General features: G+C 62.1%; 53 protein-coding genes and 4 tRNA genes (1 of these 57 only partly in view). 15 read left to right on the top strand and 42 right to left on the bottom strand.

The features are described from left to right. The 31 genes from ACIP02_RS05015 to ACIP02_RS04865 form a co-directional block, all read right to left on the bottom strand. On the bottom strand, window positions 1-1648 hold the 5' portion of the coding sequence (locus tag ACIP02_RS05015; protein WP_400613810.1) for a SpoIIE family protein phosphatase. The gene continues 44 nt to the left of window position 1, outside the view; the window shows 1648 of its 1692 coding nt (coding positions 1-1648); it begins with the start codon at window positions 1646-1648; its stop codon lies beyond the left edge, outside the window. Between the two features lie 8 nt (window positions 1649-1656). Beyond that, window positions 1657-1962: an STAS domain-containing protein gene (locus tag ACIP02_RS05010; protein WP_400613807.1), complete on the bottom strand. Its 306-nt coding sequence runs from the start codon at window positions 1960-1962 to the stop codon at window positions 1657-1659. A 403-nt stretch (window positions 1963-2365) separates the two neighbouring features. Then, window positions 2366-2818, bottom strand: a complete 453-nt coding sequence (gene fliJ, locus ACIP02_RS05005; RefSeq protein WP_400613805.1) for a flagellar export protein FliJ — start codon at window positions 2816-2818, stop codon at window positions 2366-2368. 6 nt (window positions 2819-2824) lie between these two features. Continuing rightward, window positions 2825-4180: a flagellar protein export ATPase FliI gene (gene fliI, locus ACIP02_RS05000; RefSeq protein WP_400613803.1), complete on the bottom strand. Its 1356-nt coding sequence runs from the start codon at window positions 4178-4180 to the stop codon at window positions 2825-2827. After that, entirely contained in the window at window positions 4170-4964 is a 795-nt protein-coding gene (gene fliH / locus ACIP02_RS04995; protein WP_400613801.1) for a flagellar assembly protein FliH, read from the bottom strand. The genes fliI and fliH overlap by 11 nt, the downstream gene beginning before the upstream one ends. 182 nt (window positions 4965-5146) lie before the next feature. Further along, on the bottom strand, window positions 5147-6166 hold the full coding sequence (gene fliG / locus ACIP02_RS04990) for a flagellar motor switch protein FliG (RefSeq protein WP_400613798.1): 1020 nt from the start codon (window positions 6164-6166) through the stop codon (window positions 5147-5149). After that, the gene (fliF, locus tag ACIP02_RS04985; RefSeq protein WP_400613796.1) at window positions 6159-7937 is read right to left on the bottom strand and encodes a flagellar basal-body MS-ring/collar protein FliF; all 1779 of its coding nucleotides are present in this window, start codon (window positions 7935-7937) and stop codon (window positions 6159-6161) included. The genes fliG and fliF overlap by 8 nt, the downstream gene beginning before the upstream one ends. 15 nt (window positions 7938-7952) lie before the next feature. Then, window positions 7953-8285, bottom strand: a complete 333-nt coding sequence (gene fliE / locus ACIP02_RS04980) for a flagellar hook-basal body complex protein FliE (protein WP_003254438.1) — start codon at window positions 8283-8285, stop codon at window positions 7953-7955. A 169-nt stretch (window positions 8286-8454) separates the two neighbouring features. Then, window positions 8455-9810: a sigma-54-dependent transcriptional regulator gene (locus ACIP02_RS04975; RefSeq protein WP_400613793.1), complete on the bottom strand. Its 1356-nt coding sequence runs from the start codon at window positions 9808-9810 to the stop codon at window positions 8455-8457. Further along, window positions 9810-11027 (bottom strand): sensor histidine kinase, encoded by a 1218-nt coding sequence (locus ACIP02_RS04970; RefSeq protein ID WP_400613791.1) that lies wholly within the window; start codon window positions 11025-11027, stop codon window positions 9810-9812. Before ACIP02_RS04970 ends, ACIP02_RS04975 begins: the two co-directional genes overlap by 1 nt. 503 nt (window positions 11028-11530) lie before the next feature. Further along, a complete protein-coding gene (gene fleQ / locus ACIP02_RS04965; RefSeq protein ID WP_400613789.1) occupies window positions 11531-13006 on the bottom strand; it encodes a transcriptional regulator FleQ in 1476 nt (491 codons plus the stop codon). Between the two features lie 170 nt (window positions 13007-13176). After that, entirely contained in the window at window positions 13177-13470 is a 294-nt protein-coding gene (locus tag ACIP02_RS04960) for a flagellar protein FliT (RefSeq protein ID WP_400613787.1), read from the bottom strand. A gap of 19 nt (window positions 13471-13489) precedes the next feature. After that, window positions 13490-13885 carry a flagellar export chaperone FliS gene (gene fliS, locus ACIP02_RS04955; protein WP_038410049.1) on the bottom strand — a complete coding sequence of 132 codons (396 nt, stop codon included), beginning with the start codon at window positions 13883-13885 and terminating at the stop codon, window positions 13490-13492. A gap of 82 nt (window positions 13886-13967) precedes the next feature. Next, complete coding sequence (gene fliD, locus ACIP02_RS04950; protein ID WP_400613785.1) at window positions 13968-15323, bottom strand: flagellar filament capping protein FliD; 1356 nt, start codon at window positions 15321-15323, stop codon at window positions 13968-13970. Window positions 15324-15401: 78 nt separating this feature from the next. Beyond that, the gene (locus ACIP02_RS04945; RefSeq protein WP_400613783.1) at window positions 15402-15752 is read right to left on the bottom strand and encodes a flagellar protein FlaG; all 351 of its coding nucleotides are present in this window, start codon (window positions 15750-15752) and stop codon (window positions 15402-15404) included. A 76-nt stretch (window positions 15753-15828) separates the two neighbouring features. Next, window positions 15829-17577 carry a flagellin gene (locus ACIP02_RS04940; protein WP_400613781.1) on the bottom strand — a complete coding sequence of 583 codons (1749 nt, stop codon included), beginning with the start codon at window positions 17575-17577 and terminating at the stop codon, window positions 15829-15831. 415 nt (window positions 17578-17992) lie between these two features. Continuing rightward, entirely contained in the window at window positions 17993-18922 is a 930-nt protein-coding gene (locus ACIP02_RS04935) for a ketoacyl-ACP synthase III (protein WP_400613778.1), read from the bottom strand. 372 nt (window positions 18923-19294) lie between these two features. After that, window positions 19295-20860: a flagellar hook-associated protein 3 gene (locus ACIP02_RS04930; protein WP_400613776.1), complete on the bottom strand. Its 1566-nt coding sequence runs from the start codon at window positions 20858-20860 to the stop codon at window positions 19295-19297. Between the two features lie 13 nt (window positions 20861-20873). After that, the gene (flgK, locus tag ACIP02_RS04925; protein ID WP_400613774.1) at window positions 20874-22916 is read right to left on the bottom strand and encodes a flagellar hook-associated protein FlgK; all 2043 of its coding nucleotides are present in this window, start codon (window positions 22914-22916) and stop codon (window positions 20874-20876) included. Between the two features lie 12 nt (window positions 22917-22928). Then, on the bottom strand, window positions 22929-24083 hold the full coding sequence (gene flgJ / locus ACIP02_RS04920; RefSeq protein ID WP_400613772.1) for a flagellar assembly peptidoglycan hydrolase FlgJ: 1155 nt from the start codon (window positions 24081-24083) through the stop codon (window positions 22929-22931). Between the two features lie 11 nt (window positions 24084-24094). After that, window positions 24095-25204 (bottom strand): flagellar basal body P-ring protein FlgI, encoded by a 1110-nt coding sequence (locus ACIP02_RS04915; protein WP_370844649.1) that lies wholly within the window; start codon window positions 25202-25204, stop codon window positions 24095-24097. A gap of 12 nt (window positions 25205-25216) precedes the next feature. Then, window positions 25217-25912, bottom strand: coding sequence for a flagellar basal body L-ring protein FlgH (gene flgH, locus ACIP02_RS04910; protein WP_400613770.1), 696 nt, complete (start codon window positions 25910-25912; stop codon window positions 25217-25219). A gap of 45 nt (window positions 25913-25957) precedes the next feature. Continuing rightward, window positions 25958-26743: a flagellar basal-body rod protein FlgG gene (flgG, locus tag ACIP02_RS04905; RefSeq protein ID WP_400613768.1), complete on the bottom strand. Its 786-nt coding sequence runs from the start codon at window positions 26741-26743 to the stop codon at window positions 25958-25960. A 47-nt stretch (window positions 26744-26790) separates the two neighbouring features. Further along, complete coding sequence (gene flgF / locus ACIP02_RS04900; protein WP_400613766.1) at window positions 26791-27531, bottom strand: flagellar basal-body rod protein FlgF; 741 nt, start codon at window positions 27529-27531, stop codon at window positions 26791-26793. A gap of 160 nt (window positions 27532-27691) precedes the next feature. Next, a complete protein-coding gene (locus ACIP02_RS04895; protein ID WP_400613763.1) occupies window positions 27692-27883 on the bottom strand; it encodes a hypothetical protein in 192 nt (63 codons plus the stop codon). Window positions 27884-28015: 132 nt separating this feature from the next. After that, entirely contained in the window at window positions 28016-29338 is a 1323-nt protein-coding gene (gene flgE / locus ACIP02_RS04890; protein ID WP_400613761.1) for a flagellar hook protein FlgE, read from the bottom strand. A 28-nt stretch (window positions 29339-29366) separates the two neighbouring features. Beyond that, window positions 29367-30068 (bottom strand): flagellar hook assembly protein FlgD, encoded by a 702-nt coding sequence (flgD, locus tag ACIP02_RS04885; protein WP_400613759.1) that lies wholly within the window; start codon window positions 30066-30068, stop codon window positions 29367-29369. 12 nt (window positions 30069-30080) lie between these two features. Beyond that, window positions 30081-30524 carry a flagellar basal body rod protein FlgC gene (flgC, locus tag ACIP02_RS04880; RefSeq protein WP_026034446.1) on the bottom strand — a complete coding sequence of 148 codons (444 nt, stop codon included), beginning with the start codon at window positions 30522-30524 and terminating at the stop codon, window positions 30081-30083. A gap of 2 nt (window positions 30525-30526) precedes the next feature. Then, the gene (gene flgB, locus ACIP02_RS04875; protein WP_266028885.1) at window positions 30527-30937 is read right to left on the bottom strand and encodes a flagellar basal body rod protein FlgB; all 411 of its coding nucleotides are present in this window, start codon (window positions 30935-30937) and stop codon (window positions 30527-30529) included. Between the two features lie 366 nt (window positions 30938-31303). Then, window positions 31304-32131, bottom strand: coding sequence for a protein-glutamate O-methyltransferase CheR (gene cheR, locus ACIP02_RS04870; protein ID WP_012273532.1), 828 nt, complete (start codon window positions 32129-32131; stop codon window positions 31304-31306). Between the two features lie 50 nt (window positions 32132-32181). Further along, window positions 32182-33111, bottom strand: coding sequence for a chemotaxis protein CheV (locus ACIP02_RS04865; protein ID WP_400613755.1), 930 nt, complete (start codon window positions 33109-33111; stop codon window positions 32182-32184). 77 nt (window positions 33112-33188) lie between these two features. On the opposite strand from ACIP02_RS04865, the gene flgA reads away from it, so the two are divergent. From flgA to ACIP02_RS04845, 4 genes are all read left to right on the top strand, one after another. Continuing rightward, on the top strand, window positions 33189-33941 hold the full coding sequence (flgA, locus tag ACIP02_RS04860) for a flagellar basal body P-ring formation chaperone FlgA (RefSeq protein WP_400613753.1): 753 nt from the start codon (window positions 33189-33191) through the stop codon (window positions 33939-33941). 164 nt (window positions 33942-34105) lie between these two features. Further along, on the top strand, window positions 34106-34420 hold the full coding sequence (flgM, locus tag ACIP02_RS04855) for a flagellar biosynthesis anti-sigma factor FlgM (protein ID WP_400613751.1): 315 nt from the start codon (window positions 34106-34108) through the stop codon (window positions 34418-34420). A 49-nt stretch (window positions 34421-34469) separates the two neighbouring features. Continuing rightward, the gene (locus tag ACIP02_RS04850; RefSeq protein WP_400613749.1) at window positions 34470-34937 is read left to right on the top strand and encodes a flagella synthesis protein FlgN; all 468 of its coding nucleotides are present in this window, start codon (window positions 34470-34472) and stop codon (window positions 34935-34937) included. Window positions 34938-35016: 79 nt separating this feature from the next. Next, complete coding sequence (locus ACIP02_RS04845) at window positions 35017-35760, top strand: flagellar brake protein (RefSeq protein WP_400613747.1); 744 nt, start codon at window positions 35017-35019, stop codon at window positions 35758-35760. Window positions 35761-35931: 171 nt separating this feature from the next. Here ACIP02_RS04845 and ACIP02_RS04840 read toward each other — a convergent pair whose 3' ends face one another. The 3 genes from ACIP02_RS04840 to bkdR form a co-directional block, all read right to left on the bottom strand. Next, complete coding sequence (locus tag ACIP02_RS04840) at window positions 35932-37272, bottom strand: MFS transporter (protein WP_400613744.1); 1341 nt, start codon at window positions 37270-37272, stop codon at window positions 35932-35934. Between the two features lie 130 nt (window positions 37273-37402). Then, window positions 37403-38644: a glutamine synthetase family protein gene (locus ACIP02_RS04835; protein ID WP_400614149.1), complete on the bottom strand. Its 1242-nt coding sequence runs from the start codon at window positions 38642-38644 to the stop codon at window positions 37403-37405. 249 nt (window positions 38645-38893) lie between these two features. Continuing rightward, entirely contained in the window at window positions 38894-39379 is a 486-nt protein-coding gene (gene bkdR, locus ACIP02_RS04830) for a Bkd operon transcriptional regulator BkdR (protein WP_012273540.1), read from the bottom strand. A 199-nt stretch (window positions 39380-39578) separates the two neighbouring features. Here bkdR and ACIP02_RS04825 point away from each other — a divergent pair, with 199 nt between their 5' ends. The 4 genes from ACIP02_RS04825 to lpdA are packed head-to-tail and all read left to right on the top strand — an operon-like array spanning window position 39579 to window position 44531. Beyond that, complete coding sequence (locus ACIP02_RS04825) at window positions 39579-40811, top strand: 3-methyl-2-oxobutanoate dehydrogenase (2-methylpropanoyl-transferring) subunit alpha (RefSeq protein WP_400613741.1); 1233 nt, start codon at window positions 39579-39581, stop codon at window positions 40809-40811. Window position 40812: 1 nt separating this feature from the next. Then, the gene (locus tag ACIP02_RS04820) at window positions 40813-41871 is read left to right on the top strand and encodes an alpha-ketoacid dehydrogenase subunit beta (RefSeq protein WP_012273542.1); all 1059 of its coding nucleotides are present in this window, start codon (window positions 40813-40815) and stop codon (window positions 41869-41871) included. Further along, a complete protein-coding gene (locus tag ACIP02_RS04815) occupies window positions 41872-43149 on the top strand; it encodes a dihydrolipoamide acetyltransferase family protein (RefSeq protein WP_400613739.1) in 1278 nt (425 codons plus the stop codon). A 2-nt stretch (window positions 43150-43151) separates the two neighbouring features. Then, the gene (gene lpdA / locus ACIP02_RS04810) at window positions 43152-44531 is read left to right on the top strand and encodes a dihydrolipoyl dehydrogenase (protein ID WP_400613737.1); all 1380 of its coding nucleotides are present in this window, start codon (window positions 43152-43154) and stop codon (window positions 44529-44531) included. Window positions 44532-44764: 233 nt separating this feature from the next. On the opposite strand, the gene ACIP02_RS04805 is transcribed toward lpdA, so the two are convergent. Beyond that, complete coding sequence (locus ACIP02_RS04805) at window positions 44765-45763, bottom strand: diguanylate cyclase (protein WP_400613734.1); 999 nt, start codon at window positions 45761-45763, stop codon at window positions 44765-44767. A gap of 271 nt (window positions 45764-46034) precedes the next feature. On the opposite strand from ACIP02_RS04805, the gene ACIP02_RS04800 reads away from it, so the two are divergent. From ACIP02_RS04800 to ACIP02_RS04790, 3 genes are all read left to right on the top strand, one after another. Further along, window positions 46035-46655 (top strand): GntR family transcriptional regulator, encoded by a 621-nt coding sequence (locus ACIP02_RS04800; RefSeq protein WP_400614147.1) that lies wholly within the window; start codon window positions 46035-46037, stop codon window positions 46653-46655. Between the two features lie 312 nt (window positions 46656-46967). Continuing rightward, entirely contained in the window at window positions 46968-48341 is a 1374-nt protein-coding gene (abaF, locus tag ACIP02_RS04795) for a fosfomycin efflux MFS transporter AbaF (protein ID WP_400613732.1), read from the top strand. Window positions 48342-48375: 34 nt separating this feature from the next. Next, on the top strand, window positions 48376-49320 hold the full coding sequence (locus ACIP02_RS04790) for a dihydrodipicolinate synthase family protein (protein ID WP_400613730.1): 945 nt from the start codon (window positions 48376-48378) through the stop codon (window positions 49318-49320). A 171-nt stretch (window positions 49321-49491) separates the two neighbouring features. Here the strand turns inward: ACIP02_RS04790 and ACIP02_RS04785 are convergent, their stop codons facing one another. Further along, complete coding sequence (locus tag ACIP02_RS04785; RefSeq protein WP_400613727.1) at window positions 49492-49635, bottom strand: hypothetical protein; 144 nt, start codon at window positions 49633-49635, stop codon at window positions 49492-49494. A 56-nt stretch (window positions 49636-49691) separates the two neighbouring features. On the opposite strand from ACIP02_RS04785, the gene ACIP02_RS04780 reads away from it, so the two are divergent. The 3 genes from ACIP02_RS04780 to ACIP02_RS04770 all read left to right on the top strand — a co-directional run bounded on the left by ACIP02_RS04780 (window position 49692) and on the right by ACIP02_RS04770 (window position 52329). Beyond that, window positions 49692-50426, top strand: a complete 735-nt coding sequence (locus tag ACIP02_RS04780; RefSeq protein WP_400613725.1) for an AzlC family ABC transporter permease — start codon at window positions 49692-49694, stop codon at window positions 50424-50426. Further along, entirely contained in the window at window positions 50423-50749 is a 327-nt protein-coding gene (locus ACIP02_RS04775; protein WP_400613723.1) for an AzlD domain-containing protein, read from the top strand. The genes ACIP02_RS04780 and ACIP02_RS04775 overlap by 4 nt, the downstream gene beginning before the upstream one ends. A 212-nt stretch (window positions 50750-50961) precedes the next feature. Next, window positions 50962-52329, top strand: coding sequence for an amino acid permease (locus tag ACIP02_RS04770; RefSeq protein ID WP_400613721.1), 1368 nt, complete (start codon window positions 50962-50964; stop codon window positions 52327-52329). 36 nt (window positions 52330-52365) lie between these two features. On the opposite strand, the gene ACIP02_RS04765 is transcribed toward ACIP02_RS04770, so the two are convergent. Beyond that, window positions 52366-52442: transfer RNA gene (locus ACIP02_RS04765), tRNA-Arg, on the bottom strand. A gap of 111 nt (window positions 52443-52553) precedes the next feature. Next, window positions 52554-53147, bottom strand: coding sequence for a phosphonate metabolism protein/1,5-bisphosphokinase (PRPP-forming) PhnN (gene phnN, locus ACIP02_RS04760; RefSeq protein ID WP_400613719.1), 594 nt, complete (start codon window positions 53145-53147; stop codon window positions 52554-52556). Window positions 53148-53492: 345 nt separating this feature from the next. Between phnN and ACIP02_RS04755 the strand changes: the two genes are divergently transcribed. Further along, window positions 53493-53819 carry an Arc family DNA-binding protein gene (locus ACIP02_RS04755; protein ID WP_027915923.1) on the top strand — a complete coding sequence of 109 codons (327 nt, stop codon included), beginning with the start codon at window positions 53493-53495 and terminating at the stop codon, window positions 53817-53819. Between the two features lie 219 nt (window positions 53820-54038). On the opposite strand, the gene mgtE is transcribed toward ACIP02_RS04755, so the two are convergent. From mgtE to ACIP02_RS04735, 4 genes are all read right to left on the bottom strand, one after another. Then, window positions 54039-55481: a magnesium transporter gene (mgtE, locus tag ACIP02_RS04750; protein ID WP_201205542.1), complete on the bottom strand. Its 1443-nt coding sequence runs from the start codon at window positions 55479-55481 to the stop codon at window positions 54039-54041. A 515-nt stretch (window positions 55482-55996) separates the two neighbouring features. After that, window positions 55997-56073: transfer RNA gene (locus tag ACIP02_RS04745), tRNA-Arg, on the bottom strand. A gap of 72 nt (window positions 56074-56145) precedes the next feature. Beyond that, window positions 56146-56222, bottom strand: a tRNA-Arg gene (locus ACIP02_RS04740). Between the two features lie 73 nt (window positions 56223-56295). Further along, window positions 56296-56372 (bottom strand) — tRNA-Arg (locus tag ACIP02_RS04735). Window positions 56373-56387 lie beyond the last annotated feature (15 nt).

The raw sequence follows: 56387 nt of genomic DNA, 5'->3' as shown, positions 1-56387 counted from the left end.
AGCGCGCCTCACTGGCCAGCCGCTGTACCAGGTTCAGGCCACGACCGCTCAGCCCCTGGTCGCGCGCAGGCCGCGCCAGCACGCGCTGCACATCGAAACCGGCACCACTGTCGCGGACCTCGATCATCAGACGGCCGCCGTCGCCATGGGGTTCAACCCTGAAATTGATGCTTACAAAACCGTCGGTCAACGACCCCAGGCGCCGGGCGCGTTCCTGATAATAGTCGGCAAAGCCCTGTACATCGCTTTTCAGCTGCGAGTCCAGACCCAGCACACCATGCTCCAGGGCGTTGGAATATAGCTCGCTGAGCACGCTGTGCAGGTTACCGGTACGTGCGCGCAGGCCGTGTATTTCCTGCAACAACTGCACCAGGTACGGCACCGGATTGAAGCGCTTCAGGCTCTCGCCACGCACCTCGAAGCCCAGCGACCAGTCCAATGGGCTGGAGCGGCCACTATCAGCGTAGATCATGGGCGACGGCACCCGCTCTTGGGCACCGAACATGCGGATGTCACACAAGCTGATGTCATCGCGCGGGCGCCCGCCAAAACGCTCCAAGGCCTGCATCAACTCGTCGAACAGCTGAGCCGGCTCACGGTTGTCGGCCAGCACCGTAAGCAGGCGCTGCACGCCGAACAGGCGCTCTTCGTCATCGGCAGTATCGAGCACGCCATCCGACAGCAACAACAGGCGCTCACCCGGCGCCATCGGCAGCACTTCGGTGCTGTCATCGAAGCGCTCGGCGGCGAGAATGCCCAGCGGCAGATGCCGCGAACTCAGCACCGACAGCACCTGCCCATCCACCGACAGACGATAACCATCGGGCATGCCGCCATTCCACACCTCGACCGAGCCGCGCTGCATGCTGAGGTTGAGCAGCAGCGCGCAGCAGAACATGTCCACCGGCAGGATGCGCTTGAGCTTGACGTTCATCTCGCGCAGGATCTGCGCCATGCCATAGCCCTTGGCGGTCATGCCATAGAACACCTCAGCCAGCGGCATGGCGCCGACCGCCGCCGGCAAGCCATGGCCGGTAAAATCGCCCAGCAGCACGCGCATGTCGCCTGCCGGGGTGAATGCCGCCAGCATCAGGTCGCCATTGAACAGCGCATAAGGCGACTGCAGGTAGCGGATGTTCGGAGCCGACAGGCAGCCGGAGTGGGCGACCTTGTCGAATACCGCCTTGGCCACCCGCTGCTCGTTGAGCAGGTGGTGGTGATGCCGGGTGATCTGGTCGCGCTGCTCCAGCACGGTGGCCTGCAAGCGGCGCAGGCGGTCCATGGCGCGGATCTTGGCCGCCAGAATCACCGCACTGTAGGGTTTGGCCATGAAGTCATCGCCGCCCGCCTCCAGGCAGCGCACCAGGCCCTCTTCTTCGTTCAGCGAGGTGAGGAAAATGATCGGCACCAGCGCTTCGCCAGCCAGGGCCTTGATCTGCCGCGCCGCCTCGAAGCCGTCCATGACTGGCATCAGCGCGTCCAGCAGCACCAGCTGCGGTCGCCGCTCGACAAAAAGCGCCACTGCCTGCTCGCCGTTTTCTGCGGTGAATACCTGGTGGCCCTGGCGGCGCACGATTTGCGCCAGCAGCAGGCGGTCGGCGGCACCGTCTTCGGCGACCAGCACGGTCAACGCCTGTTCGGCAGGCATGCTGGCGCTCAACTGATATCGAAGAGTTTTTCGAAGTTGGAAATGGCGAGAATCTTGCGCACGTCGGAGCTGGCGTGCACCACCCGCACATCCGACTCATCGCCGCCCGCGTGGTCGCGCAGCAATAGCAGCATGCCGAGCGCGGAGCTGTCGAGGTACGTGGTGTCCCTCAAGTCGACGACTACCGAATCGGGCTTTTTGGGCTGGCGTTCGTAAGCGTCACGAAATTCCTGATGCTTGCCGAAATCGAAACGCCCCTTGATCTTGATCGTCAGCTTTTTCCCATCCTGCGAAAAATCAGTCTCGACTGCCATGCTAGCGATTCCTTCGATGATGGCGGATGCAACACCTTTAAGGTTTAGCAGGCGATGGGGGGGGTGGCAAGTGTTGGCCGCGGGTGTTCGCCGCAACATTTTCAGCGCCTGTGAGATCGAGCGCCGCCCGCGCGGCGCTTCGCGGGGCAAGCCCGCTCCCACAGTCTGTTTCGGGCCAGTCACTCCTGTGATTTCACCGCTGGCCGCCTTGTTTGTTCCACTCGATATCGGCTGTGCCGCTGCTCTTCATCAATGTCCAGCCTTGCACCCAGGGTGCGCGCGCCAAAGGCACAGGAATAACTGGCCCGAAACAGATGTGGGAGCGGGCTTGCCCCGCGAAGCGCCGCGCGGGCGGCGCTCGATCTCACAGGCGACAACAGCCTCAAGGCGAACACCCCAAACCCTACAAATAATTCTGCCGCGGCAGGCGCTGGGACAGCTCGTCCAGCAAGCGCTGTTCACGCTTGTCTTCGGCGCGCCGGGCCTCGTCCATGTAGCGCTGCACCAGCTTGCGCAAGCCCTCCACCCGGGCATAGGCCTGCTGCCAGGTACCGCGGGCGTTGTTGAGGTTGTTCTGGTGCCAGACCAGGCTCTGGCGCTGCTGGGTCATGGCCGTTTCCAACTGCCCGAGGAAGCGCTGGTAATTGACCAGCCAGCTGCCATTGACCCCCTGCCCGCCACGGTTGATCCACTGCTGCTGGTAGTCCTCGCGAAAGCGTTCCAGCTCGGCCAGCTTGGCCTGGGCCGTGGCCACCTGCTGCTGAAAGTGGCCCAGGCGCTGGGCGGCCTTGCGCTCGGCCTCTTCGGCCATGTCCACCACCGGCGCCAGGCGCGCGGCGCGTCCGGGCAGTGCCATGGCCTATCAGCCCGCCGGGGGCGTGAAGATCGCCCCCAGCTGTTCGCGGCTCTGCGCCATGCCCACGTTCTCGCGCAGGCCCTGGCGCAGATACTCCACCAGCCTCGACTGCAGGGCTATGGCCAGGTCGGTCTCTGGGTCGCCGCCGGCCACATAGGCGCCCACGCTGATCAGGTCGCGGCTTTGCGACAGGCGTGACCACAACTGCTTGAACTTCTGCGCCTGGCGCAAGTGGTCGGCATCGACCACTTGCGGCATTACCCGGCTGATCGACGCTTCGATATCGATCGCCGGGTAATGGCCTTCCTCCGCCAGCCGCCGCGACAGCACGAAGTGGCCGTCGAGCACGCCCCGCGCCGAGTCGGCGATCGGGTCTTGCTGGTCGTCACCTTCGGACAGCACGGTATAAAACGCCGTGATCGATCCACCACCCGGCTCGCCGTTACCGGCCCGCTCCACCAGCTTGGGCAGTTTGGCAAACACCGACGGCGGGTAACCGCGCGTGGCCGGCGGCTCGCCGATGGCCAAGGCGATTTCCCGCTGGGCCTGGGCAAAACGGGTCAGCGAGTCCATCAGCAACAACACGTTCTTGCCCTTGTCGCGGAAGTACTCGGCAATGCGCGTGCAGTACATGGCAGCGCGCAGGCGCATCAGGGGCGCATCGTCGGCAGGCGACGCCACCACCACCGAGCGCTTGAGGCCCTCTTCACCGAGAATGTGCTCAATGAACTCTTTCACTTCGCGGCCCCGCTCACCGATCAGGCCGACCACAATGATTTCGGCCTCGGTGAAACGGGTCATCATGCCCAGCAACACCGACTTACCCACGCCGGTACCGGCGAACAGGCCCAGGCGCTGGCCACGGCCGACCGTGAGCAGACCGTTGATGCTGCGGATACCCACGTCCAGCGGCTTGCTGATGGGGTCGCGGTTGAGCGGGTTGATCACCGGGCCGTCCATCGGCACCCAGTCCTCGGCCTTCATCCCGCCTTTGCCATCCAGCGCACGGCCGGCGCCATCCAGCACCCGGCCGAGCATGCTCATGCCCATCGGCAGGCGGCCGCCATCATCCAGGGGCACCACACGGGCGCCAGGGGCGATGCCGACAATGCTGCCAACCGGCATGAGGAACACCTTGGAGCCGGCAAAGCCCATGACTTCGGCTTCGACCTGTACCGGGTGATAGCTGTCGTCGTTGATTACCAGGCAGCGGCTGCCGACTGCGGCGCGCAGGCCTTCGGCCTCCAGGGTCAGGCCGACCATGCGCAGCAGGCGGCCCTCAACGATGGGCTGGGCCGGCAGCTCGATGGCCTCGGCGTAGCTGCCCAGGCGCTTGCCGAAACTGGTGCGCTTAAGGTGCATCGGGGTTGTCCACGGCGCGCTCGACTGGCGCATCCAGGTCTACCGACACGTCCGGCGCCGCCGGGTGCAGGGAATGGTCATGCAACTGGTCGAACAGCTGCGCCACCGCTTTCTCGATGCGCGTTTCCATGCTCGCGTCGATGCGGCTGTGCGCGGTTTCGATACGGCAACCGCCGGGCAGCAGTGCGCTGTCTTCCAGCAGCCGCCAGTTTTCTTCATGGCGTTCGCGCAGGGCCTTGGCCAGCTCGAAATCCTGGGGGTTGAGGTGGATGCGGATGTTATCGGCGCCCATGGGCAGCAGCTTGAGTGCCTCGCGCAGCACCTGGGTGATCTGGCTGGAGTCGTTGCGCAGCTCACGGCCAATTACCTGGCGGGTCATGTGCGCAACCAGGTGCACCAGGGTTTTCTCGATCTGCGTGTCCTGCTCGGCGATTGGCTCCATCAGGTTGGCCATCAGCCGCTCAAGGCTGCCGAGTTTGGCCTTCAGGGCCTCTTCGGCCTCCTGGCGGACCTTGAGCTGGGTGCTGTGGAAGCCTTCGCGCTCACCGGTGGCGAAGCCCTCGTTATAGGCTTCCTGGCGGATGGCTTCGAGCTCTTCCAGGGTCAGTGGCTGGACTTCTTCCAGCGGCACTTCCTCGATCTCATCCTCGACCACTTCAGGTTCCGGCTCTGGCTCCGGAACGTGCTCGGGTTGCGGGTCGAAGCTGGGCAGCGCCCACACGTCCACGCCCTCGAGGTCGCGGGCGCGGATCAGGTCGCTGGGGTGATGTTCTATGGTGGGCATGTTTTCAAATACTCAAAAGCCTTTTAGCAACCAACGCGCCCCCTGTAGGAGCGGCCTTGTGTCGCGATAGGGCTGCAAAGCAGCCCCAGCACTTTATGCTGCGAAGCTGAAATCCTGGGGCTGCTTTGCAGCCCTATCGCGACACAAGGCCGCTCCTACAGGGGGCCGCGTCGCCGGCAGGATCAGATCATTTCCTCGGCGCCTTTGCCGCCAAGCACGATCTCGCCGGCCTCGGCCATGCGCCGGGCAATGGTGAGGATTTCCTTCTGCGCCGTTTCGACGTCGCTGACCCGCACCGGCCCCTTGGCTTCCAGGTCGTCGCGCAGCAGCTCCGAGGCACGCTTGGACATGTTCTTGAAGATCTTGTCCTTGACCCGCTCGTCGGCACCCTTGAGCGACACCACCAGCACGTCGGAGGACACCTCGCGCAGCAGCGCCTGGATACCACGGTCGTCGACATCGGCCAGGTTGTTGAAGACGAACATCAGGTCTTCGATCTGCTCCGACAGGTCGGTATCGATTTCGCGGATTGCGTCCATCAGCGCACCTTCCACCGAGCTGTCGAGGAAGTTCATGATGTCGGCCGCCCGCTTGATACCACCCAGGGTGGTGCGCGCTGCATTGGAGTTGCCCGAGAACTGCTTCTCGAGGATCTGGTTCAGTTCTTTCAGGGCTGCCGGCTGCACGGTGTTCAACGACGACACGCGCAGGACGATGTCCAGGCGCACCTTGTGGTCGAAGTTGCTCAGCACTTCACCGGCCTGGTCCGGGTCGAGGTAGGCGACCACGATAGCCTGGATCTGCGGGTGCTCGTAGCGGATCACGTCGGCCACGGCGCGTGGCTCCATCCACTTCAGGCTGTCCAGGCCGCTGGTGTTGCCACCCAGCAGGATGCGGTCGACCAGGCCGTTGGCCTTGTCCTCGCCCAGGGCCTGGTTGAGCATCTTGCGGATATAGGCATCGGAGCCCACGCCCAGGCTGGTCTGGTCGCCGACGATGTCGACGAACTCGCTCATCACCTGCTCGACCTGGTCACGGTGCACATTGCCCATCTGCGCCATGGCCACACCCACCCGCTGCACTTCCTTGGGGCCCATGTGCCGCAGCACCTGCGCCGCATCGGTCTCGCCCAGCGACAGCAACAGGATCGCCGCTTTGTCGACGCGGCTCAGCTTGGCGGTAACGGCTCGGTTGTCACTCATCGGCGTTGATCCAGTCTTTCACGACCTGGGCCACACGGCCCGGGTCTTCGGCCACCAGGCCTTTGATTGCGTTGAGCTGTGCCTCGTAACCCTCGCTCGGGCTAGGCAGCAGAATGCTTGTCGGGCCACCCAGGCTGACGCGGTCGTTGGCCAGTTCGCCATCCAGACCGATCATGCCGCCCAGCTCCATGTCGCTATCCGAGGCAGCCTGCTTGCCGCCCCCTGTAATGTTGTTCAGCACCGGACGCAGCACACCGAACACCAGTACCAGGATGAACACCACGCCCAGCACCTGCTTGACGATGTCCCAGAACCACGGCTGCTGGTAGAAGGCGATATCGGCAATTTCTTCGCCACGGTCGGCGGCGAACGGCACGTTGATCACCGTCACGCTGTCGCCACGGCTGGCGTCAAAGCCGACCGCGTCCTGCACCAGGCGGGTAAAGCGCGCCAGGTCTTCTGCCGCCCATGGCGCACGGGTGGTATCGCCGGTGGCCGGGTCGATCTTGACCTGGTCGTCCACCACCACCGCCACCGACAGGCGGGTCATGCGCCCCTGTTGCTGGCGGGTGTGGCTGATGGAACGGTCCAGTTCGAAGTTCTTGGTGCTTTGCTGACGTTTATCTGACGGGTACGGCGCGAGCATTGGCTGGCCGGTGGCCGGGTCCATGATCTGCTGGCCGTTGGCATCCACCAGCGGCTGGCCTGGCTGGATGGCCGCTGCCGGGGTAGCGGCGCCACCGGTGGTCTGCGGTGCCGAAGCGGCGCCTGGCGGCTGATTGCTCAGCGCGCCGGGTACACCTTGCGGGCCCTGGCTGCTGGCACGCTGCTCATCGACCGACTGCTCGCTGCGCAGGGCCGGCTGGTCGGGGTTGAACTGCTCGGCAGTCGATTCGACCGCGCTGAAGTCCAGGTCGGCAGACACTTCGGCCTTGTAGCGGTCATTGCCCAGTACTGGCTGCAGAATGTTGCGAACACGCTGGGTGAGCATGCTTTCCATGCGGCGGCTGTAGTCGTACTGCTTGCCGGCCTCGGTCAGGGCAGAATCCTGCAACTGCTCGGACAGTAGGTTGCCCTTCTGGTCGACCACGGTGACCTGGGACTTGTCGAGCTCTGGCACACTGGTGGCGACCAGGTTGACGATGGCCATCACCTGCCCGGCTTCCAGGGCGCGGCCCGGGTACAGCTCGACCAGTACCGAAGCGCTTGGCTTACGTTCGTCACGCACGAACACCGAGCTCTTCGGGATGGCCAGGTGCACGCGTGCGGCCTTGACGTTGTTCAGGCTGGACACAGTACGCGCCAGCTCGCCTTCCAGGCTGCGGCGGTAGCGGGTGGCTTCCATGAACTGGCTGGTGCCCAGGCCCTGCTCCTTGTCGAGCAGTTCGAAGCCGACGTTGCCGTCACTTGGCGCAACGCCGGCAGCAGCCAGTTTCAGGCGCGCGCGGGAGAGGTCGTCGGCCTTGACCAGCAGGGCACCGGAGTTGGGCTCTACGTTGTAGGGGATGTCGGCAGCGGCCAGGGTGTCCATGACCTGCTTGGTGTCCATGCCCGACAGGCTGCCGTACAGCGGACGGTAATCGGGTTGTTGCGACCACAGCACCACGGCAAAGCCGATCGCCACGCTGGCCGCCAGGCCGACCATGAGGCCCACCTGACGCAGCATTGGCATCTGCGAAATGTTTTCCAGAAACGCCATGCCCGGGATCGGCGCTTTGGCCGCAGGCTTGCCGGGTTTGGCAGGGGCGTTGTCGACGACTGCTTCAGCCATGGTTTACGTCCGTCCTCAAACCGGCATCTGCATGATGTCCTGGTACGCCTGGACCAGCTTGTTGCGCACCTGGGTCATGGCCTGCATCGACACGCTGGCCTTTTGCGACGCGATCATCACGTCGGTCAGGTCGACGCCGCTCTTGCCGATTTCGAAGGCATTGGCCAGCTGGGTCGAGGCCTGCTGGGTTTCATGCACCTTGCCGATGGCCTGGCCGAGCATGTCGGCAAAGGTACTCTGCCCCGGCGCCAGCTCGGGCGCGGCGGTGACCTTGGGCAGCGACATGGCATCGGCCTGCATGGCCCGCATGTCCAACATCAGACGATTGAATTCAACACCTTGGCTCATGACCCTTCTCTCTCCTGCGGCCGCATTTTTTTGACACTCATGCGGCGAATAGCCTACGTAAAGCAACAAAGGTGCCAGCCTCGAAGTGGCAAGCCTTAAGCTGCAAGCCATAAGCTGGAAGGCGCCCCGGCACAAAGCGGCTTGAAGCTTGAAGCTTATGGCTTGCAGCTCAACCGAACAGGCTGGCCTCGACGTCAAACCCGGCATCGCGCATCTGCGCCAGCTTGTAGCGCAGGGTGCGCGGGCTGATGCCCAGGCGTTCGGCCGCCTCTTTGCGGCGGCCGCGCTCGGCGCGCAGGGTGTCGATGATCATCTGGTACTCGTGGCGGCGCACGTCATCACCCAGGCCGCTGGCCTCAGCAGCCACCTCAGGTAATGGCGCGGTGCCAGCCGACAACGGAATGGCGCCTGCCAGACAGAAATCCGCCGCCTCGATCACCCCACCCTGCTGCAGAATCAGCGCCCGCTGCAGGGCGTTGTCCAGTTCACGCACGTTGCCCGGCCAGGCATGCGCCTGCAGGCACGCCCGTGCCTGCGGCGAGAGGCGCACCGGGGCGTGCTTCATCTTGGCTACATGCCGTGCCAGCAGGCGCTCGGCCAACTGCAGGATGTCACCCGGGCGCTCGCGCAGCGGCCGCCAGGCCAGAGGGAACACCGACAGCCGGTAGTAAAGGTCTTCACGGAAACGCCCGGCTGCCACCTCGCCAGCCAGATCGCGGTTGGTGGTGGCCAGCACGCGGATATCGAGGCTGATCGGCTTGCGCCCACCTACCCGCTCCACCTCACGCTCCTGCAACACGCGCAGCAGCTTGGCCTGCAAGGCCATGGGCATTTCGGAAATTTCATCGAGCAGCAAGGTGCCGCCTTCGGCCTGCTCGAACTTGCCGGCCTGGGCGGCAATGGCACCGGTGAATGCGCCCTTCTCGTGGCCGAACAGGGTGGCTTCAAGCATGTTGTCGGGGATCGCCGCGCAGTTGATCGCCACAAAGGGCTGCGTCGCCCGCGACGATTGCTGGTGAATGTAGCGGGCGAGCACTTCCTTGCCGGTACCGGACTCGCCGGAAATCAGTACGGTGGAGTCACTGCGCGCTACCCGCGCGGCCAGCTCCAGCAACTGGCGGCTGGCCGGCTCACAGGCCACCGGGCCTTCTTCGCCGCTAACCCGGCCGGCCGCATGCCGCTCGACCAGGCTGAGCAGCGCCTTGGGTTCGAACGGCTTGACCAGGTAATCGGCGGCGCCCTGGCGCATGGCCTCGACCGCCCGCTCGACGGCGGCGTGCGCCGTCATCAACAGCACCGGCAGCTGCGGCTGCTGGCGACGCAGCTGGCTAAGCAACTGGTGGCCGTCCATGCCGGGCATGTTCACATCGCTGACCACCAGGCTGAACGCATCATCCTGCACCGCCTCCAGCGCTTCTTCAGCAGAACCCACCGCACGGTAGGCAAAGCCGCCGATTTCCAGGGTGTCGCCCAACGCCTGGCGCAAGACGCGGTCGTCCTCGACCAGCAGCACATTGATTGCCATTACACAGCCTCCGCGCATTGCCCGTCGATCAGTGGCAACTCCACCCGCACACAGGTACCACGGCCCACTTTCGAACGCAGGCTGACCGTACCCTGATGCGCACGCACCACAGCCTGGACCACCGCCAGGCCCAGGCCGGTGCCCGTGGCCTTGGTGGTCAGGAACGGCTCGCCCAGGCGCGCCAGCAACTCGGCGTCGATACCGCTGCCGGCATCACTCACGCACAGGTGCAAGGTGCGCTCGCGGCGGAACAGGTGCACCTTCAAACGCGCCGCACCGACGCTGGCCTGTATGGCATTCTCGATCAGGTTGAGCAAGGCACCGACCAGGGTATCGCGGTTGCACAACAGCTCGCCCAAGTGGCTGTCGCACTGCCAACGTATGGCATGCCCTTGCACATGGGTCTGGGCTGCCTGCTGCAGGGCCTGGAACAAGGCTTTGGGGGTAACCCGATCACCCAGCGGCAGCTCGCCACGGGCGAACACCAGCATGTCGCGCACTTGGTGTTCCAGCTCGTACAGGCGCTCCTTCAGAGTGCCGGCAAAACGCTGGCGGGTTTCCTCGCTTAGCGGTTGCTCGCTATCGGCCAGGTGACTGGCGTAGAGCATGGCAGCCGACAGCGGCGTGCGGATCTGATGCGCCAGCGAGGCGACCATACGCCCCAGCGATGACAGGCGCTCGTGACGCGCCAGCTGGTCTTGCAGGCGACGGGTTTCAGTCAGGTCGTTGAGCAGCACCAGCTGGCCGGGTTCGGCGTCCAGCGAACGGGTGGCGATCGACAGGCGGCGGCCATCGCGCAGCGAGACTTCGTGGCCGTCGTCTTTGCGCGGGGCAAAGCTGCGGGCGATCACCTGGCGCCATAACTCACCGATCAGCGGCTCGCCGAGCAGTTCGCAGGCCGCCGGGTTGGCTTCGCGCACCAGGCCTTGGCCATCGATCACGATCACCCCGCCGGGCAGCAGGGCCAGCAGGTTCTGCAGGCGGTTGGCCAGGCGCTCCTTTTCACTCAGTTCGGCGATGCGCTGGGCGCTGACCACGGCCAGTTCGCCCTTGAGTTCGCTGACCCGGGCTTCGAGCAGGCTATAGGACTGACTGAGCTGGCTGGACACCTGGTTGAACAGGGCGAAGGCGTGCTCGATACCCTGGCGGCTGTCCTGCTCGACCGGGGTTTGCCCCTGCTGATCGGGGGCTCGGGATACGTGGGCGGCCTGGGGCATCGTGCTCTCTCGCGTGGCTGACCGTCATAAAAACGGTATGTTGCCAGCGGTGTAGCAATAGCCGTGCCGGAGATGGGGGTTTAGCGAGAGGAAGGCAGTGCGAGGGCTGGAAGGTGGTTACCGGGAGATTTGCAGGGCCTGCGAGATCGAGCGCCGCCAAGTGTTCGTCGATGCATTGTCAGCGCCTATGAAATCGAGCGCCGCCCGCGCGGCGCTTCGCGGCTAAAGCCGCTCCTACGTTTGTTTCGGGCCAGTCCATCCTGCGCCAGGCGCGCGCGACCGCCTTGTTTGTACGACGCGATATCGAGGCATGCACCAAGGCGTTCGCGCGCAAATCCCGCAGGCATAATTGGCCCGAAACAAACGTAGGAGCGGCTTTAGCCGCGAAGCGCCGCGCGGGCGGCGCTCGATTTCACAGGCGATGAAAATGTTGCGGCGAACACCTGGCGGCGCTCGATCTCACAGGCGCCAGAAAGGCCAAGGCGAACACCCCGGCCTATCCATCAATCCTCAGCCTGGTCCTCGCCGCCCTGGCGGCTCATACCATACTTGCGCATCTTCTCGACCAGGGTGGTCCGGCGAATGCGCAAACGTTCAGCTGCGCGCGCAACGATACCGTTGGCATCGTCCAGCGCCTGCTGTATCAGACCCTGCTCCAGGCTACCCAGGTAGTCCTTGAGGTCCAGGCCTTCGGGCGGCAGCATGGCGTGGCTGCTGAAGTTCGGCGTGTGGCCATTGATTGCCACGCGCTCTTCCAGGTCGCTGCGCAGGCTGTCGACCATCTGCTCGTCTTCATCATCGACGTAGCGGAATTTCTTAGGCAGCTCGGACACGCCAATCACCCCGTACGGGTGCATGATCGCCATGCGCTCGACCAGGTTGGCCAGCTCGCGCACGTTGCCCGGCCAGCCGTGGCGGCACAGCGACATGATCGAGGCTGAGTTGAAACGGATGGAGCCGCGCTTTTCGTGTTCCATGCGCGAGATCAGCTCGTTCATCAGCAGCGGAATGTCTTCCACCCGCTCACGCAACGGCGCCATCTCGATAGGGAACACGTTCAGCCGGTAGTACAGGTCTTCGCGGAAGGTGCCGTCCTCGATCATGGTCTCGAGGTTCTTGTGCGTGGCGGCAATGATGCGCACATCGATGCTCTGGGTCTTGTTGCTGCCCACGCGCTCGAAGGTGCGCTCCTGCAACACGCGCAGCAGCTTGACCTGCATCGGCAGCGGCATGTCGCCGATTTCGTCGAGGAACAGGGTGCCACCGTTGGCCAGCTCGAAACGCCCGGCACGGCTGGTGATCGCCCCGGTAAAGGCGCCCTTCTCGTGGCCGAACAGTTCGCTTTCCAGCAACTCGGCCGGGATCGCGCCGCAGTTGACCGGCACAAACGGCGCTTCGCGGCGCTTGGAGTGGTAGTGCAGGTTGCGCGCCACCACTTCCTTGCCGGTGCCCGATTCACCCAGGATCAGCACGCTGGCGTCGGTATCGGCCACTTGCTGCATCATCTGTCGCACATGCTGGATGGCACGGCTGGTGCCGACCAGGCTGCGGAACAGGTTGGGTTCGCGCTGGCGGCCGCGCTCGCGCGCTTGGTCGTACATCTCGCGGTAGACCTGGGCACGGTGCAACGAATCCAGCAATTGGCTGTAGCTGGGCGGCATTTCCAGGTTGGAAAGCACCCGGCGGCGCAGGTCTTCCGGCAGCTCGGCAGAAGAAATTTCAGCTAAAAGCAGAACCGGAAGGAACTCATCCCAGCCAGCCACTGTCTTAAGCAGCCCCAGAAGATTGCCCGGAGCATTGACGGTGCCGATGAGTACGCATAGCACTTCGCGACTCGAGGACAATGGCTCGACCGCCTGCTGCCAGTCATGGCTGGCGCACGCGAGGTTATCTTCGCCGAGGAAGTTCAACACCACCGCAAGGTCGCGGCGGCGTGCGCTGTCGTCATCGATCAGCAGAATCTTGGTTTCACGCCACATGCAATAGCAACTTCCCTAGTCATATCGGCGCCCTGCAGGGGCGTGCTCGACATCATTCCGACTGAATGGTCAGTGTTCGGACGTCTGAAATTCGAAAACAGCCACTAGTAAAGTCAAAAACTTAAAAGCAGTCAAATTAATGGCGCCGAAACGTTGCATTGTGCCCAGCTTCAGCTGAACAGATGGTATACCTTTGTGGCGTGTTTCGCTTGGTTGATATTCGACATTTGCGTGACCAACGATTGACGCTCGTCACTTGCAACGTCGATTAGCTGACGATAAACCGCCATCAACGCCTCTAGCTTGGCCTTTACAGCGGCCTCGTCTTCTTCATCCACCTGCGACACTTCATCCATCAGCGCCCGGCATGCTAGGTCGAGCTCACCGATGGCTGCCCAATCGCGCGCTTGCAGGGCCTGGCTCAGGGCCAGACGGGTATCTTCGATTTGCTGCAATGCGCTCATGGAGGGGCTCCTTTGGGTGTTATTGCTCAGCGGAAGCGATGGCATCCCAGCCGCTTTTCACGGTGATCATGAGCTGCGCAACTTCGTCGATCATCGCCGGGTCGCTGTGCAGGTTGGCCTGGGTCAGGCGACGGGCCATGTAGTCGTACAGGCTGTCGAGGCGGTCCAGTTCGTCCGGGTTGTCGGTTTTTTCCTTGTCCAGGCCTTCACGCAGGCCACCGATGATGTCGATAGCCTTGCCCAGCATCACACCCTTCTGCGCCACATCACCGCGCGCGATTGCACCCTTGGCCTGGGCCATGCGGTCGAGCGAACCTTCCATCAGCAGCTGCACCAGGCGGTGCGGCGTGGCCTCGGAAATCTGGGCGTGGGAATTGACCTTCTGGTACTGGCGAAGGGCTCTCATCGGGTGCATGGGGGATCCTCAGTGAACGGGGCTGCTGGACAGGGGCCGTATACTCAAGGTATCGGCCCTGCCCCGGCTTTCTTTAATGCGGTCAGGAGTCGCTGTTGGCTTTGTTCAGTGCGTTCAGCGTGGTCATCACACTGTCACTGGTGGCCTTGAGCTGGGCGACCATGGTGTCCATGGCGTTGTATTTCTTGGTCAGGGTTTCGGTCAGCGACTCGATACGGCGATCCAGGGCGGCTTGCGACTCTTCCAGCTCTTTGAGCTGATTGGTCAGGTTAGTCTGACGCGAGGCGAGGATACCACCCGTTTTGGCGTATTCCTCGGTGGTTTTGGTCATGCGCGTCAGCAGGCCGTCTTTACCTGTGAACATGTCGCTGATGTCGGCGCCATAGGTTTTGACCGCCGCATCCCACTTGGTGTCGTTGAATTCCAGCAAGCCGGTTTTCTGCACGGTGTTGATGCCAAGCTGCGACAGGGTGCGCAGCCCCCCTGTACCTACGCTGTGGCTGATTTCGCTGCGCACCGCATTGACTAACGAACGCATGGTGGCATCGCCCGTCAGCGCCGCAGAACCCGTGGCAGCACCATCGGCGCCGGTGGTTACTTTGGTCTGGGCATTGATGGAGGTCATCAACGCGTTATAAGCCGTGACGAACGACTGCACCGAGGTTTTCAGGGTGTCGTTGTTGCTGACGATCGAAAGGCTGGACTTGCCCTCTTTCACCAGCGTGATGTCGACCCCGCTGACTGCCCCAGTGACGGTATTGGAAGCCGATTCAAGCTCGAGCCCATCAAGCGTGTACTTGGCGTTCTGCGGCTTGGCAATGGTGGTAACGCCGGTGGCCATGCTGGCATCGCCACCCAGCGTTAACTCGGTACCCTCGCCCATCTTGGTCGAGGAGAACACCAACCGGGACCCACTGGCGTCGGTGACGATGTTTGCCGTAATGCCCTTGGACTGCAATTGCCCGTTGATGGCATCGCGCGCTTGCTGCAGGGTTGCACCGTTGGCGATTGTGACGCTATGGGTAGCACTGCCCTGGCTGATGGTCAGGGTTTGCGATTCGCCAGAGTCGTTGACAATCTTCGACGTGCTTTCGTACACCTGCGTCGAAATTTTCGATGCGGTCGCAAGCTGCGTGACTTCCAGGGCATAGGTGCCCGAAGACGCCCCGTCGCCCAGCTTCAACTTGGCGATTGCCTCATCGGACGACGACGAAGCCAGGCCAGAGAAGCTCGACGCCGTATTCAGCTTGGCGATCGCTGCACGGAAGGTATCCAGCGCGCTTTTGATGGTACCGATGGCCGACAGCGAGGTCGTGGCCGTGGTGGTCTGGGTATTGATCTGCTTCTGCTTTGGCGCCTTTTCGGCATTGGCCAACGCCGCCACGATCTCGTCGATCTTCAGACCCGAACCCAGGCCGGTAATAGTTGAACTCGCCATCTTTACTCTCCATTTCGGTGACCGTCGAAAATCCGACGAAAACGCGTCCGTGCGGCTTTACAACAAAAGCCGTGCCAATCAGGCCTGAATGTCAAACAACAGGCTATTGGCATCCTTCAGGTTTTCCGCCAGTTTCAGTGCCACTTCGGAAGGCAGCTGGCGGATGACTTCGCCGCTTTGGCGGGCAATGACCTTGACCACCACCTGGCCGGTGGAGTCATCGATCGAAAAGTCGAGTTGTCGCTCTGAAGCCTTGACGAAGTCCTGAATGGCACTGATGGCACCCTCCAGATCTAGCCGGACTGCAGGCTTGGATTCTTTGTCGACCGGCTCGTTGGCTGCCATGTCGTTTGCTTGCCGCTTGCTCGTCGATGTGTCGGGCGCAGCGGAGGCGGGATAGGACAGGCCCAGTTTCACGCTCATATCCATGTCTTACACCTCTTTTTCCTGGAAAGACGAAAGGGTACGTCACCGTACCCTTCGTCAAACTACTCAGCTTTTAGTATTAGCCCAGCAGTTTCAGTACCGAGGACGGCAGCTGGTTGGCCTGGGACAGGATCGCGGTGGAAGCCTGTTGCAGGGTTTGCTGCTTGGTCAGCTCGGCGGTTTCCGAAGCGAAGTCGGCGTCCTGTACACGGCTGCGGGCAGCAGTGGAGTTCTCCGAGATGCTGTTCAGGTTGGCTACGGTGCTGTCGAAGCGGTTTTGCACGGCACCCAGCTGGGCGCGCTGGCTGTCGACTTGGGCAATAGCAGCATCCAAGGCCTGGATAGAAATCTGGGAGGATTGCGCATCAGTAATGCTCAGATTGGAAACAGTAGTTTCCATTGCTACTGCAGTAGCACCAGTTTTACCCGCGAGCCCCAGAGCAGACAGACCAGTACCGGCACTGCCGTCCGAAACAGTAATGTCTTTATCAGAGAACAATGAGAGCTTGCCATCATCGGTCAAGCTAGCAGTGACGCCGGTGCTAGCGCTATTGATAGCCGAGACAATATTTTGAGCTGAAGAACCCTTGGCGAATTTAACTTCTACACCATTAAGGGTGATCGACGTATCTGCAGTAGTTTTCGCTTCCGACGTGCCGGCAGTCAAGCCCAGCTGCGCCAGAGAGCCACTCTGCTCATTCGAAAGGCGCACATCACTTCCATCTTTAGAAACGATATTGATACGGCCGTCAGAATCGATTTTTGTATTAGCGGCATCAATGCTATCAAGACCTTGGATCTGAGCAAGTACGCTAGTGATGGTTGCACCAGCCGCCCAGGTGACCTGAGAGTCATTGACGCTGATTGTACCGCCAGCTGCCAAAGTTGTAGCCCCGGTAGCCGGGGTTGGGGTACCAGCAGTTACCGCTTTGGTAGTGCCGGTAGCTAGACCTATAGACGATGCACCCGCACCCGAAATTTCAATATCAGCCAACGCGCTCATGGTGAAGCCATCAGCATCGGTGAAGCCTACAGTGGCGGTGTTATCACCAGTAGCGGCTCGCAGAGCAGTTTGCATCTTAGCAGCAATTGCTGCTCCTTCGTCACCAGCCTCTACCAATACAGATTGGTTACCGATAGCAAAGCCCAGGTCCGCAGCGAAGCCACCTTCACCAGCCTTAATCTCGGTTGGTACAGATGTGCTATTCACTACAGCTGCACCAACTACCGGCGCAGGAGTGGTCAGTTTGGTACCCAATGCAGTGGCGGTCAGACCGCCCATATCATTACCAGCGATAGTTGCTTCGCTGTAAGAACCTTTTAAGCCAGTCGCACTAATGTCAGTCATGCCAAACGAAATAGTTTCGTTAGCGCTAGCACCAATCTGGAAACCAACGTTTTGGAACGAACCGTCCAGAATGTTACGACCACCGAAGGTAGTGGTGTTTGCAATACGGGTCAGTTCACCCGACAGAGCGGTGAATTCTTGCTGCAGGGAAGTACGGTCGTCGCCGCTGTTCGAGCCGTTAGCCGACTGCAGGGCCAGTTCGCGCATACGCTGCAGAATGCTGGTCGATTCCTGCATCGCGCCTTCAGCGGTCTGGGCGATGGAGATGCCGTCGTTGGCGTTTTTCACGGCAACGCTCAGGCCTTTGATTTGGCTGGTCAGACGGTTGGCGATCTGCAAGCCAGCGGCGTCGTCTTTGGCGCTGTTGATTTTCAGGCCAGAGGACAGGCGGGACATCGAGGTGCCCAGCGCGTCGGAAGCACGGTTCAGGTTCTTCTGAACGCCCAAGGAGGTGATGTTAGTGTTAACGGTCAAAGCCATGACGAATTCCTCGTGGTATGGATACTGCGGCTTCCGGCCCTGGCGACAGCCGGGTGTGGCCTAGAGAACCTTCGTAATGGTTATCGTCGGTTGCGCGGGTTGCTTGAGGGGTTTTTCGAAAAAAAAATGGTGGCAGGGGGCCAGCCCTGAGAAATCAAGGGGTTAAGGGCGGTTTATTGGCGTCAAAATTCGCTCTCGGCCAGGCTGAATGCCAGCCCTCAGACCTCAGCAACCCCTCCCCTGTGGGAGCGGGTTTACCCGCGAAGAAGGCGACGCGCTGGATGGCACCGGCTTTGCCGGTGTTCGCGGGTGAACCCGCTCCCACAGGGAACGTACCCAGTGCCGTGGTAATTTTTCAGGCATTAAAAAAGCGCCGGGCGTTAGCCGCCGGGCGCTTTTTCAAGGCTGCAGAGGATCAGTCGCGGTAAAGAATGGCCGAGCCCCACGACAGGCCCACACCAAAGCCGCTGATCGCCACGCGCTTCCAGCTGCCGTCGAGCATGTGTTTCTGCAGCAGCAGCGGCACGCTGGACGATACGGTGTTGCCGGTTTCCAGCATGTCCTTGACGAACTTCTCCGGGTGCTGCTCTTCGAAGCGGCGCGCCACGGCATCGACAATCGCCGCGCTGCCCTGGTGAATGCAGAAGGCGTCGATATCGGCAGACGTCAGGCCGCTGGCATCCAGCAGTTCGTGCAGGTGCGCCGGCACCTTGACCAGGGCGAAGTTGAACACCTGGCGGCCATTCATGAAGAACTTGCCATCGGTGACTTTCAGGTGCTCGGCACCGGAACCGTCGGTACCAAAGCGCGCCTGGCCCAGGTTCCACACCGCATTTTCGGCCATCCAGGTCGCCGTGGCGGCGTCGCCGAACAGCATGGTGGTGTTGCGGTCTTCCGGGTCGACAATCTTCGAGTACGGGTCAGCCGTGATCAGCAGGCCGTTCTTCAGCCCTGCCGCTTCCATGAAGCCTTTGATCGCATACAGGCCATATACATAGCCCGAGCAGCCCAGCGACACGTCGAACGCCGCCACGCGGGTGGACAGGCCGAGCTTGCTCTGGACGATGGCAGCGGTGTGCGGCAGGCCTTCTTCGTCACCGTTCTGGGTGACCACGATCAACGCATCGATCGACTGCGGATCAAGGTCGGGGTTGCTGGCGAACAGTGCCTGGGCGGCTTCTACGCACAGGTCGGAGGTTTCCTGTTCTTCGGCCTTGCGCGGCAGGAACGAGGCGCCGATCTTGCCGAACATGAACTCTTCGTCCTTGCCGAACTTCGCACCCTGGACGTAGTTGTCCAGGCCAGCGGTGGGCACGTAACTCGCGATGCTTTTGATGCCAATCATTCTGGCTTCCCAATGAAAACAGCCAAAGACCACCACTCGATGAATTGAGGGCGCCAAATACCGGAGCGTCACCGCCAGGGGGTGAAAGCAGAGCTCGCCTGCGCAACCGGTAACAAAATGCTGCAACAGCTGCTGCATAGAATACAGGGAAGATGAACGTTTTGACTCATTGGTCACATTGAAATGCTACGAAAGCCGTGACCAGGCAGCCGCAAGCACCCTGTAGGAGCGGCCTTGTGTCGCGAAAGAGCTGCGAAGCAGCCCCAGGATTTCAGCATTATCGCAAAAATCGCCGGGGCCGCTTTGCGGCCCTATCGCGACACAAGGCCGCTCCTACAGGGTTTGGTGCCAGCCTGATAGAGCGGTGATAGATCAGAGCTTGTCGAACAAGCTCAGCTGCGAAATACGCGCAAACGCCAGCTGCGAGGCTTCCAGCATGGCCTGCTGCAGGGTCAGCTGAATGGTCGCCGTGGCCATGTCTGTGTCACCGATAGCGCTCTGGGTAGTCTTGTTGGCCAAACCCAGGCTTTCGTTCTCCTGGGCCTGGATATCCAGCGAGTTGCCACGCGCACCCACCGAACCACGGGTGATATCGATGCGGTCACGTGCGCTGGCCAGGTTGGAAATGGCCGAGTCGGTAGCGGCCTTCAGTGCAGCTTGCGCCTCGGGTGTATCCAGCGGCTTTTCCAGGGCGCTGCGCAGTTGGCCCAAGGTGTCCAGCACGTTCTGCGTGCGGTGGGTGTTGGCGTTGACAGAGAACTGGTCACCCTGCTTGGGTGCACCATCAAACTGGTAGGTGACGCCAGCGACCGTTACCGCATTACCCGCCCCTACCGTACCGGAGGCAATCGGCTTGCTGTCGGCACTGTACGGCTGCGCATACAGCGAATACTCCGTATCGCTGGTAAAGCGGATCACTGCGCCGTCCCTGGGGAAGGTGCTGCGATAGGCATCCGGGCCGGTGATGCTGGTGCCGGTCACCTGTGCCGTCGACGGGTTGCCTGCGCTGCGCGTGGCAGTCAGGGTGTCGGGTTTGGCCTCAAGGGTGAACACATGCCCCGCCACCACGGCGTCGGCATCATCGCCCTCCGCCAGGTTAAGGTTGATTTCGAACTCGACACCGCGCAGCGAGATCATCTTGCCGCCTTCGGCATTGACGTCGAATTTGCCCTTGCCGGCGGTTTCTTGGGTGATGTCATTGCCAGCGGCATCCTTGACGCTGTACTCGGTGGCACTGGTGAACGTGACGGAATATGGCTGGCCCGCAGCAAACTGGTTGCTGTAGGTGGTGGCCGAGGTCAACAAACCGCCAGACAGCAGCACCTTGCCATCATCCGGCGACGGCGCTACCAGGTTAGACTGGGTGCGGCTGTTGTTGGTGGCCTGATCGAAGATGCTGTAGCCGGTGTCGTTGGTCGCCAGGCGCAAGGTGTCCGAAACCTGCAAGCTCAGCTGGGTCTGGTCGCCCTGATAGCTGTAGGTGCCGTCGGCATTGCGCACATAGGGCGGGGTAGACGATTTGGAGCCGCCGAACATGTAGTCGCCGTTGGCATCACGCGAGTTCAGCAGGCCGAACACGTTGGCTTCGATTTCCTTGATTTCGCTGGCGATGGAGGTACGGTCGGCATCGCTAAGGCCACCGTTACCCGCCTGGATTGCCAACTCACTGGCGCGCTGCAGGGCATCGTTGATGGTCGACAGCACACTTTCTTCTTGCAGCAGGGCATTCTTGACCGTGGTCATGTTGCCGCTGTACTGCTCTAGCAACGAACTCTGCTGCTGCAGCAGCAACAGGCGTGCAGCGCCGACCGGGTCGTCGCCGGCCGACTGGATGCGCGACTTGGAGGTCACCTGTTCGGTGATCTTCGCCAGGTTGGAGTAGTTCTGCGAGTAGCTGGTGGCGCTGGTCTCATAGAACTGAGCAGTTGAAATACGCATGGTCCGCTACTCCTTACAGGGCGTTGATCAGGGTGGAGAAGGTTTCTTGCGCCGCCTTGATGATCTGCGATGACGCCGTGTAGTAATGCTGGAATTTGATCAAGTTGGACGCTTCGTCATCAAGGTTGACACCCGACACGGCACTGCGGCTTTCGCTCGCAGACTTGAGCACGGCCTGGGTTGCCGTAGTGTCGATGGTGGCCTGGCTGGCCTTGGCCCCTACCCGCTCGACCAGTGCGGCATAGGCCGAGGTGAAGCTGGTGCCGGTACCGGAGTTGGTGCCCACGGTCGACTTGGTCTGCAGGTCCAGCAGGGCGTTGGCGTTACGGTTGTCAGCCTTGCCGTCGGCGTTGAACGACAGCGTGAAGCTGTCGTTGGCAGCCGGGCTACCGCCGATGGTGGTTTCGACGGCAAAGGTTCGCGGGTTGCCGCTGTCATCAAGAATCGGGTTACCCGACGCATCCAGCATCGGTACAGCAATCGACAGTTTGTTGTCGGTACCAGGCACTACACTGCCCGTGCCAATCTGCGTGCCCTTGGCATCGAACAGCTTGTAGCCTTGGGAACCACCGCTGGCCGCGTCGAACACCACGCGCACCGGCATCGAGTCGCGAATCGATTGCTGGATCAATGCAGTGTCGGCACCGTTATAGATGTCCAGCGACTCGCCCAGGGTCGGCTGAGTAATGGTGCCGGTGCCGCTGTTACCGCTGCCCGCTGTGGCGCTCACCGGCCCGGCAAACGCCAGCTTGTTGGCATCGGTCAGGGTGGTGGTGATGCTACCGGCAGCAGCCCGGGTGGGGATGACCTTGAAGCTGTCGCCAGCCGCCAGGCCGCCGCCTTTCAACGCCAGGCTGAAACCATCGATCACCGGCGCCGGGTCGGCATTCAGGTCAAAGCTGCCCATGTCGGTGCCGTCGGACCGGCGCACGCTGTACTGGTTGGCGCTGGTGAACTTCACCTCGTAGTCGTAGGTGGTCAGCGCACCACTGTTGGCAATGGTGACATCCAGGTTGCCGGAGCCTGCGCTGTTGTTCGACGAGGCCAGGCTGCGCTGGGCAATCGCGGCGGCGCTGTTGATGCTGGAGAACAGCGAGCTGCCGAACTGGCCATTGGCATCCAGGCCCTGCCCCAGCTGGCTGTTGATGCTGTCGGCGACCACCAGGGCGACACGCCCGAGTTCGTTCATCGATGGCGTCAGCACGTCCTGACGATAACGCAGCAGGCCGCCAATCGCGCCACCGGAAACCACCGTGGTCACGTCCGAGCTGAACGAGTCATAGTTGATGCGCAGGCTGACCTGGCTCTTGTCGGCGACACCCGGCTCCACCGACAGGGTGTTGGCCTTGGTACCGGTGACCAGCGACTGGCCACTGCCCAGGTACACGTCGTAGTTGCCATCACGCTCCTGCACCGTCACGCCGACCAGCTCATTGAGCTGGCGCACGGCTTCGCTGCGCGCATCCAGCAGGCTGTTGGGGGTGTTACCCGAGGCACTGGCGGCGGTGATCTGCTTGTTGTACTCGGCAATGTTGGCGGTGAGCTTGTTCACCTGCCCGGCCATGGTATCGAGCTGCGAGTTGATCGTGGCGTTCTGCTGGCTGAGCTGGGTGCTCACCGCATTGAAACGGTTGCTCAGGGTTTGCGCCTGGGTCAGCAGCAACTGGCGCGAGGCAACGTCACCCGGCTTGGCCGCTGCGGTCTGCAGGGCCGAGAAGAAGGCGGTAAGCACCGAGCTGATACCGGTGTCGCGGTCTGCCAGCAGCTTGTCGACGCTGGTTACCTGCTCCTGGAACGTCACCGAGTCGGCCTGCAGCGAGGTCGCCGTCTGCAGCTGGTTGTCCAGGTAGGAGCTGTAGATGCGCCGCACGTCTGCCAGTGTGGTGCCGGTCCCGATGAAACCAGCCCCGATGTTATGCGACGGGCCCGCCTGCTGCAGGGTCTGCTGGCGCGAGTAGCCACTGGTCGCGGCGTTGGCGATGTTGTTACTGGTTACCGACAATGCCGCCTGGCTGGCATTCAGGCCACTCAGGCCAATCGAAATCAGGCTCGACATGATTTAGTCCTTTTATAGATTCGTGGTTCTGCCAGCCATGGCGTATTGCGGGGTTGTCTGCATTTGCTGGGCGATGCTGATGATCTTGCGCGCATAGCCCGGGTCGGTCGCATAACCTGCCTTTTGCAGCTCTCTTGCAAACTGCTCTGGGTTATCGGCCGAATCCAGCGCACCTTGATAGCGGGAATTGTTCTGCAACAAGGTGACGAGATCGTGGAAGCTGTCCTGGTACGAGTCGTAGCTGCGGAACGCTGCGGTTTCCTTGACGAACTGGCCATCGCGGAACTCGCTGGTGATCGCTCGCGCCTGCTCGCCCTGCCAATTGCCGGTGGCCTTGATGCCGAACAGGTTGTGGCTGCTGCTGCCATCGCTGTTGCGCATCACTGATTTGCCCCAACCGGTTTCCAGCGCGGCCTGGGCCACCAGGTAGCGCGGGTCGATACCGATGCGTTTGGCGGCCTGTTCGGCCATCGGCAGCATGGTGGCGACGAACTCGTCACTGTCGGCAAAGGCCTTTTTCGGCGCCAGCGGCGGCTGGGCCACGGCGCGCCCGACAATGCGCAGGCCGTTGTCCGGCACGGCAAAGGCCTTGGCCACCTGCTGGCCGTCACGGGCCGGCACGGCGGCTGTATTGGCGGTGGCCGCCGATGGCACGATACCGGCCAGCAGGCGGTCGGTGAGCTTGCTCGGCAAGGCCAGGCGCCGCGAGTTGAGCGCGGCAACGTCATTGCGCGTGGTGGTTGAATCGCTGGCATGCACCGGCTCCGCCACCTTGTTGCCCCACAGCGCCGGGCCTGCGTTGTCGACACGCGGGAACGGGCTGGTGTTGATCGAGGCACTGCGGCCCTTGGTCAACTGGCGCACCAGCACATCCTGCAGGCCGATACCGCCGCCCTCGCGAGACATGCTCACGGCCAACTGCTGGTCGTACATGTCACGGTACTGCTTGACCGTTTCGGTGTTCATCGGGTTGTCGTCGGCCAGCACGTCACTGGCCTTGCGCGAGGCCTTGAGCATTTCGCTGATGAACAGCGACTCGAACTCCTGGGCCACTTTGCGCACGTTGGCTTCGCTGTCGCGGTCGCCGTGCTTGAGGGCGTTGAGGCGGTTGAGGTCGGTGTAGGCACCGCTGTCGGCGCTGCCGGAAACCAGGCTTTTACTGTTCATCCTCGGCGCCCTCAGATCACGATCAGGTCGGCTTGCAAGGCGCCGGCCTGTTTCAGGGCTTCGAGGATGGCCATCAGGTCGCCGGGCGCTGCGCCCACCTGGTTCACCGCACGGACGATTTCATCCAGCGTGGTGCCTGGGCCGAACTTGAACATCGGCTTGGCTTCCTGCTCGGCGTTGACCCGCGAGCGTGGCACCACAGCGGTCTGGCCATTGGAGAAGGCCCCCGGCTGGCTGACGATCGGGTCTTCGGTAATGGTCACGGTGAGGCTGCCATGGGTCACCGCTGCCGGCGACACCTTGACGTTCTGGCCAATCACGATGGTGCCGGTACGCGAGTTGATGATGACCTTGGCCACCGCCTGGCCCGGGTCGATCTCGAGGTTTTCCAGGATCGACAGGTAATCCACACGCTGGCTCGGGTCCATCGGCGCACTGACCCGCACCGAACCACCGTCTACCGCCTGGGCCACGCCCGGGCCGAGCAGGTCGTTGACCTTGTCGACGATACGCTTGGCGGTGGTGAAGTCGGGGCGGTTGAGGTTCAGGGTCAGGGTATTGCCCTGGTTGAAGCCGCTCGGTACCGCACGCTCGACACTGGCGCCACCCGGAATACGGCCTGCCGACGGAACATTGACGGTGATCTTCGAGCCGTCACGGCCTTCGGCGTCAAAGCCGCCCACCACCAGGTTGCCCTGGGCGATGGCGTAGACGTTGCCGTCGATACCTTTAAGCGGGGTCATCAACAGGCTGCCGCCACGCAGGCTCTTCGAGTTGCCGATCGACGACACGGTAATGTCCACTACCTGGCCCGGCTTGGCGAACGGTGGCAGGTCGGCATGCACCGACACCGCAGCCACGTTCTTCAACTGCACGTTGCCGGAGCCGGCCGGCACCTTGATGCCGAACTGCGACAGCATGTTGTTGAAGGTTTGCAGGGTGAACGGTGTCTGGGTGGTCTGGTCACCCGTACCGTTCAGGCCCACCACCAGGCCGTAACCGATCAACTGGTTGGAACGCACGCCAGAGATGCTGGCAATGTCCTTCAGGCGCTCGGCCTGCGCCGCAAAGGCACAGGACAGGAGCAGGGTTGCGGCAATCAGCTGCCTCACGTTGAACATGGTCATCCGTACTCAGAAAGGCCAAAGCGGGCTGATGAAGAAGCGGTCCAGCCACCCGGGCTGGCTGGCGTCGGCGAACGAGCCGGTACCGGAATAGGTGATGCGCGCATCGGCCACACGGGTGGACGGCACGGTGTTGTCGGTGGCGATATCGTCGGCACGGACCATGCCGGCAATACGCACCAGCTCTTCGCCGGTGTTCAAGGTCAGCCACTTCTCGCCACGCACGGCGATGATGCCGTTGGGCAGCACTTCGGCCACGGTCACGGTGATCGAACCGGTCAGGGTGTTGCCCTGGGTGGCCTTGCTGTCGCCCTTGGTGGCGCGGTCACCGCTGTAGCCGGCTTCCAGCGACAGGTCACCACCGCCGAACGGGTTGTTGGTGTTCGGCGTGCTTCCGAACAGCGAGGTCAGGCCGATATCGGTCTTGCTGTTCTTGGCAATCTGCGAACCGGCGTTCTTGCTGGCCGAGGTTTTCTCGTTGAGGGTGATGGTGATGATGTCACCCACCCGGAACGCCTTGCGGTCGCTGTACAGGTTCTGCTCGAACCCGGCCTGGTAGATCGAACCGTTGTTGGCCGCTGCCGGCAATGGGGTGCGCGGCAACACCGGCGCATAGTACGGGTCGTTGGGCTTGGGCGTCGGTGCGACGCAACCTGCCAGCAACACCGCCCCCCCCAGGGCGAAAACGGACAACAGACGATTCATGACGCTTACCTCACGGGCACGGGTGTAACGACAGTACAAGGCTACTTACAGCTGCTGGGTGACGAACGACAGCATCTGGTCGGCGGTGGAGATGACCTTGGAGTTCATCTCGTAGGCGCGTTGGGTGGTGATCATGTTCACCAGCTCTTCCACGGTGCTGACGTTGGAGTTTTCCAGGGTCTGCTGCTGGGTAGTGCCGAAACCGTTCAGGCCTGGTGTGCCGACTTGCGGCGCGCCACTGGCGGCAGTTTCGAGGAACAGGTTGTCGCCAATCGCCTGCAGGCCAGCCGGGTTGATGAAGTCGGCGGTCTGGATGTTGCCGATCACCTGCGCAGCCGGGTTGCCAGCGGTGGTGATCGATACCGTGCCGTCGGTGCCCACGGTGAAGGTCTGCGCGTCGTTCGGCACGACCACGGCAGGCTCCAGGGCGTAGCCGTTGGCGGTGACGATCTGGCCGTCGGAGTTCAGGTGGAAGGTACCGTCACGGGTGTAGGAAACGGTGCCGTCCGGCTGCAGGACCTGGAAGAAACCACGGCCGTTGACCGCCATGTCCAGCGGGTTTTCGGTGGTTTGCAGGCTACCCGCGACGAAGCTTTTCTGGGTGCCGACAATGCGTACACCGGTACCCACCTGCAGGCCGGAGGGCAGCTCGCTGTCCTGGGTGGACTGGGCGCCAGGCTGACGCTTGATCTGGTACAGCAGGTCGGCGAACTCGGCGCGATCACGCTTGAAGCCGGTGGTCGAGACGTTGGCCAGGTTGTTGGAAATGACCGTCAGGTTGGTGTCCTGGGCGGACAGGCCGGTTTTAGCGACCCAAAGAGCCGGAAGCATGTAGTTTCTCCTCGTGCGCCTGTTTTACGGCACCCGTTCAAAAGTGATTAGCCGATTTGCAAAACCCGAGCCATGGCTTCGTCGCCTTCCTTGGCCGTGTTCATCATCTTGACGTGCAGTTCGAACTGGCGGGACAGCGCCAGCACCGAGGTCATTTCCTCGACAGCGTTGACGTTGCTGCCTTCCAGAAAGCCCGCCACCACCCGCACATTGACGTCGGCATCGGCCGGCTGGCCGGAGGTGGTGTGGATCAGACCGTCCAGGCCCTTCTCCAGGCCTTTAGTATCGGGGTTGACCAGCTTGATACGGTCGACCTCGGCGATCACCCTTGGGTCTTCACCCATCGAGCGAATGCTGAGGGTACCGTCGGCGCCCACTTCAACCTTCTGTTCCGGCGGAATGGCAATCGGGCCACCGTTGCCGATCACCGGCATGCCGTTGCCGGCACGCAGCACACCGAGGGCATCGATGTTCAGGCTGCCGGTGCGCACATAGGCTTCGCTGCCGTCCGGGGCCTGCACGGCAATGAAGCCGTTGCCGGTCACGGCCACGTCGAGGTCGCGGCCGGTTTCGACCAATGGGCCTTGGCTGAAATCAGTCGCCGGGCGCTCGGTCATGGCAAAGGCGCGCGCCGGAAAGCTGTCACCGAACACCGGCATTGAACGGGCCTGTTCCAGGTCGCGTTGAAAACCGGTGGTGGAAACGTTCGCCAGATTGTTGGCGTGGGCCTTCTGCGCCAGCGCGTTCTGGCTGGCGCCGGTCATGGCCACATAAAGCAACTTGTCCACAGTATCTCCTCTGCGCGTGGCTGCCGCGCTGTCACTGGGCAGGTTCAAAGCAATAATCGAACCAAGTCTGCAACGCCCGTTTTCCGGGGCTTTCAGCGTGGCAAGGGGCAATAACCGTCAGTTTGTCGGCGGATGTTTGCCGCCTGCGGCAAAGGTTTGCTCAATGGCTGCGGCAAGCCGCATTGTTGTAGGGGCCGGCATGGCGCACCCAGCCTTTGCCCGGGTTGTGGGCCACGCACAGGTAGCGGCCGGTGACCAGGCTTTGCCATAGGTAGAACGGGGCGGGGGCAGCTGGCGCCGACAGTGCCAGTACCAGCAAAGGGAGCAAGGCGATTAGCGATAGCCGTTTCATTGGCGTAAACCTTCAAGATTTTGGGGCCGCTTTGCGGCCCATCGCGACACAAGGCCGCTCCTACAAGGGATCGCGATCACCTGTAGGAGCGGCCTTGTGTCGCGACGGGCTGCGCAGCAGCCCCAGCCATCATCAGGTCATCTGGATGATGGTCTGCATGATGGTGCTTTCGGTGGAAATGGTCTTGGCGTTAGCCTGGTAGTTGCTCTGCGCCTTGATCAGGTTGACCAGTTCGCCAGTCAGGTCGACGTTGGAGTCTTCCAGCGCACCACCGGAAATCTGCCCGAGGGTGCCGGTGTCCGGCGCGCCGACCACCGGCACGCCCGAGGCGTAGGACTCTTTCCAGTTGGTACCGCCAATCGGCGTCAAGCCCTGCATGTTGGCGAAGCTGGCAACCGCCACCTGGCCAATCACCTTGTCCTTGCCGTTGGTGAAGCTGGCAAACAGGTAACCGCTCTGGTCAATGCTCAGCCCGGACAGCTCACCGGTGGCGTAGCCATCCTGAGTCTTGGCAACTTCTGCGGAGGCCGAGTTGTATTGGGTAGCCCCCAGCATGTCCAGCTTCACACCGTCGGCATTGGCGATGGCGCCATTGGCCGACCACTCGCCAGCGGCGTTTTTCTGCGCCGGAATCCAGTTGTCGAGCCTGAATATCTTGTCTTCGCCAATGGTCAAGCCGCCGACGACCGCGCCCGCAGCCATTGCATCTTTGTCCAGCGTGCCATCGGATTTGAACGGCACCGCGTTAACCAACGGCGTGGTCGAGGCCGGGTCAGCCGGGTTGCGGCCATCGATGGTGGTGTGCATCGACCAGGTGTTGGTGGTGTCGTCCTTGATGAAGTACTGGTTCATCTGGTGTTCGTTACCCTGGCTGTCGTACACCGGGGTGTTGAACGTGAAGTTGTAGGAACTGGCGTTGGTGGGGTCGAACGGCGTTACCGCAGGGGCGGTCGCACCCGAGTTGAGGTTGATCTTCTCGGTGATGAGGCTGGTCGGTTTCGGCGTCAGGTTCGAGGTATCAATCTGCAGGTTGGTCAGAATACCCTGAATGACCTTGCCATCCTCACCCACCGCATACCCCTGCAGGTTTGCACCCCCGGCATTCACCACATAGCCTTCCTTGTCGCTGTAGAACGCGCCAGCACGGGTGTAGATCTTCGAGCCGTTATCGTTCAGGGCAAAGAAGCCATTGCCGTCAATGGCCATGTCCAGCGCCTGGCCCGTGGCATTGATGTTGCCTGGCGTGAACAGCTGCGAAACCGCAGCGGTCTTCACGCCGGTACCGATCACGGTCTTGCCGGCACTGGTACCCCGAATGGAATTGGAGTACTGGTCGGCGAACTCGGCGCGCGACGACTTGAAGCCGGTGGTGGCGACGTTGGCAATGTTGTTGCCGGTAACGCTCAGGGCCTTGTTTGCTGCATAGAGGCCGCTAAGGCCGATATTGAAAGACATGTGAAACTCCTGTCGTTTTGCTCAGGCCCTAGATGCCGATGCTTTGGATTTTGGAAAGCGCAACACTGCCCAGCCCGGCCAGGTTGAGTGTCATCTCAGAACCGTTGGTCCCCATGGTCACACTGGTCACCGAAGCCGGCAGGTTGGTGGTCATGGCGGTGGCCTTGCCATCGATCGAGGCAGTGGCCTTGAAGGTATAGGTACCGTCGGCCGCGACTTCGCCGTCATCGTCCAGGCCATCCCAGGTAAAGTCGATCTTGCCGGCTTTCTGGGTACCCAGGTCGATGGTGCGGATCAGCTTGTCGTCCTTGTCGTAGACGCCGACCGAGGTGGCCGTACTGGAAGACGTGAGGTTGACCGAGCCGTTCAGCCCCTTGCCGGTGTCGACCACGGCCTTGTCGGTTTCGACAATCACGTTGCGCCCGACCAGCGACGACGCCTGCAAAGCCTGGGAAGACTGCAGCCCTGCAGCGATATACAGCACCGAGTCGTTCAGCGACTGCATGCTTTCGAGGCTGCTGAACTGCGCCAACTGGGCGACGAATTCGCCGTTTTCCTGCGGGTCGAGGGGGTTCTGGTTCTGCATCTGGGTAACCAGCAACTGCAGGAACGCGTCCTTGCCCAGCGCGCTGCCGGCGGCGCCGGTGCTGTCACTGTTCTTGCTCTGCTGCTTTTGCAGCGAGGTCAGATAGGCGCTACCGACGTCGGTGGTGGAATTGGTAGTGGTCATGTCGGCTTCCTATCACTGCCCCAGGGTCAGGACTTTCTGCATCATGCTCTTGGCCGTGTTCATCAGCTCGGCATTGGTCTGGAACGCGCGGCTGGCAGAGATCATGTCAGCCATCTCCTCGACCACGTTGACGTTCGGGTAGTAAACGTAACCGTCCTTGTTCGCCGCCGGGTGGTTCGGCTCGTAGCGGGCCTCAAGGGTACTCTGGTCTTCGACGATGCCTTTTACCTGCACGCCCTGCCCTGCTTCGCCCTGGTCCTCGAACAGCGACTGGCTGCCGCCGGCCTGCGCATCCTGGAAGGTGGTGGCGAATACCGGGTGGCGGGCACGGTAGGTCTGGTCGATGCTCGACGACACGGTCTCGGCGTTGGCGATGTTCGAGGCCACGGTGTTCAGGCGCGTGTTCTGCGCACTCATGCCGCTACCGGCAATGTTGAAAACGCTGGAAAGGGACATGGTCATTCTCCCCGCAGGGCGGAAACCAGCCCTTTGAATTTACTGTTGAGCAACGTGAAGCTGGCTTGGAAGCCAATGGCGTTTTCGGTGTAGTTCGATTGCTCGATCTGCGCGTCAACGGTGTTCTGGTCGATCGAAGGCTGCAGCGGCGTGCGGTACTTCAGCGTGTCATCAGCGGCGACGGCCAGGCCTTCGGCTTCGATGTGCCGGCTGTTGGTACGGTCCATGGCGAAGCGGCCGCTTTGCTGCTTGCTGGTTTCGGCGGCCAGCACCGAAGAAAAGTCCATGTCACGCGCCTTGTAGTTGGGCGTGTCGGCGTTGGCGATGTTGTTGGCCAGCACTTCGGCGCGCTGGGCGCGGAAGCCCAGGGCCTTTTCGTGGATACCAAGCGCCTTGTCGAAGCTGATGCTCATGTCGGGGAAACCTTCAGAGGTTGACCGGAATTTCGTTGAGCAAGGTATAGCAAGGGCTGTGCCAACCCTAGAAAAGCCCGAAATTGCGGGGCTGCGGGGTGCGGTGCTATCAGAGTGATGCCAGAAAAGCGGCAAAGGCCTTCCGCCTTGGGCGGCGAAAGCGGCAATTGTCGGATGGCAAAAGCGGCAAAACAAAAAATTGACGTCAGGTTTGTTGCCTGCGCTGGCCTCTTCGCGGGTAAACCCGCTCCCACAGGTGCATCGCTGCCCTTAAGGGTGGTGCATAACCTGTGGGAGCGCGTTCACCCGCGAAGAGGCCAGCACAGGCAAACAAAAAGCCGGCAACTTTCGTTGCCGGCTTCTGGTTCACTTGGCCTGGTAAATAATCCCTGGGCTGCACTGCACCATCTGGTAATGGTCCGGCAACCCGTTCAGCGCCTCCGAGGCGCCGAGGAACAGGTAGCCGCCCGGCTTCAGGGTGCTGTGAATGCGCAGCAGGATGTCCCGCTTTACCTGCGCCGAGAAGTAGATCAGCACGTTGCGGCAGAACACGATGTCGAACTTGCCCAGGCTGGCGTAGCTGTCGAGCAGGTTGAACGAGCGGAACTCGACGCGGCTGCGAATCGCCGGCTTCACCGCCCAGCGCCCCGGCCCCTTGGGGTCGAAGTAGCGCTGCAGGCGCTCCTGCGATAACCCGCGGGCAATCGCCAGGCTGTCGTACTCACCGGTCTTGCAGTTGTTCAGCATGGTGCCGGACAGGTCCGTGGCAACGATCTGCGCGCCCATTTTCAGCTGGCCGAGGTTGCTGCGCTCGAACTCGTCGATGGCCATCGAGATGGAGTAAGGCTCCTGCCCCGACGAACAGGCCGCCGACCACATGCGCAGGCGCTGGCCAGGGTTGTTGCGGATGAACTCGGGGATGACCTTGTTCTTCAGCACTTCGAACGGGTAGGTGTCGCGAAACCACAGGGTCTCGTTGGTGGTCATGGCATCGACCACCTGCTCGCGCAAACCGCCGCGCGGCTGGGCCTGGATGCGCTGCACCAGCTCGCCCAGGCTCTTGATACCCTGTTGTTCCATCAGCTTGTTGAGACGGCTGGAAACCAGGTACTGCTTATTTTCGCCCAGCAAGATGCCACAGGCTTTTTCCAGGAAGACCCGGAACTGTTCGAAATCCAAATTACCCGTAGACACTACTGCCGCCTCTTTTCAATCACTGGTGCCGGGGGGCTGCCCCGGCGGCTTCAATGCGCTGCCTTGATCCGGTCGACCACCCGCTGGGCCAGGTCGTCCGGCTTGAACTTGGCCAGGAAGTCATCAGCGCCGACCTTCTTGACCATTGCCTGGTTGAACACCCCGGAAAGCGAAGTATGCAGGCAGATGTGCAATTTTTGCATGCGCGGGTCGCTGCGGATCTCCGCCGTTAGCGTATAGCCGTCCATTTCCGGCATTTCAATGTCCGAGATCATCATCAGGAACTCTTCTTCCGGCTTTTTGCCCTCATCCACCAGCTGACGCAAGTAGTTCAGCGCCTGACGGCCGTCATTGAGCGCCACCACTTCCACCCCCACGGTCTGCAGGCAACGGCTGACCTGCTTGCGCGCCACCGACGAGTCGTCGACGGTCAGCACCCGCATCAGCACGGCCTTGTCCTGCACCTCGGCATCGATCACCCCGGCAGACACCGACTCGGACGACGGCGACACTTCGGCCAGCACTTTCTCCACGTCGATGATTTCGACCATGCGGTTATCCACCCGGGTGACCGCCGTCAAGTAATGGTCACGGCCAGTGCCCTTGGGTGGTGGATGGATCTCTTCCCAGTTCATGTTGACGATGCGCTCCACCGAGTGCACCAGGAAACCCTGGGTCTTGGTGTTGTACTCGGTGATGATCACGAAGCTCTTGCGCGTGTCTTCCTGCAGTGGACGCAACCCGGTAGCCATCGACAAGTCGAGGATCGGGATGGTCGCCCCACGAATGTTGGCAACCCCGCGCACCACCGGGTGCGCCTTGGGCAACAGGGTCAGCGCAGGGCATTGCAGCACTTCCCTGACCTTGAATACGTTGATGCCGTAAAGCTGTTCGCCGTTGAGGCGGAACAGTAGCAACTCCAGGCGATTCTGCCCCACCAGCTGCGTGCGCTGGTTGACCGAATCCATAACACCCGCCATGCCAGACTCCTTTTCATTTCAGCCTTTCGTTGCAACTCAGGTAGCGAGTCGGCACGGGCTTTGCTTTTTTGAGGGTCATGCACACGAAAACGACATTTTCCCGACGATTGACGCGCCTGCTGACTGGCTCGCTGGCCGCACTGTGCCTGCTGGCGCCCGGCGCTCGCACGGTAGCGGACGCGTTTACCTTGCCTGAACAACTTATCGGCGTCACCCAAGGGTTTCTTGAATTTACCGTCGAAGATTACCTGGCCACCACCCAGACCGCCGGCCGTTATGAAATCCAGGTCAACTCGCTGGACCCACGCCTGCGCATGCCGTTGTGCAGCCAGCAGCTGGACGCCTCGCTGGAAAGCCCCTCCCAGCCGCTGGGCCGGGTAACGGTGAGAGTCCGCTGCAACGGTACGGCGCCGTGGACCGTGTTCGTGCCGGCCACCGTGCGGCTGTTCCGCGACGTGGTGGTGGTTACCCGCCCGCTCAAGCGTGACAACACCGTGGGCGAAGGCGACGTGGCCCTGCGTGAACGGGATGTCGGTACCCTGGGCCAGGGTTTTCTGACCGAAATGGACCAGGCCGTTGGCATGAAGATGCTGCGCCCGACGGTGATCGACCAGGTGCTCACCCCGCAGCACCTGGAACAGGCCGAAGTGGTGCGCAAGGGCGACCAGGTGGTGATCGTCGCACGCAGCGGCAGCCTGAGTGTGCGCATGCCCGGCGAGGCCCTGAGCAAGGGCGGCCTGAGCGAACAGATACGGGTACGCAACCTCAACTCGAAACGGGTGGTCAAGGCCAGGGTCACCGGCCCGGGCCAGGTCGAAGTCAGTATGTAAGCTAGCTGCCAGATTGCGCTGGCAGGGAGGAACTGCTTTTTCTAAACTGTGTCAGAACACGGGTCCGCGAGCTTGCTGACAGGCGGCTGTGCATTTGTGCCTAAAGTTTCTTTCGGGTTGGCCGAAAACTAGGCAAGCGTCCAAATACCCAGAGGTTTCTGATCATGGTCATCGACTTCAGTCGTTTGAATAACTCTCCGTCCGTCACGGGCGGCGTGCGCGGCAACACCGCGTCCGGCAGCGCCGAAAAACCGGCAGCCAGCCAGGAAGCGGTGAAAGACACCGGCGCCAGCGGAGAAGCGGTACACCTCAGCCAAGAGGCCCAGCAGTTGCAAAAGATCAGCGACAAGCTGCGCGACGAGCCGGTAGTCAACAGCGCCCGCGTGGCCCAGTTGAAACAGGCCATCGCCGACGGCAGCTATCAGGTCGATGCCGGCCGGGTCGCCAGCAAACTGCTCGATTTCGAAGCCCAGCGCTGACCGTACGGCGCGCTGACTTCACGGACGCTAGAAAAGCCAAGAGTTAGCCATGCACGACACCACCTTGCTGCAACTGATCGAAGATGACATTGCCCCGATGCAGGAACTGCGCGACCTTCTGCACCAGGAAGCGATCGCCCTGCATGGCCGCGACATGCCGCTGCTGGAACAGATCCTGGCGCGCAAGCAGTCGCTGATCATCTTGCTCGAGCAGCATGGCCAGCGCCGCAGCCAGTTGCTCGCCAGCCTCGGCCTCAGTGCCGACCGCAGTGGTGTACAGGCCGTGGCCGCGCAATCGTCACATGGCGACACGCTACTGCAGCGGCTCGACATGCTGTCGCAACTGATGGACGACTGCCAGCAGGTCAACCAGACCAATGGCCGGATCATCCAGGTGCAACAACATGCCACCAACAACCAGATTCGCATCCTGCAGGGCGGCGATGCGCCGTCACTGTACGACAGCCGTGGCGGCACCTCACTGCTGGCCAAACCAAGGGCCCTCAGCCAAGTCTGATTTTTCTGTCAAGGCACGGAACATACTGGCAAAATGCCGTTAATTGCGTGTGTTGCTTTTGCCTGGAGAACGATAAGCCGTGTTCAATGAATCCGATGCCCCGCAACCGCCAAAGGTGCTGAGCACCCCCTTGGAGATTGCGGCTAACTTGCGGCAGCTGCAGGAAAGCCACGACCCCCTGATCATCACCTTCAATGACCGCAGCCAGCGCTTCCAGAGCTACGTGGTGCATGTGGACCGTGAAAGCAACACCCTGGCCCTGGACGAGATGATCCCCCGTGACGGCGAGAAGTTTATCGAGAACGGTGAGCACTTCCGCGTCGAAGGCTTCCACGATGGTGTGCGCATCGCCTGGGAATGCGACCACGAACTGAAGATCAGCGAAGTCAACGGCCACCGCTGCTACAGCGGCGCCCTGCCGCTCGAGATGACCTACCACCAGCGCCGCAACGCCTTCCGCGCCGCGCTGAAGCTGTCGCAACTGGTCGACATCATCTTCGATGGCACCCACCTCAAGGGCAACGGCGCCCTGCGTGGCAAGCTGCTGGATATCTCCGCCACCGGCTGCAAGCTGCGCTTCGAGGGCAATGTCGAAGACCGCCTGCAATTGGGCCAGGTGTATGAGCGCTTCAAGGCAGGCAACCCGCTGGGCCTGGTCGATACCATGGTCGAGCTGCGCCACCTGCACTATGAAGAGCGCATCAACACCACCTTTGCCGGGGTGCGCTTCCACAACCTCAGCGGGCAGGCACAGCGCAAGATCGAGAGCTTTGTATACCAGCTGCAGCGTGAGGCGCGGCGGTTCGACAAGGACGACTATTGATCGCCTGCCGGTAGAACAGAAACGCCACCTTTCGAGGTGGCGTTTTAGTTTGTGTTTCTGCTGTGCCGGCCCTTTCGTGGGTAAACCCGCTCCTACAGGGTACGCGCCGATTCTGAAATCTGTGCAAAACCCTGTAGGAGCGGGTTTACCCGCGAAAGGGCCAGCACAGGCTTACACTGATTTACTGGTCTCCTCAGGCTCGGGCGCCTGCTGCTCGGCCCCTTTCTCTTCCGCCTCGGTATCCTCCGCCGCCACCGGTGCCTGCATCACATCCTGCACAGTCTGCTCATCCACCCGTGGGTCCAGCGCTGCCGACAACGGCGAGCCGGCCGCCGGCATTGCTACGTGGCCCAACGGGGCGTCCTGCACCTGGTGCAGGCCGGTAACCGCTTTCGGTCGGATGCGCCACACCAGCACCAGCGCAAAGAACACAAAGAAGGCATACAGCATCTGCGGCCCCAGCACCTTCATCAGCACGCCAGCCGCCAATGGCCCGATACAGGCACCCACGCCATAGGTCACCAGCAACATCGCGGTCAACGAAACCCGCCGCTCGCTTTCCACATGGTCATTGGAAAACGCTACCGCCAGCGGATACAGGCAGAACTGCAGCAAGGAAATCAGGAAGCCGATGCCGAACAGCAATTCCAGCGGCACGCTGGGCAGGATCGCCAACGGCGCAGCCGCCAGCGCCAGGCCTACCGCCACGCTGCGGATCAGTACCGCGCGGTCATAGCGGTCCGACAGCCAGCCCAGCGGCCACTGCACCAGCAAGCCGGCAAAAATGCAGCTACCCATGAACAGACCGATCTGCTCGGTGGTCATGCCCTGGCTGGAGGCATACAAAGGCGCCAGGCCGTAGAACGAGCCAACGATCAGCCCCGAGCCCAGCACCGTGCTGAGCGACTGCGGCACGCGCTTGATGAAGAACTTCGGTTCCATCGGTGCCGGGCGCAACGGCGCCGGGTGAATGCGCCGGGTCATCGCCACCGGCACCAGGCACAGGGCGAAGCACATGGCGACCAGCATCAGCAGTTCCGGGCCGAGCTGCGGGTGCACCACCAGGATCAGCTGGCCAAGCACCAGGCCCAGGTACGAGGCAATCATATAGCCGCTGAACACCGCGCCACGGTGCTTCACATCGGCCTGCTCGTTCAGCCAGCTCTCGATGACCATGTACTGGCACATCATACCCAGGCCGACGATCATGCGCAGCCCGACCCAGGCCGGTAGCCAGCTGGTCAGGCCATGGCCGAGCACCGCAGCGCCGACGATGCCGGCGCAGGTGGCATACGCGCGTATGTGCCCTACCCGGCCGATCAACCGGTGGCCGACCTTGCCACCCAACGCCAGGCCGAAATAGTTGGCGGCCATCAGCGCACCAATCCACAGGCTGTCGACATGGTCGGCGGCCAGGCGCAAGGCCAGGTAGGTACTGAGCAGGCCCGAACCGATCAACATCATCAGCGCGGCGAAATACAACGACTGAAACGGCTTCCATATATTTCGCATAGGTCCCGTGAAGCTCCCTTGATCAGGTGGCGGGGGGTGCTAGCAGCATAAGGGCAAAAACCGCCCGGCGCAGGCCCCCTTTCAGCGATTTGGCGCAGTGGGGGCGTGTCCGGTGCAGGTCGTGTCGCGATCAGGCTTGTGCCGCCAGCACCCGGCGCTCCCATGGGGTGATCTCGTCGAAGAAATCAGTCAGCTCCAGGGTCTTGCTGGCGATGTAGCCTTCGATGAACTCGCTGCCGAACAGTTCCCGCGCCAGCGTACTGCGCTTAAGGCGCTCCAGCGCTGCATGCAAGGTGCACGGCAGGCTCAGGTGCTCGGGCACTTGGAACTCGCCCTGAATGGCCGGCGAAGGCTGCAGGCGCTGTTCAATGCCGTGCAGCCCGGCGGCCAGGCTGGCGGCGATGGCCAAGTACGGGTTGGCATCGGCGCCGGGCAGGCGGTTTTCCACCCGCCGCGCCACCGGTGCACTGGCCGGGATGCGCAGGCCGGCGGCGCGGTTGTCCTCGGACCAGCAGGCGTTGTTCGGTGAGACATAGGGGTGGCACAGGCGCTGGTAGGAGTTGACGTTGGGGGCGAACAACGCAGTGAAGTCGGCCAGGCACGCCTGCAAACCACCAATGAAGTGGTGGAAGGTGTCGGTCGCCAAGCCTTGCTCATCGCTGAACACGTTGCGCCCGCTGGCCACGTCCACCAGGCTCTGGTGAACGTGCATGGAGCTGCCGGGCGTGTGCGCCAGCGGCTTGGCCATGCACACCACGCTCAGCCCGTGCTTGAGCGCCACTTCCTTGAGCAGGTGCTTGAACAGGAAGGTCTGGTCGGCCAGCAGCAGCGGGTCGCCGTGCAGCAGGTTGATCTCGAACTGGCTGACGCCCATTTCGTGCATGAAGGTGTCGCGCGGCAGGCCCAGCGCGGCCATGCACTGGTACACCTCGTTGAAGAACGGGCGCAGGCCGTTGTTGGAGCTGACGCTGAATGCCGAATGGCCCAGCTCGCGGCGGCCGTCGATACCCAGCGGTGGCTGGAACGGCTGCAGCGGGTCGCTGTTGGCGGCAAAGACGAAGAACTCCAGCTCGGTCGCCACCACCGGCGCCAGGCCTAGCGCTGCATAGCGGGCGATCACCGCCTTGAGCTGGCCACGGGTGGATAGCGCGGATGGCCGGCCATCCAGCTCATTGGCATCGCAAATGGCCAGGGCGCGGCCGTCACTGCTCCAGGGCAGGCGATGGACCTGGCTGGGCTCGGCCACCAGTGCCAGGTCGCCGTCGTCGCTGCCGTAGAACTTCGCTGGCGGGTAGCCGCCCATGATGCATTGCAGCAGTACACCCCGGGCCATCTGCAGGCGGCGGCCTTCGAGGAAACCTTCTGCGGTCATCACCTTGCCGCGCGGGACGCCATTGAGGTCGGGGGTGACGCATTCGATTTCATCGATGCCCTGGAGCTGAGCGGTGCTCATGACGCTTATCCTTGTTGTTGTAGGCTGACAACAACATAGGCTGGAGGTGTTTAAAATATCAAGCAGCACTCTGTGGTGCCTGTGCCGGCCCTTTCGCGGGTAAACCCGCTCCTACAACGATCGTTGTGGGAGCGGGTTTACCCGCGAAAGGGCCGGCACAGGCAAACCCTATTCCCGCAAGGTCATGCCATTGGCCGGCAACGGCAATGCAGTCTTGTAGCGCACCTGCTTCAAGGCAAAGCTTGACCGGATATTGGCCACCCCCGGCAACCGCGTCAGGTAATCGAGAAAACGCTCCAGCGCCTGGATGCTCGGCAGCAGTACCCGCAGCAGGTAATCCGGGTCGCCGGTCATCAGGTAGCACTCCATCACTTCGGGCCGTTCGGCAATTTCTTCCTCAAAACGGTGCAGTGACTGCTCAACCTGCTTCTCCAGGCTGACATGGATGAACACATTCACATCCAGCCCCAGCGCTTCGGGCGACAGCAAGGTCACCTGCTGGCGGATCACCCCCAGTTCTTCCATGGCCCGCACCCGGTTGAAGCAGGGCGTGGGCGACAGGTTTACCGAGCGTGCCAGCTCGGCGTTGGTGATGCGGGCGTTCTCCTGCAGGCTGTTGAGAATGCCTATATCGGTACGATCAAGTTTGCGCATGAGACAAAATCACCGGTTTTTTATGTTTATGCGGAATGTTTATCTGCCCCGCACGGCAAAGGCAATCAACTTGAGAGAAAAATTCTCCTGCCGGGCCACTAAGATGTAGAGGACGCTGACTTACCAGTCACAAGCCGGTACTCAGCGGCGGCCGCTTCAGAGCTCACAAAAACAAATACCCCGAGCGAGCGTAAAAAGCATGAACGAGTACGCCCCCCTGCGTTTGCATGTGCCCGAGCCCACCGGCCGGCCAGGCTGCCAGACCGATTTCTCCTACCTGCGCCTGAACGACGCAGGTCAAGCCCGTAAACCCCCAGTCGATGTCGATGCTGCCGACACCGCCGACCTGTCCTACAGCCTGGTCCGCGTGCTCGATGAGCAAGGCAACGCGCAAGGCCCGTGGGCCGAAGACATCGACCCGCACGTTCTTCGCCAGGGCATGCGCGCCATGCTCAAGACGCGCATCTTCGACAGCCGCATGGTGGTTGCCCAGCGCCAGAAGAAAATGTCCTTCTACATGCAGAGCCTGGGCGAAGAAGCCATCGGCAGCGGCCAGGCGCTGGCGCTGAACCGCACCGACATGTGCTTCCCGACCTACCGCCAGCAAAGCATCCTGATGGCCCGCGACGTGTCGCTGGTCGAAATGATTTGCCAGCTGCTGTCCAACGAGCGCGACCCGCTCAAGGGCCGCCAGTTGCCTATCATGTACTCGGTACGCGAGGCCGGCTTCTTCACCATCAGCGGCAACCTGGCGACCCAGTTCGTGCAGGCCGTCGGCTGGGCCATGGCGTCGGCGATCAAGGGCGATACCAAGATTGCCTCGGCGTGGATCGGCGACGGCGCCACCGCCGAGTCGGACTTCCACACCGCCCTCACCTTCGCCCACGTGTACCGCGCCCCGGTGATCCTCAACGTGGTCAACAACCAGTGGGCGATTTCGACCTTCCAGGCCATTGCCGGTGGCGAGTCGACCACCTTTGCCGGCCGTGGCGTAGGTTGCGGCATTGCCTCGCTGCGGGTTGACGGCAACGACTTCGTCGCCGTGTACGCCGCCTCGCGCTGGGCCGCCGAGCGCGCCCGCCGTGGCCTTGGCCCAAGCCTGATCGAGTGGGTCACCTACCGTGCCGGGCCGCACTCGACCTCCGACGACCCGTCCAAGTACCGCCCCGCCGATGACTGGAGCCACTTCCCGCTGGGCGACCCGATCGCCCGCCTGAAGCAGCACCTGATCAAGATCGGCCACTGGTCCGAGGAAGAACACCAGGCCACCACGGCGGAGTTCGAAGCCGCGGTCATCGCCGCGCAGAAGGAAGCCGAACAGTACGGCACCCTGGCCAATGGTCATATCCCGAGCGCCGCCTCGATGTTCGAGGACGTGTACAAGGAAATGCCCGACCACCTGCGCCGTCAACGCCAGGAACTGGGGGTTTGAGATGAACGACCACAACAACAGCATCAACCCGGAAACCGCCATGGCCACCACTACCATGACCATGATCCAGGCCCTGCGCTCGGCCATGGATGTCATGCTTGAGCGCGACGACAATGTAGTGGTGTACGGCCAGGACGTCGGTTACTTCGGCGGCGTGTTCCGCTGCACCGAGGGCCTGCAGACCAAGTACGGCAAGTCGCGTGTGTTCGACGCCCCGATCTCCGAGAGCGGCATCGTCGGCACCGCCGTGGGCATGGGCGCCTACGGCCTGCGCCCGGTGGTGGAAATCCAGTTCGCCGACTACTTCTACCCGGCTTCCGACCAGATCGTTTCCGAGATGGCGCGCCTGCGTTACCGTTCGGCCGGCGAGTTCATTGCCCCGCTGACCCTGCGCATGCCTTGCGGCGGCGGTATCTATGGCGGCCAGACCCACAGCCAGAGCCCAGAAGCGATGTTCACTCAGGTGTGCGGCCTGCGCACGGTCATGCCGTCCAACCCGTATGACGCCAAAGGCCTGCTGATTGCCTCGATCGAATGCGACGACCCGGTGATCTTCCTTGAGCCCAAGCGCCTGTACAACGGCCCGTTCGACGGCCACCACGACCGCCCGGTAACCCCGTGGTCGAAGCACCCGCACAGTGCCGTGCCCGACGGCTACTACACCGTACCGCTGGACAAGGCCGCCATTACCCGCCCAGGCAATGACGTGACCGTGCTGACCTACGGCACCACCGTATATGTGGCCCAGGTGGCCGCCGAAGAAAGCGGCGTCGACGCCGAAGTGATCGACCTGCGCAGCCTGTGGCCGCTGGACCTGGACACCATCGTCGAGTCGGTGAAAAAGACCGGCCGCTGCGTGGTGGTGCACGAGGCCACCCGTACCTGCGGCTTCGGTGCCGAACTGGTGTCGCTGGTGCAGGAACACTGCTTCCACCACCTGGAGGCGCCGATCGAGCGCGTCACCGGTTGGGACACCCCCTACCCTCACGCACAGGAATGGGCTTACTTCCCAGGGCCTTCGCGGGTAGGTGCGGCACTGAAAAAGGTCATGGAGGTCTGAATGGGCACGCACGTCATCAAGATGCCGGACATTGGCGAAGGCATCGCGCAGGTCGAGTTGGTGGAATGGTTCGTCAAGGTCGGCGACATCATCGCCGAGGACCAGGTGGTGGCCGATGTCATGACCGACAAGGCCACTGTGGAAATCCCTTCGCCGGTCAGCGGCAAGGTGCTGGCCCTGGGTGGCCAGCCGGGTGAAGTGATGGCGGTCGGCAGCGAGCTGATCCGCATCGAAGTGGAAGGCAGCGGCAACCATGTGGATGTACCAACGGCCAAACCGGTCGAGGCCGCTGCACCTGCTGCCCCTGTGGCAGCCAAGCCAGCGCCACAGCAGGAAGTAAAACCTGCAGCGTACCAGGCGCCTGCCAACCACGCGTCAGCCCCGATCGTGCCGCGCCAGCCGGGCGAGAGGCCACTGGCCTCGCCGGCGGTGCGCAAGCGCGCCCTGGATGCCGGTATCGAACTGCGTTACGTGCATGGCAGCGGCCCGGCCGGGCGCATCCTGCACGAAGACCTCGACGCCTTCATGAGCAAGCCGCAAAGCAGTGGCGGGCAGGCATCGAATGGCTATGCCAAGCGCACCGACACCCAGCAGGTGCCGGTCATCGGCCTGCGCCGCAAAATCGCCCAGCGCATGCAGGACGCCAAGCGCCGGGTCGCGCACTTCAGCTACGTGGAAGAAATCGACGTCACCGCCCTGGAAGCCCTGCGCCAGCAACTCAACAGCAAGCATGGCGACAGCCGTGGCAAGCTGACCCTGCTGCCGTTCCTGGTGCGCGCACTGGTGGTGGCTCTGCGTGACTTCCCGCAGATCAACGCCACCTATGACGACGAAGCGCAGGTCATCACCCGCCATGGCGCGGTGCATGTGGGCATCGCCACCCAAGGTGACAACGGCCTGATGGTACCGGTGCTGCGCCATGCCGAAGCCGGCAGCCTGTGGAGCAACGCTGGCGAAATCTCGCGCCTGGCTTTTGCAGCGCGCAACAACAAGGCCGGCCGCGAAGAGCTGTCTGGTTCGACCATCACCCTGACCAGCCTTGGCGCGCTGGGCGGTATCGTCAGCACACCGGTGGTCAACACCCCGGAAGTGGCAATCGTCGGCGTCAACCGCATGGTCGAGCGGCCGGTGGTGATCGACGGCCAGATCGTCGTGCGCAAGATGATGAACCTGTCCAGTTCGTTCGACCACCGTGTGGTCGATGGCATGGACGCCGCACTGTTCATCCAGGCCGTGCGTGGCCTGCTCGAACAACCCGCCTGCCTGTTCGTGGAGTGAGCATGCAACAGACTATCCAGACAACCCTGTTGATTATCGGCGGCGGCCCAGGCGGCTACGTGGCGGCCATCCGCGCCGGGCAACTGGGCATTCCAACCGTGCTGGTGGAAGGCCAGGCACTGGGCGGCACCTGCCTGAACATCGGCTGCATCCCGTCCAAGGCGCTGATCCACGTGGCCGAGCAGTTCCACCAGGCTTCGCGCTTTACCGAACCCTCGCCGCTGGGCATCAGTGTGGCTTCGCCGCGCCTGGACATTGGCCAGAGCGTGGCGTGGAAGGACGGCATTGTCGACCGCCTGACCACCGGTGTTGCGGCCCTGCTGAAAAAGCATGGGGTGAAAGTGGTGCACGGTTGGGCCAAGGTGCTCGATGGCAAGCAGGTCGAAGTCGATGGCCAGCGTATCCAGTGCGAACACCTGTTGCTGGCCACTGGCTCCAGCAGCGTCGAATTGCCGATGCTGCCACTGGGCGGGCCGGTGATTTCCTCGACCGAAGCCTTGGCGCCGAAAGCCCTGCCACAACATTTGGTGGTGGTTGGCGGTGGCTATATCGGCCTGGAGCTGGGCATCGCCTACCGCAAGCTGGGCGCGCAGGTCAGCGTGGTGGAAGCGCGTGAACGCATCCTGCCGACCTACGACAGCGAGCTGACCGCGCCGGTGGCCGAGTCGCTGAAGAAGCTGGGCATCGCCGTGCACCTGGGCCATAGCGTCGAGGGATACGAAAATGGCTGCCTGCTGGCCAATGATGGCAAGGGTGGGCAACTGCGCGTGGAGGCCGACCAGGTACTGGTGGCCGTAGGCCGCCGCCCACGCACCAAAGGTTTCAACCTGGAATGCCTGGACCTGAAGATGAACGGCGCGGCCATTGCCATCGACGCGCGCTACCAGACCAGCATGCACAACGTCTGGGCCATCGGCGATGTAGCCGGCGAGCCGATGCTGGCGCACCGGGCCATGGCCCAGGGCGAGATGGTGGCCGAAATCATCGCCGGCAAGAGCCGACGCTTCGAGCCAGCTGCGATTGCTGCGGTGTGCTTCACCGACCCGGAAGTGGTAGTGGTGGGCAAGACCCCGGAGCAGGCCAGCCAGCAAGGCCTGGACTGCATCGTTGCGCAGTTCCCGTTCGCCGCCAACGGCCGGGCCATGAGCCTGGAAGCGAAAAGCGGTTTCGTACGTGTGGTGGCGCGGCGTGACAACCACCTGATCGTGGGTTGGCAAGCGGTTGGCGTGGCGGTTTCCGAGCTGTCCACGGCGTTTGCCCAGTCGCTGGAGATGGGCGCGTGCCTGGAGGACGTGGCCGGTACCATCCATGCCCACCCGACGCTGGGTGAAGCGGTACAGGAAGCGGCACTGCGTGCATTGGGGCACGCCCTGCATATCTGACACTGAAGCGGCCAAGGCCGATTTGGCCCGCTGCGCCGTGAGGCGCAGCGGGTCTTTTTTTATGCCTGTACTGACCCGGCTGCCTGCGCGGCCCCCTGTAGGAGCGGCCTTGTGTCGCGATAGGGCTGCGAAGCAGCCCCAGGGTTTCAGCGCAAATGCACAAATTGCCGGGGCTGCTTTGCAGCCCTATCGCGACACAAGGCCGCTCCTACAGGTGATCTGCACCAGGCTGACTACTCGGCTATGACGTTCTTGCCATTGCCCTTGGCCCGGTACAACGCCTTGTCCGCCCGCGCCAGCAGTGCATGCTGATCCTCGCCCTCTTCCCGTTGCACCACGCCGTAGCTCATGGTCAGCCGGCATTCACCCACCGGTTCCAGCTGCTCCATCACCTGGCGCAAGCGCCCAGCGACATCCAGCGCCTCGCCCAAGGTGGTCTGCGGCAGCACGATCACAAACTCGTCACCGCCCCAGCGCGCCAGCAGGTCCAGCTCGCGCAGGCAGGTGCGCAGGTTTTCCGCCACCCGCACCAGCGCCGCATCGCCACGGGCATGGCCATAGCGGTCGTTGATCGGCTTGAAATCATCCATGTCCATGGCAATCAGCGACAATGGCTGACGGAAACGCTGGGCGCGCTGGCATTCCAGTTGCAACACCTTCTCCAGCCGGTAACGGTTGGCGATACGGGTCAAGGCGTCACGTTCGGCCAGTTCACGGTTTTCGTCCAGCTGCCGCTGCAGCTGCTGGTTTACCCAGGACAGCTCGCGCGTGCGTTCGGCCACCTGGCTTTCCAGGCACTGGTTTTTACGTTCCAGTTGCGCCACCAGGCGCTTGCCCGGGTCGATGTTGCGGTGGGCGCCAAGCATGCGCGCCACCGAGCCGTCTTCGTTATGGGCGATGATATGGCCGCTGTCTTCGATCCACAGGTAACTGCCGTCCTGGCAGCGGCAACGGTATTCGATGCGGTAGCGCTCGTTGCGCTGGCCGATGTAGGCCTCGAAATGCGCCATCACCCGTGGGTAATCCTCTGGGTGAATGACACTCTCCCAAGTGAAGACCGAATTGGCCATGGAGTGGCTGGTGTAGCCGAGCATGGCGTACCAGCCGGGGTTACGGTAGACGTAGCCGGTGTTGGCATTCCAGTCCCAGATGCCATCGCTGATCAACTCGAACAAGGTGTGCAACTGCTGTTCACTGAAGCCGGCTGGGGCCGGCCTGGTTTCCTGATTCATGGACGCTCTCCCTGATGCCCAGCAACTGCGCTCCCATCAAGGGGCTGCCGACAATGTGTAATTTGCCGCAGGCGGCAAGATCATGCCTCTGACGGGCAAGCATATGCCCCCCGTGTCACGACCGGAATAGCTCCAGCGCCCTAGTGTTCATTTTTTTAAATGCGTCTGGGCTGCCCAGGCGTTTCGTATAAGATATCCGTATTGCCTATTGCTGGAATTTCACGTGCCGCTGCCGTCTTTCAAAGCCACCGACCTGGGTGCAACGCCCTCGATGTCGGAAATCATTGCCAAGCACCTGCGCGAGGCAATCATCTCGGGCCAGCTCGCCGAAGGCGAACCGGTGCGTCAGGACGAAGTGGCACAGGCCTTCAACGTCAGCAAGATTCCGGTACGCGAAGCCCTGAAACGCCTGGAGGCGGAAGGCCTGGTGGATTTCCACCGCAACCGTGGCGCGCTGGTTACCCGTATTTCGGAGCCGGAGCTGGCGCAGATGTTCGAAGTTCGGGTGTTGCTGGAAGTGAAGGCGATTCGCCTGGCGATCCCCAACATGACCGAACAGCACTTTGCCTGTGCCGAAGCCATTTGCGCGGAATTTGTCGGTGAAGACGATGTTGGCCGCTGGGCCGACCTCAACTGGGCGCTGCATGCCTGCCTTTATGAACCTGCGCGACGGCCTTACCTGCTCGGTCTGATCCGTTCGATCCACGACAAGGTGGAACGCTACCTGCGCATGCAGATGAGCCTGTCGGCGGGCAAGCTGCGCGCCGACCACGAGCACCGTGACATCGTCGCTGCGTGCCGCGCGCGCGATGTGGAGCTGGCGGCGCGGTTGATCGAAGAACACATCAACGGGGTGTGCCAGAGCCTGTACGAGCACTTGCCCCACAACTAGGCACTGGGGGCGCTGTGCGCCCCAATCGCGACACAAGGCCGCTCCTACAACGGATCGCGCCCTCAAGATCTTGTTGCGATCCCCCTGTAGGAGCGGCCTTGCCGGGGCGCCGGACCGGTCGGATGGGCCGCAAAGCGGCCCCAAAATCCCCCATTTCACCGAATAGCCAGCCCGAACACCCATCACTGGCTTCGTTTTTGCTTATCTAGATATCGTATACGAAATACCATATAAGGAATCAGCGGCGCCGGTTTTGCCAGCCCCGCTCTGCCTACTCCTTCTTCCAATAATTACGTACCGGAGTGCAAAACCATGGCCACACCCTCTTCGGCGGCATCGGTGAATGTCGCAAAAGCAGCAGACAAAGCCCCTGCGGGCATCAAGCGTGTGGTAGCTGCGGCCATGGCCGGCGCAGTCGCCGAGTGGTACGAGTTCTTCCTGTACGGCACCGCCTCGGCACTGGTTTTTGGCCAGTTGTTCTTCCGCCAGACCGGCAGTGCCATGGACGGCATCATCGCCGCCTTTGCCCTCTATGCCGTGGGCTTCCTGGCCCGCCCCATCGGTGGCCTGGTGTTCGGCCATTACGGCGACAAAGTCGGCCGCAAGCACCTGTTGCAGATCAGCCTGATCGTGGTGGGGGTAACCACCTTTCTGATGGGCTGCCTGCCCACCTTCGAACGCATCGGCTACGCCGCGCCCATCCTGCTGGTGGTGCTGCGGCTGATCCAGGGCTTTGCCTTCGGTGGCGAATGGGGCGGCGCGGTGCTGCTGGTGTCCGAACACAGCCCTGACAACCGCCGCGGCTTCTGGGCCAGCTGGCCACAAGCGGGGGTACCGGCCGGCAACCTGATCGCCACCATCATCCTGCTGCTGCTGTCGTCCAACCTGAGCGAGGCACAGTTCCTTGACTGGGGCTGGCGTGTGGCGTTCTGGTTCTCGGCAGTGGTGGTGCTGATCGGCTACTGGATCCGCACACGGGTTGACGATGCCCCCATCTTCAAGGAGGCCCAGGCCAAGCAGCAGAAGCTGGAAAGCCAGCAGCTGGGCGTGGTGGAAGTGGTCACCCGATACTGGCGCGAAGTGCTGATCGGCATTGGCGCACGCTTTGCCGAAAACATCCTCTACTACACCGTCGTCACCTTCTCCATCACCTACCTGAAACTGGTGGTGCATAAAGACACTTCGCAGATCCTGCTGCTGATGTTCGGCGCCCACCTGCTGCACTTCTTCATGATCCCGGCCATGGGCTACCTGTCGGACATCATCGGCCGCAAGCCGGTGTACCTGATTGGCGCGGTGCTCACTGCGTTCTGGGGTTTTGTCGGCTTCCCGATGATGGACACCGGCAATGACTGGCTGATCATGGCGGCAATCACCCTGGGCCTTGCCATCGAGTCGATGACCTACGCGCCCTACTCCGCGCTGATGGCCGAACTGTTCCCTACCCACGTGCGCTATACCGCACTGTCGCTGTGCTACCAGGTCGCGCCGATCCTGGCCGGCTCGCTGGCGCCGCTGATCGCCGTGACATTGCTCAAGGAATACAACAGCTCCACCCCCATCGCCTGGTACCTGGTTGCAGCGGCGGCCATCTCGATCGTGGCCGTGGCGGCCGCCAAGGAAACCCGCGGCAAGTCGCTGCGCGCGGTTGACGAAGAATCCGCGGCCCGCAACGTCGGCCGCTAAGCAACCCACAATAATAAATCCCGAGGTAATGAACATGAGCAATATTTTCTCCGGCACCATGCCCGCCCTGATGACCCCGTGCACCGCCGAGCGCAAGCCGGACTTCGACGCCCTGGTGCGCAAGGGCCGCGAGCTGATCGAGGCCGGCATGAGCGCCGTGGTGTACTGCGGCTCGATGGGCGACTGGCCGCTGCTGACCGAGGCCGAGCGCCAGGAAGGCGTGGCGCGCCTGGTCGCCGCCGGCATCCCGACCATCGTCGGCACGGGCGCGGTGAATACTCGTGAAGCCGTTTCGCATGCCGCCCACGCCGCCAAGGTTGGCGCCGCCGGCCTGATGGTCATCCCCCGCGTGCTCAGCCGCGGCGCCTCGCTGATCGCCCAAAAGCACCACTTCTCGGCCATTCTCGCTGCCGCGCCGAAGCTGCCGGCGGTGATCTACAACAGCCCCTACTACGGCTTTGCCACCCGCGCCGACCTGTTCTTCGAACTGCGCAGCGCGTTCCCTAACCTGATCGGCTTCAAGGAATTCGGCGGTGGCGCCGACCTGCGCTACGCCGCCGAGCACATCACCTCAAAGGACGATGACGTGACCCTGATGGTCGGCGTCGACACCCAGGTGGTGCATGGCTTCGTCAACTGCAACGCCACCGGCGCCATCACCGGCATCGGCAACGCCCTGCCACGCGAAGTGCTGCAACTGGTGAGCCTGAGCAAGCAGGCCGCCAAGGGCGACGCCCGTGCCCGCCGTCTGGCGCGCGAGCTGGAAGCAGCGCTGGCGGTGCTGTCGTCGTTCGATGAAGGCTGCGACCTGGTGCTGTACTACAAGCACTTGATGGTGCTCAACGGTGACAGCGAGTACAGCCTGCACTTCAACGAGACCGACGCACTGACCGATGCCCAGCGCAACTATGCCGAGCAGCAGTACGGGCTGTTCCGTAGCTGGTACGCCAGCTGGTCGGCTGAGCAGAACCTGGCCTGACTTAAGCCCTGCGCGGCCCTTGTAGGAGCGGCCTTGTGTCGCGATCGGGCTGCGCAGCAGCCCCAGCAATTTGTGCAACTGCGCTGAAAACCTGGGGCTGCTGCGCAGCCCGATCGCGACACAAGGCCGCTCCTACATGGCCCGCATCAATTGTTCGGGGAGGTCATCAGGTCAAGCCAGATGCACCAGCGCCTCTTCCACCGCAGCCACCACCTGGTTGCCCTTGGCCCCCGGCAGCCGGCAGGCAACGATGGTCATGCCCAGCGGCACCGCACACGCCACCGGCGCGAATCTGAGGTTGTAGCCAACTGTCACGCGCAGTACCGTGAAGCTACCTAACGCGCGTCATTGCACATTTTCAAGGAACTCAAATGCTCTCTCCAAGCGGGCCCCATGCATTCAGGCAAGGTGTTCATAGCGCCCTGCCGCTGACCTCCGGCATCGTGCCCTTCGGCCTGATTACCGGTGTCACTGCCATCGGCATGGGCCTGTCGCCGGTCGATGCCGTCGGGATGACCTTGCTGTTCTACTCCGGGTCGGCGCAGATGGTGGTCATGCAGTTGATGCAGAACGCCGCACTGCCGGTGACCATGGTGGTGACCGCGCTGGTGATCAACCTGCGCTTCCTGATGTACAGCGCCAGCCTGGCCCCGCACCTGGGTCAGCTACCTCGCCGGCAAAAATGGCCGATGGCCTACATGTTGTCTGACCAGTCGTTTGCCTTGTGCACGCTGAAGGCAGGTTCGGGCGGGCTCGGCCAGCATGCCTACCCTTATTATGCCGGTACCGCCATCACTATGTTCTTTGGCTGGAACCTCTCGGTGCTGGCGGGTATGTACCTGGGCGCCAGCATCCCCGAAGACTGGTCGCTGGGCTTTGCCATCCCCTTGTCGTTCCTGGCCCTGTTGATACCCGGCATTCGCAATGCGCCCACACTTGGCGCGGCATTGACCGGTGGCGTGCTCGCCGTGCTGGCTGCCGACCTGCCCTACAACCTCGGCCTGCTGACTGGCGCGCTGGGCGGCATCATTGCCGGGCTGGCCATCGAGAGCTGGAAGAAACCGCAGGCAATGCCTGACGCCAACACCGAGCAGGAAGCATCATGAGCGAAACGACCCAATGGATAACCTTCGCCCTGATCGGCCTGGGTACCTTTGCCATCCGCCTGTCGTTCATCGAACTGCACACGGTGTTGCGCATCCCCCCGCTGTTTCGCCGTGCGCTGGCGTATGTGCCGGCCAGCGTACTGGCAGCACTGGTATTGCCGGCAGTGGTGTTCCCCGACAGGCATGCCGGGTTTGACTGGATGAACCCGCAGATCCCGGCGGCGGTGCTGGCCGCGCTGGTGGCATGGCGCACGCGCAGTACGCTGCTGACGCTGGTGGTGGGGATGGGGGTGTTGTGGGCGTTGAAGCACTGGGCAGCGTGACGGTTGCGCAAGCGGGCATAGCCGCGATCCTCAGGAAAAATCGGCAGGATGTTGTGCGCAGAATTCGTTTGAGGTCCTTGGCCTTATTGTCCATGGTGGCAGGCTGATAGCTATTGCCTGTAAAAGGCTGCCGCGTGTGGACGCAGGCGCATGACGATGCCTGCGTTGGGGGACGTTGTCGGATCCCCCCAATAATAAGAGAGGACAAGGAAATGCATTCCAACAGTTTGAAGCAAAGCCTGAAGCAACGGCATATCACCATGATCGCGCTGGGCGGGGTGATCGGTGCAGGGCTGTTCATGGGCTCGGGCTCACTGATCGCCTCGGCAGGGCCTGCAGCGATCCTGTCGTACTTCATCGGTGGCCTGGTGGTGACCCTGGTCATGTTCATGCTGGGCGAAATGGCCTGCCGCAACCCCGATGCCGGTTCGTTCTCGACCTACGCCAACACCTACCTCGGCGACTGGGCGGGGTTTGCGGTCGGTTGGCTGTACTGGTTCAAGTCGATGATGACCATCACCCTGGAAGCGGTGCTGCTGGGTGCCATCCTGCATGACTTCCTGCCATGGCTGCCGATCTGGGCAGGCGCCTTCCTCATGCTGGTGACACTGATGGCCAGCAATGCCTACTCGGTGCGCTCGTTTGCCGAGGTGGAATATTGGCTAGCCGCGATGAAGGTCGCCACCATCCTGATCTTCATGCTGCTGGGCATCTCGATCCTGCTCGGCCTGCACAGCGACATTCCCTCCCCCGGTTTGATCAACCTCACCGCCCACGACGGCTTCATGCCCAATGGCCTGTCGCCGGTAATGGCCGGCGTTATCGTGGTGATCTTCTCGCTGGGCGGCAGCGAAATTGCCGCCGTAGCCGCAGGCGAGTCGGAGAACCCGCGGCAAAACGTGATTCGCGCAATCAAGAGCGTGATCTTGCGGGTGATGCTGTTCTACGTCGGCTCGGTGTCGATCCTGATTCTTTGCCTGCCATGGACCGACAAGGCCAACCTGGCCTCGCCCTACGTATCGCTATTCAGCCTGGCGGGCTTTGGGGGTGCTGCGGTGGCGATGAAGCTGGTGCTGTTCGTCTCGTTCATGTCGGTGATGAACTCGTTCATGTTCTCCAACTCGCGCATGCTGTTCTCGCTGAGCCAGCGCGGGCACGCGCCCAAGCTGTTCTCGCGTACCAGTGCCAAGGGTGTGCCGATCAATGCCCTGCTGCTCAGCCTGTCAATTTGCACCATGATCCTGACCGTGCACTTCATCAGTGGCGGCGACCTGTTCATGACCCTGGCCAAGAGCACCGGCAGCCTGGTGATGGTGGTATGGATATTCATCATCGTCGCCCACGTGGCCATGCGCTGGAAAACCCGCCATGAAGCGGTCGACCCGAACGCCTTCCGCGCCTGGCTGTTCCCGTATGCCAACCTCGTGGCGCTGTTCGCCTTGCTGGCAGTGATCGGCACCCAGGCGTTCGAGCCGGCATCGCGCTTCCAGTTCTGGTTCACGGTGCTGACGGTACTGCTGGTGGTGGCGGGGTATTTTGTGATGCGTCAGCGCATGGCCATGAAGATGGCGACCCAGTAATGCCGGGAAACTGACGAGCACTGGAAGGAGAGGAAATGGCGTCCCAGGCAGGAATTGAACCTGCAACCTTCCCCTTAGGAGGGGGATGCTCTATCCAATTGAGCTACTGAGACGCAAGCACCGGCAGCGAGCGCTGCACAGCGGGACGGCAAGCATGTTAACCAGCCTACTGGCGTTTGTCATGTCTGCACCGGGCTTTTTCGCGTAATCCTTTTCTGGCGCTGTCAGGCCCGCGGCAACACACCCTCTTCTCGCAGCAGTGTAAACAAGCCTGCGACAGCAACCTCTAGGCCAGCGGAGTTGTCCAGCACATGCACCGACGAGTCGGTTGTCGTCTGCAGGCCTGCATTGCGGGCCAGCCGCTGCTCGACTTCTTCGGCGCTTTCCCGGCCACGGGCCAGCAAGCGCTGACGCAGCACCTCGGGCCTGACCTCGACCAACACTGCCAATAAATCCGGATAACGCCGACGCGCCTGCGCCAGGTAAGCCCGCGAGCCATTCACCAGCACCGCCCTGCCCGACTGCAGCCATTGGTCTACCTGAAGCGGAATGCCGTAGTCCAGGCCGTTGGCCTGCCAGTGCATGGCAAACGCCCCTTGCGCAAGCAGCGTTGCAAACTGCTCGGCGGTGACACCCTGGGCGGCTTCGCCCTTGGCTTCGGCCGAACGGGTGATGACCCGACGGGCAATTTCTACCCCGGCCGCCGCGAGTTGTTCACGCGAAGCGTCGATCAGGGAATCTTTCCCCGACCCCGACGGTCCTATCAGAAATATCAGCCGCCCTGTCCCTGATCGGCGGTCGCTTGCGTCATGTTGCATAGCCACTATGCTCTATGGAGGGAAACCGGCGCATTCTAGGGGTTTTCCAGGTCTTTTGCTGCGTTTTACCCGTTTTTGACGGCAAAAGTCTGACGGTCAGGTAAGCCGGAGCATGTAAAACTTTTCAAACCAGTACTCATTTCTGATAATTGGTACTGGCACAAAGCCTTTATCCGGCTCACTATTTGTCACAGAATTGACGCCAAGGAAACGGCGACCATGAGGCAAGATGAGCATCCATTTTTCACAGACGGTTGAACATTTTGTCGTCGCCACGGTCGTATTTCCACCCCGTGCGGCCAATTTGAGAACCGCTTCCCCTGAACCAAAATCTGGTCAATTTATATGCGCCCAATGAAACAGGCTATTTATTCGAGCCGCACCGCTGACAAGTTCGTCGTCCGCCTGCCAGACGGGATGCGTGAGCGCATTGCCGAGGTAGCGCGCAACCATCACCGCAGCATGAACTCCGAGATCATCGCGCGCCTGGAGCAGAGCCTTATCCAGGAAGGCGCGCTGGGTGAAGAGCTGAGCATGCGCCTGGACAGCCCGGAGCTTTCCCTGCATGAGCGTGAGCTGTTGCAGCGCTTCCGCCAACTGTCCCACCGCCAGCAGAACGCCCTGGTCGCCCTCATCGCTCACGATGTGGAAATGGCCGCCGACGCTTCCTGAGGGTTGCAGCGGATATAAAAAAAGCCAGCGTAAGCTGGCTTTTTTTTATGGGTGTGTCCTGCAGGACACACGATCCATTTGTAGGAGCGGCCTTGTGTCGCGATGGGCCGCATAGCGGCCCCGGCGTTTTCTGCGGCGAAGCTGAAATTTTGGGGCCGCTGCGCGCCCCATCGCGACGCAAGGCCGCTCCTACAGGGGATCGCGCAAGCCTTGGCCCGCTTACAGCAGGAACAACGTAGCCAGCCCCAGGAAGATAAAGAAGCCGCCACTGTCGGTCACGGCAGTGATCATCACACTCGCCCCCATCGCCGGGTCGCGCCCCAGGCGGGCCAGGGTCATCGGGATGAGCACGCCCATCAGCGCCGCCAGCAACAGGTTCAAGGTCATCGCCGCGGTCATCACCACGCCCAAAGACCAACTGCCGTACAGCCAGAACGCCACCGCACCAATCACCCCGCCCCAGACAAGGCCGTTGATCAGTGACACTGCCAGCTCCTTGCGCATCAAGCGGCTGGTATTGCCCGGCGACACCTGGTCCAGCGCCATGGCGCGAACGATCATGGTGATGGTCTGGTTACCCGAGTTACCACCAATCCCCGCCACGATCGGCATCAGTGCAGCCAACGCCACCAGCTTCTCAATCGAACCCTCGAACACGCCGATCACCCGCGACGCAAGGAAGGCAGTAATAAGGTTGATCGCCAACCACGCCCAACGGTTGCGGAACGAGCGCCAGACCGAGGCGAAGATGTCTTCTTCCTCGCGCAGACCGGCCATGTTGAGCACTTCGCTCTCGCTCTCTTCACGAATCAGGTCGACCATCTCGTCAATGGTCAGACGGCCAATCAGGCGCTCGGCCTTGTCGACTACCGGTGCCGATACCAGGTCGTAACGTTCAAACGCTTGCGCCGCGTCGTAGGCATCTTCCTCGGGCTGGAAGGACACAGGGTCGGTGGCCATGACTTCCGCCACCTTCTTCTCCGGGTCGTTGACCAGCAGGCGCTTGATCGGCAGCACCCCTTTGAGGATGCCGTCGTAATCGACCACGAACAGCTTGTCGGTGTGGTTGGGCAGTTCTTTCAGGCGGCGCAGGTAGCGCAACACCACTTCCAGGCTGACGTCTTCGCGGATGGTGACCATCTCGAAGTCCATCAGTGCACCGACCTGCTCCTCGTCATAGCTCAGTGCCGAACGCACGCGCTCGCGCTGCTGGGCATCAAGGGTTTCCATCAGCTCGTGAACAACGTCACGCGGCAGCTCAGGGGCAAGGTCGGCCAGTTCGTCGGCGTCCATTTCCTTGGCGGCGGCGAGCAGCTCGTGATCGTCCATGTCGGCGATCAGGGATTGGCGAACCGAGTCGGACACTTCGAGCAGGATGTCGCCATCGCGATCCGAGCGCACCAGCTGCCAGACCGTCAGGCGGTCTTCCAGCGGCAAGGCTTCGAGGATGTAGGCGATGTCGGCGGGGTGCAGGTCATCGAGCTTGCGTTGCAACTCGACGAGGTTCTGCCGGTGGACCAGGTTTTCGACCAGGTCGTTGTGCGCGCCCTCCTGGCGGTGGGTCAGGTCTTCGACCACGCGCTGGCGTTGCAGCAGTTCGATCACCTGAGCCAGGCGATCCTGCAGGCTGTCTTGCGCTTTTTTTACTTCTACTTCAGTCATAGGCGAACTCCACTCCCAGCAGCGGAGCACGCCGGGAGAATCAATCGGTCAGATCTATCTGTATGAATCGTGTTAGCGAGTAACTACTGGGTAAGTCCATGGTGGTTTTCCACAAGCCCCGGCGGGGCTGACGGGCGCAATCATACACTGCTAAAGCTGTCAGATCGCTTAAATTTTTGGCCAGAACAATCGTTTGCGCGATAAAGCTAGGACAACGCGTGAAGCTGACAGTGCGACGGTGGCTCTGGCAGTTAAAGCACATTTGATGTGTGCCTGGATGTGTTAGTGGCGCCTGGCCGATTTGGGGGCTGCTTTGCAGCCCTTTCGCGACGCAAGGCCGCTCCTACAAGGGAACGCGCACTTCTGTAGGAGCGGCCTTGTGCCGCGATGGGGCCGCACAGCGGCCCCAAGGGCAAACGCCTCACCTACTGGAGAGCTTAGATCGACACGGCCAACAATTCTGTGCCGCAGAAAAACAAAAAGCCCGCTCAATCGAGCGGGCTTTTTATGGGTTATGGCGGACTCAGCAGGATTCGAACCTGCGACCGCTCGGTTCGTAGCCGAGTACTCTATCCAGCTGAGCTATGAGTCCGTGGTGGTAGTTTTAGACCAGGTTACCACTGGTTGACTGAAATAGCCTTGCAAGCAGAGCCACTTCAAAAAGTGGCGGACTCAGCAGGATTCGAACCTGCGACCGCTCGGTTCGTAGCCGAGTACTCTATCCAGCTGAGCTATGAGTCCGCGATTGGCAGTTTTAAACCAGTTACCGCTGGTTGACTGAAGTAGCCTTGCAAGCAAAGCCACTTCAAGAAAGTGGCGGACTCAGCAGGATTCGAACCTGCGACCGCTCGGTTCGTAGCCGAGTACTCTATCCAGCTGAGCTATGAGTCCGCGATTGGCAGTTTT

Origin of the sequence: Pseudomonas sp. NPDC089408 (assembly GCF_044749445.1) — a bacterium.
Taxonomy (GTDB): domain Bacteria; phylum Pseudomonadota; class Gammaproteobacteria; order Pseudomonadales; family Pseudomonadaceae; genus Aquipseudomonas.
The sequence above is the reverse complement of the archived record's forward strand: the minus strand, read 5'-3'. Positions and strand labels throughout refer to the sequence as shown.

What these genes read in the sequence shown, in the direction of transcription:
- ACIP02_RS05010 (WP_400613807.1), bottom strand. Translation starts at nt 1,962, where the DNA reads ATGGCAGTCGAGACTGATTTTTCGCAGGATGGGAAAAAGCTGACGATC.
- fliJ (WP_400613805.1), bottom strand. Translation starts at nt 2,818, where the DNA reads ATGGCACTGCCCGGACGCGCCGCGCGCCTGGCGCCGGTGGTGGACATG.
- fliI (WP_400613803.1), bottom strand. Translation starts at nt 4,180, where the DNA reads ATGCACCTTAAGCGCACCAGTTTCGGCAAGCGCCTGGGCAGCTACGCC.
- fliH (WP_400613801.1), bottom strand. Translation starts at nt 4,964, where the DNA reads ATGCCCACCATAGAACATCACCCCAGCGACCTGATCCGCGCCCGCGAC.
- fliG (WP_400613798.1), bottom strand. Translation starts at nt 6,166, where the DNA reads ATGAGTGACAACCGAGCCGTTACCGCCAAGCTGAGCCGCGTCGACAAA.
- fliF (WP_400613796.1), bottom strand. Translation starts at nt 7,937, where the DNA reads ATGGCTGAAGCAGTCGTCGACAACGCCCCTGCCAAACCCGGCAAGCCT.
- fliE (WP_003254438.1), bottom strand. Translation starts at nt 8,285, where the DNA reads ATGAGCCAAGGTGTTGAATTCAATCGTCTGATGTTGGACATGCGGGCC.
- ACIP02_RS04975 (WP_400613793.1), bottom strand. Translation starts at nt 9,810, where the DNA reads ATGGCAATCAATGTGCTGCTGGTCGAGGACGACCGCGTCTTGCGCCAG.
- ACIP02_RS04970 (WP_400613791.1), bottom strand. Translation starts at nt 11,027, where the DNA reads ATGCCCCAGGCCGCCCACGTATCCCGAGCCCCCGATCAGCAGGGGCAA.
- fleQ (WP_400613789.1), bottom strand. Translation starts at nt 13,006, where the DNA reads ATGTGGCGTGAAACCAAGATTCTGCTGATCGATGACGACAGCGCACGC.
- ACIP02_RS04960 (WP_400613787.1), bottom strand. Translation starts at nt 13,470, where the DNA reads ATGAGCGCATTGCAGCAAATCGAAGATACCCGTCTGGCCCTGAGCCAG.
- fliS (WP_038410049.1), bottom strand. Translation starts at nt 13,885, where the DNA reads ATGCACCCGATGAGAGCCCTTCGCCAGTACCAGAAGGTCAATTCCCAC.
- fliD (WP_400613785.1), bottom strand. Translation starts at nt 15,323, where the DNA reads ATGGCGAGTTCAACTATTACCGGCCTGGGTTCGGGTCTGAAGATCGAC.
- ACIP02_RS04945 (WP_400613783.1), bottom strand. Translation starts at nt 15,752, where the DNA reads ATGGATATGAGCGTGAAACTGGGCCTGTCCTATCCCGCCTCCGCTGCG.
- ACIP02_RS04940 (WP_400613781.1), bottom strand. Translation starts at nt 17,577, where the DNA reads ATGGCTTTGACCGTTAACACTAACATCACCTCCTTGGGCGTTCAGAAG.
- ACIP02_RS04935 (WP_400613778.1), bottom strand. Translation starts at nt 18,922, where the DNA reads ATGATTGGCATCAAAAGCATCGCGAGTTACGTGCCCACCGCTGGCCTG.
- ACIP02_RS04930 (WP_400613776.1), bottom strand. Translation starts at nt 20,860, where the DNA reads ATGCGTATTTCAACTGCTCAGTTCTATGAGACCAGCGCCACCAGCTAC.
- flgK (WP_400613774.1), bottom strand. Translation starts at nt 22,916, where the DNA reads ATGTCGAGCCTGATTTCGATTGGCCTGAGTGGCCTGAATGCCAGCCAG.
- flgJ (WP_400613772.1), bottom strand. Translation starts at nt 24,083, where the DNA reads ATGAACAGTAAAAGCCTGGTTTCCGGCAGCGCCGACAGCGGTGCCTAC.
- ACIP02_RS04915 (WP_370844649.1), bottom strand. Translation starts at nt 25,204, where the DNA reads ATGTTCAACGTGAGGCAGCTGATTGCCGCAACCCTGCTCCTGTCCTGT.
- flgH (WP_400613770.1), bottom strand. Translation starts at nt 25,912, where the DNA reads ATGAATCGTCTGTTGTCCGTTTTCGCCCTGGGGGGGGCGGTGTTGCTG.
- flgG (WP_400613768.1), bottom strand. Translation starts at nt 26,743, where the DNA reads ATGCTTCCGGCTCTTTGGGTCGCTAAAACCGGCCTGTCCGCCCAGGAC.
- ACIP02_RS04895 (WP_400613763.1), bottom strand. Translation starts at nt 27,883, where the DNA reads ATGAAACGGCTATCGCTAATCGCCTTGCTCCCTTTGCTGGTACTGGCA.
- flgE (WP_400613761.1), bottom strand. Translation starts at nt 29,338, where the DNA reads ATGTCTTTCAATATCGGCCTTAGCGGCCTCTATGCAGCAAACAAGGCC.
- flgD (WP_400613759.1), bottom strand. Translation starts at nt 30,068, where the DNA reads ATGACCACTACCAATTCCACCACCGACGTCGGTAGCGCCTATCTGACC.
- flgC (WP_026034446.1), bottom strand. Translation starts at nt 30,524, where the DNA reads ATGTCCCTTTCCAGCGTTTTCAACATTGCCGGTAGCGGCATGAGTGCG.
- flgB (WP_266028885.1), bottom strand. Translation starts at nt 30,937, where the DNA reads ATGAGCATCAGCTTCGACAAGGCGCTTGGTATCCACGAAAAGGCCCTG.
- ACIP02_RS04865 (WP_400613755.1), bottom strand. Translation starts at nt 33,111, where the DNA reads ATGGCGGGTGTTATGGATTCGGTCAACCAGCGCACGCAGCTGGTGGGG.
- flgA (WP_400613753.1), top strand. Translation starts at nt 33,189, where the DNA reads ATGCACACGAAAACGACATTTTCCCGACGATTGACGCGCCTGCTGACT.
- flgM (WP_400613751.1), top strand. Translation starts at nt 34,106, where the DNA reads ATGGTCATCGACTTCAGTCGTTTGAATAACTCTCCGTCCGTCACGGGC.
- ACIP02_RS04850 (WP_400613749.1), top strand. Translation starts at nt 34,470, where the DNA reads ATGCACGACACCACCTTGCTGCAACTGATCGAAGATGACATTGCCCCG.
- ACIP02_RS04840 (WP_400613744.1), bottom strand. Translation starts at nt 37,272, where the DNA reads ATGCGAAATATATGGAAGCCGTTTCAGTCGTTGTATTTCGCCGCGCTG.
- ACIP02_RS04835 (WP_400614149.1), bottom strand. Translation starts at nt 38,644, where the DNA reads ATGACCGCAGAAGGTTTCCTCGAAGGCCGCCGCCTGCAGATGGCCCGG.
- bkdR (WP_012273540.1), bottom strand. Translation starts at nt 39,379, where the DNA reads ATGCGCAAACTTGATCGTACCGATATAGGCATTCTCAACAGCCTGCAG.
- ACIP02_RS04825 (WP_400613741.1), top strand. Translation starts at nt 39,579, where the DNA reads ATGAACGAGTACGCCCCCCTGCGTTTGCATGTGCCCGAGCCCACCGGC.
- ACIP02_RS04820 (WP_012273542.1), top strand. Translation starts at nt 40,813, where the DNA reads ATGAACGACCACAACAACAGCATCAACCCGGAAACCGCCATGGCCACC.
- ACIP02_RS04815 (WP_400613739.1), top strand. Translation starts at nt 41,872, where the DNA reads ATGGGCACGCACGTCATCAAGATGCCGGACATTGGCGAAGGCATCGCG.
- lpdA (WP_400613737.1), top strand. Translation starts at nt 43,152, where the DNA reads ATGCAACAGACTATCCAGACAACCCTGTTGATTATCGGCGGCGGCCCA.
- ACIP02_RS04805 (WP_400613734.1), bottom strand. Translation starts at nt 45,763, where the DNA reads ATGAATCAGGAAACCAGGCCGGCCCCAGCCGGCTTCAGTGAACAGCAG.
- ACIP02_RS04800 (WP_400614147.1), top strand. Translation starts at nt 46,035, where the DNA reads ATGTCGGAAATCATTGCCAAGCACCTGCGCGAGGCAATCATCTCGGGC.
- abaF (WP_400613732.1), top strand. Translation starts at nt 46,968, where the DNA reads ATGGCCACACCCTCTTCGGCGGCATCGGTGAATGTCGCAAAAGCAGCA.
- ACIP02_RS04790 (WP_400613730.1), top strand. Translation starts at nt 48,376, where the DNA reads ATGAGCAATATTTTCTCCGGCACCATGCCCGCCCTGATGACCCCGTGC.
- ACIP02_RS04780 (WP_400613725.1), top strand. Translation starts at nt 49,692, where the DNA reads ATGCTCTCTCCAAGCGGGCCCCATGCATTCAGGCAAGGTGTTCATAGC.
- ACIP02_RS04775 (WP_400613723.1), top strand. Translation starts at nt 50,423, where the DNA reads ATGAGCGAAACGACCCAATGGATAACCTTCGCCCTGATCGGCCTGGGT.
- ACIP02_RS04770 (WP_400613721.1), top strand. Translation starts at nt 50,962, where the DNA reads ATGCATTCCAACAGTTTGAAGCAAAGCCTGAAGCAACGGCATATCACC.
- phnN (WP_400613719.1), bottom strand. Translation starts at nt 53,147, where the DNA reads ATGCAACATGACGCAAGCGACCGCCGATCAGGGACAGGGCGGCTGATA.
- ACIP02_RS04755 (WP_027915923.1), top strand. Translation starts at nt 53,493, where the DNA reads ATGCGCCCAATGAAACAGGCTATTTATTCGAGCCGCACCGCTGACAAG.
- mgtE (WP_201205542.1), bottom strand. Translation starts at nt 55,481, where the DNA reads ATGACTGAAGTAGAAGTAAAAAAAGCGCAAGACAGCCTGCAGGATCGC.